General features: G+C 63.5%; 61 protein-coding genes (1 of these 61 cut by a window edge). 17 read left to right on the plus strand and 44 right to left on the minus strand.

Features of this window, described 5'->3' with window-relative positions:
- Positions 1–516: 516 nt before the first annotated feature.
- Positions 517–714: a hypothetical protein gene (locus B0G62_RS10470; RefSeq protein WP_103704127.1), complete on the minus strand. Its 198-nt coding sequence runs from the start codon at positions 712–714 to the stop codon at positions 517–519.
- 475 nt (positions 715–1,189) lie between these two features.
- Between B0G62_RS10470 and B0G62_RS10475 the strand changes: the two genes are divergently transcribed.
- The 6 genes from B0G62_RS10475 (at position 1,190) to B0G62_RS10500 (ending at position 11,892) form a co-directional block, all read left to right on the plus strand.
- Entirely contained in the window at positions 1,190–2,518 is a 1,329-nt protein-coding gene (locus B0G62_RS10475) for an efflux RND transporter periplasmic adaptor subunit (RefSeq protein WP_103704128.1), read from the plus strand.
- 18 nt (positions 2,519–2,536) lie between these two features.
- On the plus strand, positions 2,537–5,704 hold the full coding sequence (locus B0G62_RS10480; protein WP_103704129.1) for an efflux RND transporter permease subunit: 3,168 nt from the start codon (positions 2,537–2,539) through the stop codon (positions 5,702–5,704).
- Positions 5,701–9,015, plus strand: a complete 3,315-nt coding sequence (locus B0G62_RS10485) for an efflux RND transporter permease subunit (RefSeq protein WP_103704130.1) — start codon at positions 5,701–5,703, stop codon at positions 9,013–9,015. Before B0G62_RS10480 ends, B0G62_RS10485 begins: the two co-directional genes overlap by 4 nt.
- Positions 9,016–9,134: 119 nt before the next feature.
- Positions 9,135–10,604 carry an efflux transporter outer membrane subunit gene (locus B0G62_RS10490; protein WP_244193200.1) on the plus strand — a complete coding sequence of 490 codons (1,470 nt, stop codon included), beginning with the start codon at positions 9,135–9,137 and terminating at the stop codon, positions 10,602–10,604.
- A gap of 32 nt (positions 10,605–10,636) precedes the next feature.
- Positions 10,637–11,095, plus strand: a complete 459-nt coding sequence (locus tag B0G62_RS31150; RefSeq protein ID WP_146055236.1) for a hypothetical protein — start codon at positions 10,637–10,639, stop codon at positions 11,093–11,095.
- A gap of 344 nt (positions 11,096–11,439) precedes the next feature.
- The gene (locus tag B0G62_RS10500; protein WP_103704132.1) at positions 11,440–11,892 is read left to right on the plus strand and encodes a YMGG-like glycine zipper-containing protein; all 453 of its coding nucleotides are present in this window, start codon (positions 11,440–11,442) and stop codon (positions 11,890–11,892) included.
- A 67-nt stretch (positions 11,893–11,959) separates the two neighbouring features.
- Here the strand turns inward: B0G62_RS10500 and B0G62_RS10505 are convergent, their stop codons facing one another.
- Positions 11,960–12,424 (minus strand): PACE efflux transporter, encoded by a 465-nt coding sequence (locus B0G62_RS10505; protein ID WP_103704133.1) that lies wholly within the window; start codon positions 12,422–12,424, stop codon positions 11,960–11,962.
- Positions 12,425–12,555: 131 nt separating this feature from the next.
- Positions 12,556–13,209 carry an oxygen-insensitive NAD(P)H nitroreductase gene (nfsB, locus tag B0G62_RS10510; protein WP_103704413.1) on the minus strand — a complete coding sequence of 218 codons (654 nt, stop codon included), beginning with the start codon at positions 13,207–13,209 and terminating at the stop codon, positions 12,556–12,558.
- A gap of 120 nt (positions 13,210–13,329) precedes the next feature.
- On the opposite strand from nfsB, the gene B0G62_RS10515 reads away from it, so the two are divergent.
- Entirely contained in the window at positions 13,330–13,749 is a 420-nt protein-coding gene (locus B0G62_RS10515) for a secondary thiamine-phosphate synthase enzyme YjbQ (protein ID WP_103704134.1), read from the plus strand.
- A 110-nt stretch (positions 13,750–13,859) separates the two neighbouring features.
- The gene (locus B0G62_RS10520; RefSeq protein ID WP_103704135.1) at positions 13,860–14,573 is read left to right on the plus strand and encodes a dienelactone hydrolase family protein; all 714 of its coding nucleotides are present in this window, start codon (positions 13,860–13,862) and stop codon (positions 14,571–14,573) included.
- 56 nt (positions 14,574–14,629) lie between these two features.
- On the opposite strand, the gene B0G62_RS10525 is transcribed toward B0G62_RS10520, so the two are convergent.
- From B0G62_RS10525 to speB, 4 genes are all read right to left on the minus strand, one after another.
- Positions 14,630–16,153, minus strand: coding sequence for a purine-cytosine permease family protein (locus tag B0G62_RS10525; protein WP_103704136.1), 1,524 nt, complete (start codon positions 16,151–16,153; stop codon positions 14,630–14,632).
- 73 nt (positions 16,154–16,226) lie between these two features.
- Complete coding sequence (locus B0G62_RS10530) at positions 16,227–17,717, minus strand: aldehyde dehydrogenase family protein (RefSeq protein ID WP_103704137.1); 1,491 nt, start codon at positions 17,715–17,717, stop codon at positions 16,227–16,229.
- Positions 17,714–18,163, minus strand: a complete 450-nt coding sequence (locus B0G62_RS10535) for a nuclear transport factor 2 family protein (protein ID WP_103704138.1) — start codon at positions 18,161–18,163, stop codon at positions 17,714–17,716. Before B0G62_RS10535 ends, B0G62_RS10530 begins: the two co-directional genes overlap by 4 nt.
- A gap of 84 nt (positions 18,164–18,247) precedes the next feature.
- Positions 18,248–19,213 carry an agmatinase gene (gene speB, locus B0G62_RS10540; protein ID WP_103704139.1) on the minus strand — a complete coding sequence of 322 codons (966 nt, stop codon included), beginning with the start codon at positions 19,211–19,213 and terminating at the stop codon, positions 18,248–18,250.
- A gap of 138 nt (positions 19,214–19,351) precedes the next feature.
- On the opposite strand from speB, the gene B0G62_RS10545 reads away from it, so the two are divergent.
- The 4 genes from B0G62_RS10545 to B0G62_RS10560 all read left to right on the plus strand — a co-directional run bounded on the left by B0G62_RS10545 (position 19,352) and on the right by B0G62_RS10560 (position 22,251).
- On the plus strand, positions 19,352–20,284 hold the full coding sequence (locus tag B0G62_RS10545) for a LysR family transcriptional regulator (protein WP_103704140.1): 933 nt from the start codon (positions 19,352–19,354) through the stop codon (positions 20,282–20,284).
- A gap of 122 nt (positions 20,285–20,406) precedes the next feature.
- The gene (gstA, locus tag B0G62_RS10550) at positions 20,407–21,021 is read left to right on the plus strand and encodes a glutathione transferase GstA (RefSeq protein WP_103704141.1); all 615 of its coding nucleotides are present in this window, start codon (positions 20,407–20,409) and stop codon (positions 21,019–21,021) included.
- A 166-nt stretch (positions 21,022–21,187) separates the two neighbouring features.
- Positions 21,188–21,892: a glutathione binding-like protein gene (locus B0G62_RS10555; protein ID WP_103704142.1), complete on the plus strand. Its 705-nt coding sequence runs from the start codon at positions 21,188–21,190 to the stop codon at positions 21,890–21,892.
- An 80-nt stretch (positions 21,893–21,972) separates the two neighbouring features.
- A complete protein-coding gene (locus B0G62_RS10560) occupies positions 21,973–22,251 on the plus strand; it encodes a hypothetical protein (protein WP_103704143.1) in 279 nt (92 codons plus the stop codon).
- A gap of 42 nt (positions 22,252–22,293) precedes the next feature.
- Here B0G62_RS10560 and B0G62_RS10565 read toward each other — a convergent pair whose 3' ends face one another.
- From B0G62_RS10565 to rbsK, 6 genes are all read right to left on the minus strand, one after another.
- Entirely contained in the window at positions 22,294–23,307 is a 1,014-nt protein-coding gene (locus B0G62_RS10565; RefSeq protein WP_103704144.1) for a substrate-binding domain-containing protein, read from the minus strand.
- Between the two features lie 149 nt (positions 23,308–23,456).
- Positions 23,457–24,434 (minus strand): ribose ABC transporter substrate-binding protein RbsB, encoded by a 978-nt coding sequence (rbsB, locus tag B0G62_RS10570; protein WP_103704145.1) that lies wholly within the window; start codon positions 24,432–24,434, stop codon positions 23,457–23,459.
- A 122-nt stretch (positions 24,435–24,556) separates the two neighbouring features.
- Positions 24,557–25,516 (minus strand): ABC transporter permease, encoded by a 960-nt coding sequence (locus tag B0G62_RS10575; protein WP_103704146.1) that lies wholly within the window; start codon positions 25,514–25,516, stop codon positions 24,557–24,559.
- 54 nt (positions 25,517–25,570) lie between these two features.
- Entirely contained in the window at positions 25,571–27,088 is a 1,518-nt protein-coding gene (locus B0G62_RS10580; protein WP_322789231.1) for a sugar ABC transporter ATP-binding protein, read from the minus strand.
- A 7-nt stretch (positions 27,089–27,095) separates the two neighbouring features.
- Positions 27,096–27,494 (minus strand): D-ribose pyranase, encoded by a 399-nt coding sequence (gene rbsD / locus B0G62_RS10585; protein ID WP_103704147.1) that lies wholly within the window; start codon positions 27,492–27,494, stop codon positions 27,096–27,098.
- 35 nt (positions 27,495–27,529) lie between these two features.
- Positions 27,530–28,429 carry a ribokinase gene (gene rbsK, locus B0G62_RS10590; protein ID WP_103704148.1) on the minus strand — a complete coding sequence of 300 codons (900 nt, stop codon included), beginning with the start codon at positions 28,427–28,429 and terminating at the stop codon, positions 27,530–27,532.
- A 372-nt stretch (positions 28,430–28,801) separates the two neighbouring features.
- Here rbsK and B0G62_RS10595 point away from each other — a divergent pair, with 372 nt between their 5' ends.
- Both B0G62_RS10595 and B0G62_RS10600 read left to right on the plus strand, forming a co-directional pair.
- Positions 28,802–29,398: a LysE family translocator gene (locus B0G62_RS10595; RefSeq protein WP_103704415.1), complete on the plus strand. Its 597-nt coding sequence runs from the start codon at positions 28,802–28,804 to the stop codon at positions 29,396–29,398.
- Positions 29,399–29,528: 130 nt separating this feature from the next.
- Positions 29,529–30,032, plus strand: a complete 504-nt coding sequence (locus tag B0G62_RS10600; RefSeq protein ID WP_103704149.1) for a GAF domain-containing protein — start codon at positions 29,529–29,531, stop codon at positions 30,030–30,032.
- Between the two features lie 18 nt (positions 30,033–30,050).
- Here the strand turns inward: B0G62_RS10600 and B0G62_RS10605 are convergent, their stop codons facing one another.
- On the minus strand, positions 30,051–30,827 hold the full coding sequence (locus B0G62_RS10605; RefSeq protein ID WP_244193178.1) for an AraC family transcriptional regulator: 777 nt from the start codon (positions 30,825–30,827) through the stop codon (positions 30,051–30,053).
- A 116-nt stretch (positions 30,828–30,943) separates the two neighbouring features.
- Here B0G62_RS10605 and B0G62_RS10610 point away from each other — a divergent pair, with 116 nt between their 5' ends.
- Complete coding sequence (locus B0G62_RS10610) at positions 30,944–31,900, plus strand: DMT family transporter (protein WP_103704150.1); 957 nt, start codon at positions 30,944–30,946, stop codon at positions 31,898–31,900.
- Positions 31,901–31,921: 21 nt separating this feature from the next.
- Here B0G62_RS10610 and B0G62_RS10615 read toward each other — a convergent pair whose 3' ends face one another.
- Entirely contained in the window at positions 31,922–32,896 is a 975-nt protein-coding gene (locus tag B0G62_RS10615) for a LysR family transcriptional regulator (RefSeq protein WP_103704151.1), read from the minus strand.
- 132 nt (positions 32,897–33,028) lie between these two features.
- On the opposite strand from B0G62_RS10615, the gene B0G62_RS10620 reads away from it, so the two are divergent.
- Both B0G62_RS10620 and B0G62_RS10625 read left to right on the plus strand, forming a co-directional pair.
- A complete protein-coding gene (locus B0G62_RS10620; RefSeq protein WP_103704152.1) occupies positions 33,029–33,910 on the plus strand; it encodes an aldo/keto reductase family oxidoreductase in 882 nt (293 codons plus the stop codon).
- A 117-nt stretch (positions 33,911–34,027) separates the two neighbouring features.
- Positions 34,028–34,471, plus strand: a complete 444-nt coding sequence (locus B0G62_RS10625) for a hypothetical protein (RefSeq protein WP_103704153.1) — start codon at positions 34,028–34,030, stop codon at positions 34,469–34,471.
- A gap of 161 nt (positions 34,472–34,632) precedes the next feature.
- On the opposite strand, the gene B0G62_RS10630 is transcribed toward B0G62_RS10625, so the two are convergent.
- The 29 genes from B0G62_RS10630 to B0G62_RS10760 all read right to left on the minus strand — a co-directional run.
- Positions 34,633–34,845, minus strand: a complete 213-nt coding sequence (locus B0G62_RS10630; RefSeq protein WP_103704154.1) for a hypothetical protein — start codon at positions 34,843–34,845, stop codon at positions 34,633–34,635.
- A gap of 507 nt (positions 34,846–35,352) precedes the next feature.
- Positions 35,353–35,910 carry a hypothetical protein gene (locus B0G62_RS31155; protein ID WP_146055237.1) on the minus strand — a complete coding sequence of 186 codons (558 nt, stop codon included), beginning with the start codon at positions 35,908–35,910 and terminating at the stop codon, positions 35,353–35,355.
- A 20-nt stretch (positions 35,911–35,930) separates the two neighbouring features.
- Positions 35,931–36,245, minus strand: a complete 315-nt coding sequence (locus B0G62_RS10640) for a hypothetical protein (protein ID WP_103704156.1) — start codon at positions 36,243–36,245, stop codon at positions 35,931–35,933.
- Positions 36,242–36,748 carry a glycoside hydrolase family 24 protein gene (locus B0G62_RS10645; protein WP_103704157.1) on the minus strand — a complete coding sequence of 169 codons (507 nt, stop codon included), beginning with the start codon at positions 36,746–36,748 and terminating at the stop codon, positions 36,242–36,244. Before B0G62_RS10645 ends, B0G62_RS10640 begins: the two co-directional genes overlap by 4 nt.
- Positions 36,745–37,032 carry a hypothetical protein gene (locus B0G62_RS10650; RefSeq protein WP_103704158.1) on the minus strand — a complete coding sequence of 96 codons (288 nt, stop codon included), beginning with the start codon at positions 37,030–37,032 and terminating at the stop codon, positions 36,745–36,747. The genes B0G62_RS10645 and B0G62_RS10650 overlap by 4 nt, the downstream gene beginning before the upstream one ends.
- Before the next feature lie 43 nt (positions 37,033–37,075).
- The gene (locus tag B0G62_RS10655) at positions 37,076–37,621 is read right to left on the minus strand and encodes a hypothetical protein (protein ID WP_103704159.1); all 546 of its coding nucleotides are present in this window, start codon (positions 37,619–37,621) and stop codon (positions 37,076–37,078) included.
- Positions 37,618–38,058 (minus strand): hypothetical protein, encoded by a 441-nt coding sequence (locus B0G62_RS10660; protein ID WP_103704160.1) that lies wholly within the window; start codon positions 38,056–38,058, stop codon positions 37,618–37,620. Before B0G62_RS10660 ends, B0G62_RS10655 begins: the two co-directional genes overlap by 4 nt.
- 84 nt (positions 38,059–38,142) lie before the next feature.
- Positions 38,143–38,316, minus strand: coding sequence for a hypothetical protein (locus B0G62_RS31605; RefSeq protein WP_167401220.1), 174 nt, complete (start codon positions 38,314–38,316; stop codon positions 38,143–38,145).
- Positions 38,316–39,224, minus strand: a complete 909-nt coding sequence (locus tag B0G62_RS10665) for a glycine-rich domain-containing protein (protein ID WP_103704161.1) — start codon at positions 39,222–39,224, stop codon at positions 38,316–38,318. The genes B0G62_RS31605 and B0G62_RS10665 overlap by 1 nt, the downstream gene beginning before the upstream one ends.
- 94 nt (positions 39,225–39,318) lie before the next feature.
- A complete protein-coding gene (locus B0G62_RS31160) occupies positions 39,319–41,088 on the minus strand; it encodes a hypothetical protein (protein WP_146055238.1) in 1,770 nt (589 codons plus the stop codon).
- An 8-nt stretch (positions 41,089–41,096) separates the two neighbouring features.
- Positions 41,097–41,756 carry a YmfQ family protein gene (locus tag B0G62_RS10670; RefSeq protein ID WP_244193179.1) on the minus strand — a complete coding sequence of 220 codons (660 nt, stop codon included), beginning with the start codon at positions 41,754–41,756 and terminating at the stop codon, positions 41,097–41,099.
- Complete coding sequence (locus tag B0G62_RS10675) at positions 41,753–42,889, minus strand: baseplate J/gp47 family protein (RefSeq protein ID WP_103704162.1); 1,137 nt, start codon at positions 42,887–42,889, stop codon at positions 41,753–41,755. The genes B0G62_RS10670 and B0G62_RS10675 overlap by 4 nt, the downstream gene beginning before the upstream one ends.
- Positions 42,889–43,344: a phage GP46 family protein gene (locus B0G62_RS10680; protein WP_103704163.1), complete on the minus strand. Its 456-nt coding sequence runs from the start codon at positions 43,342–43,344 to the stop codon at positions 42,889–42,891. The genes B0G62_RS10675 and B0G62_RS10680 overlap by 1 nt, the downstream gene beginning before the upstream one ends.
- Positions 43,341–43,931: a phage baseplate assembly protein V gene (locus B0G62_RS10685; RefSeq protein ID WP_103704164.1), complete on the minus strand. Its 591-nt coding sequence runs from the start codon at positions 43,929–43,931 to the stop codon at positions 43,341–43,343. The genes B0G62_RS10680 and B0G62_RS10685 overlap by 4 nt, the downstream gene beginning before the upstream one ends.
- Entirely contained in the window at positions 43,928–45,001 is a 1,074-nt protein-coding gene (locus tag B0G62_RS10690) for a phage baseplate assembly protein (RefSeq protein WP_181315568.1), read from the minus strand. Before B0G62_RS10690 ends, B0G62_RS10685 begins: the two co-directional genes overlap by 4 nt.
- Positions 44,998–45,561: a hypothetical protein gene (locus B0G62_RS10695; protein ID WP_103704165.1), complete on the minus strand. Its 564-nt coding sequence runs from the start codon at positions 45,559–45,561 to the stop codon at positions 44,998–45,000. Before B0G62_RS10695 ends, B0G62_RS10690 begins: the two co-directional genes overlap by 4 nt.
- Positions 45,558–46,358 carry a DNA circularization N-terminal domain-containing protein gene (locus B0G62_RS10700; RefSeq protein ID WP_167401221.1) on the minus strand — a complete coding sequence of 267 codons (801 nt, stop codon included), beginning with the start codon at positions 46,356–46,358 and terminating at the stop codon, positions 45,558–45,560. The genes B0G62_RS10695 and B0G62_RS10700 overlap by 4 nt, the downstream gene beginning before the upstream one ends.
- Positions 46,355–48,253, minus strand: a complete 1,899-nt coding sequence (locus B0G62_RS31165; protein WP_146055239.1) for a phage tail tape measure protein — start codon at positions 48,251–48,253, stop codon at positions 46,355–46,357. Before B0G62_RS31165 ends, B0G62_RS10700 begins: the two co-directional genes overlap by 4 nt.
- A gap of 69 nt (positions 48,254–48,322) precedes the next feature.
- Complete coding sequence (locus B0G62_RS10705) at positions 48,323–48,679, minus strand: phage tail assembly protein (protein ID WP_103704167.1); 357 nt, start codon at positions 48,677–48,679, stop codon at positions 48,323–48,325.
- Between the two features lie 13 nt (positions 48,680–48,692).
- Positions 48,693–49,067, minus strand: a complete 375-nt coding sequence (locus tag B0G62_RS10710; protein ID WP_103704168.1) for a phage tail tube protein — start codon at positions 49,065–49,067, stop codon at positions 48,693–48,695.
- Positions 49,068–49,124: 57 nt separating this feature from the next.
- Positions 49,125–50,618 carry a phage tail sheath subtilisin-like domain-containing protein gene (locus B0G62_RS10715; RefSeq protein WP_208624218.1) on the minus strand — a complete coding sequence of 498 codons (1,494 nt, stop codon included), beginning with the start codon at positions 50,616–50,618 and terminating at the stop codon, positions 49,125–49,127.
- Positions 50,615–50,836: a DUF2635 domain-containing protein gene (locus tag B0G62_RS10720; protein ID WP_103704169.1), complete on the minus strand. Its 222-nt coding sequence runs from the start codon at positions 50,834–50,836 to the stop codon at positions 50,615–50,617. Before B0G62_RS10720 ends, B0G62_RS10715 begins: the two co-directional genes overlap by 4 nt.
- 5 nt (positions 50,837–50,841) lie before the next feature.
- Complete coding sequence (locus tag B0G62_RS10725; protein ID WP_103704170.1) at positions 50,842–51,414, minus strand: hypothetical protein; 573 nt, start codon at positions 51,412–51,414, stop codon at positions 50,842–50,844.
- A gap of 4 nt (positions 51,415–51,418) precedes the next feature.
- On the minus strand, positions 51,419–51,739 hold the full coding sequence (locus B0G62_RS10730) for a head-tail joining protein (RefSeq protein ID WP_103704171.1): 321 nt from the start codon (positions 51,737–51,739) through the stop codon (positions 51,419–51,421).
- A 2-nt stretch (positions 51,740–51,741) separates the two neighbouring features.
- Positions 51,742–52,773: a major capsid protein gene (locus B0G62_RS10735; RefSeq protein ID WP_103704172.1), complete on the minus strand. Its 1,032-nt coding sequence runs from the start codon at positions 52,771–52,773 to the stop codon at positions 51,742–51,744.
- A 75-nt stretch (positions 52,774–52,848) separates the two neighbouring features.
- Positions 52,849–53,535, minus strand: a complete 687-nt coding sequence (locus tag B0G62_RS10740; RefSeq protein ID WP_103704173.1) for a head decoration protein — start codon at positions 53,533–53,535, stop codon at positions 52,849–52,851.
- 57 nt (positions 53,536–53,592) lie between these two features.
- Entirely contained in the window at positions 53,593–54,273 is a 681-nt protein-coding gene (locus B0G62_RS31610) for a hypothetical protein (protein ID WP_167401218.1), read from the minus strand.
- A gap of 26 nt (positions 54,274–54,299) precedes the next feature.
- The gene (locus B0G62_RS10755; RefSeq protein ID WP_244193180.1) at positions 54,300–55,103 is read right to left on the minus strand and encodes a S49 family peptidase; all 804 of its coding nucleotides are present in this window, start codon (positions 55,101–55,103) and stop codon (positions 54,300–54,302) included.
- Positions 55,104–55,177: 74 nt separating this feature from the next.
- On the minus strand, positions 55,178–55,759 hold the 3' portion of the coding sequence (locus tag B0G62_RS10760; RefSeq protein WP_244193181.1) for a phage portal protein. 996 nt of this gene lie beyond the right edge of the window; the window shows 582 of its 1,578 coding nt (coding positions 997–1,578); its start codon lies off the right edge, out of view; the stop codon is at positions 55,178–55,180.

A 55,759-nucleotide genomic window follows, 5' to 3' on the forward strand; every position in this document is an offset into this window, starting at 1 on the left:
AGAACGAGCGGATCTCGCGTTTCGCCTGATAGCGCGAACCCGCGCCACCGTCGAAGCCGTCATAGGACGGGGCCTGCAAAAACAGCGTTTTCATGTCGTCGATACTGCCGCGACAGTTCGCGGACTTACGCCTGGTGTGGGTTCCGGTTCGGAGCGCTGCGCGTTTTGCCGCATGCCCAATATGCAAGCTCAGGACTACAGATAACTTCCAGATGCATTTCAATTTTCATGCGATTGCGTATTCAAACAGGCATTTGTGCAATCAACTGAAAGCATCGAATGGGAATGTGGGAACGACAACGGCCTCCAGCCCCTGAGCCTACCGACGCAACCCTGAAGAGAACCTTAGCTGGAGAGCCCGAATGCGCCAGGCGACCCGATAATCAGGAGAGAATCGTTACGGCGCGTTACGGCATGGCATTGACCGAGCCAGTCGGCACGCCACTATCGCTCTAGTGTCTCCGACGAATATGACAAACACAGAAGCGCAAACGGCATCATCGACGCGTGTCTGAATTACCAGCCCGGGCCTTTGTCCTGACAGGCAAGCAGGCACCCGAGCGCCGATACCGTCCCCACGACACCGACTCCCGCACCCAAGGCGATATTTTCGAGCGTCGTCGAACAGCCCTGCAGCGACATGGCGCCAGCCAATGCGAGTCCCAGCGTCAAGCGATTCAATGCACGCCGGATTGATGAATGATTTTTTGACATGCGCCGGTCACCTCCCAAGACCCCTTGCTGACTATCAGGTCGTGAGCATAGCGATCGGGCACCGCCGCGATTCCCGGAGTTAAGTCCGGCAAATACTGATCCTTACAAGCTCTTTCACGGGGTTCGCTCGTGGCGCATTCATCGCTGTGCCGAGCCGTGTTTTCATCACCTCGTTCATCACCTTGTAATACGCCAAAACCTTTCAATTAACCTACGTTTCGAAAATAGCGCGCGAGTTGGTTAGACTGCATGTCTCGAACGCTCACGAACCTGACATGCATGCCGGGTTCGTGCAGCGGCTGCACACAACAACCATGAGAATTCGTATGCGAACCGACGACAACCGGCACGGCGCCTGCGCGACCCGTCTGCCGCGCGCCCCCCACGGCCCCAGCTTGCGCGCGAGTGCGCGTGCAGCGCAATGCGCTGGCACGACCGGCCTCGTCGGCCTTGCTGTCCAACCCGGGAGACTGGCATGAGCGATACGCCTAACCAACCGCCCACGCCATCCACGCCGCCAAAGCCGCCGGCAGTGGTCACGCCGCCCGCATCCAGCGCCCCCCCGCCGCGCAAGCGCGGGGGCCTGGGACGATGGATCCTGCTTGCGTTGATCGTGATCCTGATCGTCGTCGTGGTGGTTCACGTCCTGCATCGCAAGGCGCCCACACGCGGCGCGGCGCCGCAGGTCGTGACGGTCGCGCCGGCCACGACTGGCTCGATGCCCGTCACGCTCGATGCGCTCGGCACGGTCACGCCGATCGCCACCGTCACGGTGCTGCCGCAACTGAGCGGCTATCTCACCGAGGTCGGCTATCGCGAAGGCCAGGACGTCGTCAAAGGCCAGTTCCTCGCGCAGATCGACCCGCGCCAGTACGAGATCAGCAAGGAGCAGGCCGAGGCAGCGCTCGCCAAGGACCGCGCTTCGCTCGCCCAGGCGCGCGCCGACCTCGCACGCTATACGCAACTGAACGAGAAGAAGTCGATCGCCGAACAGACCTATAGCGACCAGCAGTTCCTTGTCGCGCAGGACGAAGCCGCCGTGAAGTCGGACCTCGCCAACATCAAGCAATTCGAACTCGACCTCATCTACTGCCGCATCACCGCGCCTGTCTCGGGCCGCGTGGGCCTGCGTCTGGTCGATCCGGGCAATTACGTGACGGCGTCCAGCTCCACGGGCATCGCCGTCATCACGACGATCAAGCCCACCACCGTGCAGTTCACGGTGCCGCAGAATTCGCTGTCCGACGTGCTGCAGCGCGTCAACGCCGGCGCGAAGCTGCCGATCACCATCTTCAACAGCGAAAACACGAAGCAACTGGCGACCGGCACGCTCTACGCCATCAGCAACCAGATGGCAACGGCCACCGGCACGGTCACGCTGCGCGCAAGCGTCCCCAACGACGACGAAGCGCTGTTCCCCAACGAGTTCGTCAACGTGCGCCTGCTCGTGGACACGCTGCAGAATGCCGTGCTCGTGCCCACGCCGGCCGTGCAGTCGGGCGCACCCGGCGATTACGTGTATCTAGTGAACGCCGACAACACCGTCTCCGTCCACAAGGTCACGCTCGGCCCGAGCGACGGCCAGCACACGGTCATCACGGCAGGGCTTCAGGCAGGCCAGCGTGTGGTGACCGACGGCCTCGACCGCCTCAACGACGGCACCAAAATCCAGCCGTCGAACGGCAAGCCCGCCGCCGCGAACGGCGCAAGCGGTGCAAGCGGCGCGCGCAACGCCTCGCACGCCCATGCGGCCTCCGCTGCTTCGGGTGCGCCCGCGGCCTCTGCGCCCGCTGCGGCCTCCTGATCCCATGCCTGAGCGTCGATGAATATCTCGCGTCTTTTCATTCTGCGGCCCGTCGCGACATCGTTGCTGATGATCGCGATGGTGCTGGTCGGCCTCGTGGCCATGAAGTTCCTGCCCGTGTCGTCGCTGCCCTCCGTCGATTACCCGACGATCCAGGTGCAGACCTTCTACCCCGGCGCCAGCCCGAGCGTCATGGCGACCACCGTGACCGCGCCGCTCGAAGTGCAGCTCGGCGAGATCCCGGGTTTGCAGCAGATGGTTTCGTACAGCTCCGAGGGCGCCTCGGTCATCACGCTGCAATTCGATCTCTCGCTCAATCTGGACGTGGCGGAGCAGAACGTGCAGCAGGCCATCAACGCCGCCAACAGCTTCCTGCCGAGCGGCCTGCCCGCGCCGCCGACCTACGCCAAGGTCAATCCCGCCGACCAGCCGATCCTCACGCTCGCGGTCACGTCGAATTCGATGTCGCTCACGCAGTTGCAGGACGCGGCCAATAACCGGCTCGCCACCAAGATCTCCGAAGTGCCGGGCGTCGGTCTCGTGAGCACGGCCGGCGGCAACGTGCCGGCGGTGCGCGTGGAAGCCGATCCGCAAAAGCTGGCCGCCTACGGCCTGAATCTCGACGATCTGCGCACGCTGCTCGCCAACGTGAACGTGAGCGCGCCGAAGGGCAACTTCGACGGTCCGGAACTCGACTACACGATCAACTCCAACGACCAGATATCGGACCCCAAGGACTACGAAAATACGGTCATCGCCTATCAGAACGGCTCGCCGGTCTTCATGCGCGACGTCGCGCGCGTCGCCACGGCGGCGCAGGACGTCGAGCGCGGCGCGTGGTACAACAAGCAGCCCGCGATCGTGCTCAACGTGCAGCGCCAGCCGGGCGCGAACGTGATCGCCACGGTCAACCAGATCACGCGCGAGTTGCCTCAGCTCGAAGCCACGCTGCCCGCCGGCATGAAGGTCACGGTGGTGTCGAACAGCGTGGGTGTGATCCAGGCCTCCGTGCACGACGCCGCGTTCGAACTCGTGCTCGCCGTCGCGCTGGTGGTGGCGGTGATCTTCGTGTTCCTGCGCAATCTGCCCGCCACGATCATCCCGAGCATCTCCGTGCCGGTCTCGCTGATCGGCACGCTGGCCGTGATGTATGAACTGGGCTATTCGATCGACAATCTTTCGCTGATGGCGCTCATCATCGCCACGGGCTTCGTGGTGGACGACTCGATCGTGATGATCGAGAACGTCGTGCGCTATCTGGAGGAAGGCGAAAAACCCTTGCAGGCGGCACTCAAAGGCGCGGGCCAGATCGGCTTCACGATTCTCTCGTTGACGATTTCGCTGATCGCCGTGCTGATTCCGCTGCTCTTCATGGGCGGCGTGATCGGGCGTCTGTTCAGCGAATTCGCCGTCACGCTCGCGGTGACCATCGTGCTGTCCGCCGTGGTGTCGCTGACCGTCGTGCCGATGATGTGCGCGCGTATCCTGCGTGCCCAGGCCGAGCGCCACCCGAGCCGCTTCGAGCGCATCAGCGAAGGCCTGTTCGACAAGACGCTCAATGCCTACGAACGCGGCCTGCGCTGGGTGCTCGATCATCAGGTGCTCACGCTGATCGTGTTCGTGGTGACCGTCGCGCTCACGGGCCTGCTGTATGTGGTGATTCCCAAGGGCCTGTTCCCGGTGCAGGACGTGGGCGTGATCCAGGGGATCAGCGTGGCCGACAATTCGGTGTCGTACTCGGCGATGGTGCGCCGCCAGTCGGCGCTTGCCGAGGAAATCCTCAAGGACCCCGATGTGGAGTCGCTCACCTCTTACGTGGGCATCGACGGCATCAATAACACGCTCAACAACGGCCGCTTCCTGATCAATCTGAAACCGCACGACGACCGCTCCGAAAGCGCCGAGGAAATCGCGCGGCGCATCCAGCAGTCGGTCTCGAAGGTGGCGGGCATTCGCCTCTACCTGCAGCCCGAGCAGGATCTGACGCTCGACACCACCGTGTCGCCCAACCAGTACAACTTCGTGCTGCGCGGCCCGAATCAGGAAGCCTTCAATCAGTACGTGCCCGCGCTCATCGACAAGATGAAGCAGATTCCGTCGATCACCGACGTCACGAGCGACCTGAACACCGACGGCCTGTCCGTCGATGTCGAAGTGAACCGCCAGCTCGCGGCGCGCTACGGCATCACGGCGGCGACCATCGACAACGCGCTCTACGACGCCTTGGGCCAGCGCATCGTCTCGACCATCTTCCAGCAGTCGGACCAGTACCGCGTGATCCTGGTCGCGAAGCCCGAGTCGCTGCCCACCGTCGATTCGATCGGCGACATCTATTTGCCGAGCCAGACGGCGAGCAGCGGCCAGGTGCCGCTCAAGGGCATCGCGACGATCCGCATCACGCGCTCGCCGTTGACGATCAGCCACCTTGCGCAATTCCCCTCGGTGACGATCTCGTTCAATCTCGCCGATGGCGCCTCGCTGTCCGCCGCCGTGCGCGACGTGCGCAAGGCCGAAGCCGCCGTCAAGCTGCCGCCGTCGATCACCTCGTCGTTCCAGGGCGCGGCACAGGCCTTCGAGGATTCGCTTTCCTCCGAGGTTTATCTGCTGCTCGCGGCGCTCGTGGCCGTCTATATCGTGCTGGGCGTGCTGTACGAAAGCTACGTGCATCCCGTGACGATTCTGTCGACGCTGCCTTCGGCGGGCATCGGCGCGCTGCTTGCGCTGATGATCGCGGGCAAGGATCTGGACGTGATCGGCATCATCGGCATCGTGCTGTTGATCGGCATCGTCAAGAAGAACGCCATCATGATGGTGGACTTCGCGCTCGAAGCCGAACGCGTGCACGGCAAGCCGCCGCGCGAGGCGATTTTCGAGGCGTCGCTGCTGCGTTTCCGCCCGATCCTGATGACGACGCTCGCGGCCATGCTCGGCGCGCTGCCAATGCTGCTCGGCAGCGGCACGGGCTCCGAGTTGCGCCGCCCGCTGGGTCTCGCGATCATCGGCGGCCTCACGGTTTCGCAGATGCTCACGCTCTTCACGACACCCGTGATCTATCTGTTCTTCGACCGCCTCGCGATCCGCTTTGGCCGCAAGCGCAAGCCTGAAGACGATGGCGACGCCGATACCGACGGCACGAACGGTACGGACGAACCGCCGCGCGCTCCCGCACCCGAGGGCACGCCGTGAACCTTTCGGCGCTCTTTATCCGTCGTCCGGTCGCCACTTCGTTGCTGGCGATCGCGATCCTGCTTGCCGGTGCGCTGGCCTTCTTCCGGCTGCCGGTCGCGCCGCTGCCCAACATCGCCTATCCGGTGATCGTGGTGCAGGCCAACATGGCGGGCGCGAGTCCGGACACCATGGCCTCCACGGTGGCGGAGCCGCTGGAACGCCGTCTGGGCACCATCGCCGACGTGAGCCAGCTCACCTCGATCAACAACGTGGGTTCGTCGGTGATCGTGGTCGTGTTCGGCCTCAATCGCGACATCAACGGCGCCGCGCGCGACGTGGAAGCGGCGATCCAGGCCGCGCGCGCGGACCTGCCGACCACGCTGCGCAGCAACCCCACCTATCGCCAGTACAACCCCGCGAGCGCGCCGATCATGGTGCTCGCGCTCACCTCGGACACGCTCACCAAGGCGCAGCTCTACGACTCCGCCGATTCGGTGATCATGCAGCAGCTCTCGCAGGTGGATGGCGTCGGCCAGATCACGCTGGGCGGCGGCGCGTTGCCCTCGGTGCGCGTGGAACTGGAGCCGGGCAAGCTCAACAGCTATGGCATCGGCATGGAGGACGTGCGCGCGGCCATCGGCGCGGCCAATGCCGACAGCGCCAAAGGCCACCTCGATCAGGGCGACCAGCGCTTCGTGGTGACCTCGAACGACCAGATCAGCAGCGCCGCGCCCTATCGCGACGTGGTGATCGCGTATCGGGACGGCGCGCCGGTCTTTCTGCGCGATGTGGGCACGGTGCGCGACTCCAACGAAAACATCCGCAACGCCGGTCTCTACAACGGCAAGTCGGCCGTGCTCGTGATCGTCTATCCGATGCCCGGCAGCAATGTCGTGAAGACCGTGCAGCAGATCCAGGCGCGCCTGCCCAATATCGAGGCCGCGCTACCCGCCACCATCAAGGTGCACGTCGCCGTCGATCGCTCGGAGTCGGTGCGCGCTTCGGTGGCCGACACCGAACGCACGCTCTTCATTGCCGTGCTGCTCGTGATCGGCGTGGTGTTCGTGTTCCTGCTTTCGCCGCGCGCCACGCTGATTCCCGCCGTGGCGCTGCCGCTGTCGATCATCGGCACGTTCGGGCCGATGTATCTGCTCGGCTACAGCATCGACAATCTTTCGCTGATGGCGCTCACCATCGGCACCGGCTTCGTGGTGGACGACGCCGTGGTGGTGCTCGAAAACATCGTGCGCCATATGGAATCCGGGCTCGACCCGAAGGAAGCGGCGCTGCGCGGGTCGCGCGAAGTGGGCTTCACGGTGCTGTCCATGAGCCTGTCGCTGATCGCCGTGTTCCTGCCGATTCTGCTGATGCCGGGCATCGTCGGCCTGCTGTTCCATGAGTTCGCGATGACGCTCTCGATCGCCATCGTGATCTCGCTGATCGTCTCGCTCACGGTCACGCCCACGATGTGCGCCTACGTGCTCAAGCGCGAACGGGAAAAGCGCGAGCCCTCGCGCGTGGCCGCGTGGATCGACGCGCAGTTCGAGCGCTTCAAGCAGTTCTATTCGCGCACGCTCGACGCCGTGCTCGATCACGCAGTACTCGTGATCGTGCTGCTGTTCGTGCTGCTGATCGGCAACGTGTTTCTCGCGCGCCTGCTGTCGGGCACGTTCTTTCCCGAGCAGGACACGGGCATTCTGATCGGCCAGATCGTCGCCGACCAGAGCATCTCCTTCACGGCGATGGAGAAGAAACTCGCGCAGTTGCAGGACATCGTGCAGAAAGATCCCGCCGTGGCGTCGGTCGCGGGCTTCACGGGCGGGCGGGCGCTCAACACGGCGAACGTCTTCATCGAACTGAAGCCGCTCGCGCAGCGCAAGCTCTCCGCCACGGAGGTCGTGAACCGTCTGCGACCGAAGCTCAACGCGGTTTCGGGCGCGCGTCTTTTTCTGGTGGCGCAGCAGGACCTGCAGATCGGCGGGCGGCAGTCGGCGGCCGAGTATCAGTACACGCTCACCAGCGACGACGCCGACGCGCTGTTCGAATGGACGCCCAAACTCGTCGATGCCCTGAACAAATCTCGCGGCACGATCATCGACGTCAATTCGGACCTGCAGCAGAACGGCCTGCAGGCTTATGTGACCGTGAACCGCGCGACCGCCAAGCGTTATGGCTTCGATCCGAACCAGGTCGACAGCGTGCTTTACGACGCCTTCGGCCAGCGTACGGTGTCAACCATCTACAACCCCATCAACCAGTATTTCGTGGTGATGGAAGTGGCGCCGCAATACTGGCAGCATCCGCAGTCGTTCAGCCGCATCTGGCTGAGCACGGCAGCGGGTAATGCGAGCGGTTCGGCGTCCACGCAGATGTCGGGCAGCACGGTTTCGGGCATCACCGCCTATACCGCCCAGAGCGCCACGACGACGGGCGCGAGCAGCACGAACTCGCGCAACGCGAACGCCGTGGCCAACCAGCAGAACAACTCGATCTCCAACAGCAAGGGCGGCAGTTCGAGCGGCAGCGCGGACAGTACCGCCGCCGAGACCATGGTGCCCGTCGATGCGCTGATGACGTGGTCCACCAGCCATACGGCCACCCAGGTCAATCACCAGAGCGGCCAGGTGGCGGGCACGATCTCGTTCAACCTGCCCCAGGGCGGCTCGCTTTCGGAAGCGAGCAAGATCATCGAGCAGGCGCAGCGCGACATCGGCATGCCCGCCTCGGTCCACGGCGCCTTCGCGGGCGCGGCCCAGGCCTACGCGCAGTCGATGGGGACGGTGCCGCTGCTGATTGTCGCGGCGCTGGCCGTGGTCTACATCGTGCTGGGCGTGCTCTACGAGAACACCATCCACCCGCTGACGATTCTGTCGACGCTGCCTTCGGCGGGCATCGGCGCGATCCTGGCGATGCTGATTTTCGGCACACCGTTCTCGGTGATCGCGATGATCGGCATCATCCTGCTGATCGGTATCGTCAAGAAGAACGGCATCATGATGGTGGACGTCGCGATCCAGTTGCAGCGCAACGAAGGCCGCAACGCGCGCGACGCGATCCACGAGGCCGCCGTGGTACGTCTGCGCCCGATCATGATGACGACCTTCGCGGCGGTGCTGGGCGCGGTGCCGCTCGCGATCGGGATTGGCCAGGGCGCGTCGCTGCGCCAGCCGCTCGGCGTAACGGTGATGGGCGGCCTGATCCTGAGCCAGGTCTTCACGCTGTACACCACGCCCGTGATTTATCTGTTCCTCGACCGTCTGCGCGCCCGCCTCGCCCGCTGGGCCGCACGCCTGCCCTGGAACCGTCAGGCCGATGAGAGCGCATCATGAAGATTCATCCAATCGATTTCACCTTTTCAATGAAAGCACGCCCGGCCTTGCACTCTTTGCGTCCTTCGCGTCCCTTATGCCTTCTGCCGTTAAGCCTCGCGCTGCTGCTGGGCGGCTGCATGGTCGGCCCCGACTATCATCGCCCGCAAGTCGCCACGCCCGCGCAGTGGAAGGAGTTGCCCGGCTGGACCCAGGCCGATCCGTCCGCCGCAGCCGGCCCCAAGGGCGAATGGTGGACCGGCTTTCAGGACCCGTTGCTGGACGAGCTTGAGCCTCTGGTGGCCGTCTCGAATCAAACCGTGGCGCAGAGCTACGCGAACTATCAGGAAGCGCTGGCCGAAGTGCGCGTGGCGCGCGCGAGCCTCTTTCCGACCATCGGCGTGACCGGTTCGGCCACGCGCGAGCGCGCGTCCACCAGCACGACCAGCGGTTTGAGCAGCGGCTTCGGCAGCGGCGGCGCGCGCATCGTCAACTCGGGGTCGCTGGAAGCGAACGTGAGCTGGACGATCGACTTCTGGGGGCAGGTGCGCCGCCAGATCGAGGAACAATCGGCCACGGCGCAGGCCAGCGAAGCGACGCTCGCCAATGCTCAGCTATCCGAACAGATCGCGCTTGCCAACGCGGTGATCGATCTGCGCGTGACCGATGCCGATATCGACCTGCTCACGCAAACGGTCGAGGCGTACAAGAATTCGCTGCGCGTAGTGACCGACCAGGACACGGCGGGCACCGTGGCGCCGTCCGATCTCATCACGGCACGCACGCAGCTGGAAAACGCACAGGCAAGCCTGATCGCGCTGGGCGTCTCGCGCGCACAGTATGAACACGCGATCGCGGTGCTGGTCGGCCGCAATCCCGAAGACATGTCCATCCCGCACAGCGCCAAACTGCCCGTCCTGCCGGCGATTCCCGCTGGCGTGCCTTCGACGATCCTGCAGCGGCGGCCCGACATCGCCACGGCGGAGCGCCAGATGGCTTCGGCCAATGCGGCGATCGGCGTCGCCATCGCCGCCTACTACCCGACGATTTCGCTGTCGGCGCTCGATGGTTTTACGCAGGCGCCGCTCGCGGGCCTATTGCACGTGAGCAATTACGTCTGGTCGCTGGGCGCGAGCGCAACCGAAACGATCTTCGACGGCGGCGAGCGCAGCGGCGAAGTCGCGGCGGCGCGCGCGAGCTATAACGCAGCGGTCGCGAATTATCGCGGCACGGTGCTGAGCGCATTCGAGAGCGTGGAAAACGATCTTTCGGGGCTTCGTATTCTGGCGCAGCAAAGCGATGCACTGGACGCCGCCGTGCGCGACTCGATACGCGGCGCACAGATCGCGCAGAACGAGTATCAGGCGGGCACGGTTGACTACACGACGGTTGCGACCGCTCAGGCCACTCAGTTGAGCACGCAACAAAGTGCGCTCACGGTGCAGCAATCGCGCCTGCTGGATGCGGCTGCGTTGATCGGCGATCTGGGCGGCGGGTGGACCGGTGTGCTGCACGATGCGAGTCATCCGCAGCAGGTGAGTATCGATCCCGATGCGAATGCGGGCGCGAATGGCAGGGCCACCACCAACGCTACCGCACCGACGCAATAGTCATTGCGAACCTGAACCGCTGATTTTGCCGAATGAGCCCCTCCCGCAGGGGCTTTTCTTTTGTCGCTCTGCTGCTTACCAGGCAAAGTTGTAAAGAAGCGTCAACTCCTTGCAACGACGTCAACGGCGGCATCGCCCTGTCCGTTAGCCGTGCAGACGCAAATGGCGTCGTTCAATCAAGCCTGAGGAAGAATATGAAGAAGTCGTCCATCGCCGTTTTGATTTCCCTGTCGGCGCTTGCCAGCATCGCATCCGCGCAAGATGCGGATAACGGCATTCAGATGAGCAAGGACCCGGCGCGCGCCGAGCAGATCGAAGCACATGCACGCAGCGTTCAGGCACAGCCGTCGGCCATGCAGTTCGACGAAGCATCGGATTCCACCCATGCGCCGGCTGCGCATACGCAAGGCCGTCATGCACATGGCGCCGCACATTCGAAGACGAACTCGAAGAAAAAGACCCACGCCCATAAGCACCACGCGACCCGGTAACGGAATGGTTAATGCCGACAGAGGCTGCGCCCCTGTCGGCTTACCGCGCGCTACTATAGCCACCGCGTTCAAAGCGACGTTCGACAACATTCGTTCGTACTCCATCCGGGCGCGAGCGCAAGCGTTGCGCCACATCGCTTTGACGCAAACAGGGGCTCCCTCGACATAGACGCGCACGCTGCTATCGATGCGCCGGACGATTGGCTATGCTGGATTGTCGGCCGTCTGTTTCGCCGCCGCGCGATGTCCTTTACCGCACTGACCGCGCTGCCTGCCGACCCGCACCACCAAGACATGCCGCGCCAGCGTTGCGCGGCGCCTTACACCGTGTTCAGGAGTACTCCATGAAACAGCTTGGCATTGGTCTCTTGCTGGCGCTTTCGTCGCTGGGGTTTGCACAACAGCATCCCGCTGTCTATCCCGCACATGGCCAGTCACCGCAAAAGCAACAGCAGGACGAAGGCGCTTGTTATGCGTGGGCCAAACAGAACACAGGCATCGACCCCACCGTCGCTGCGCAACCTGCACCGCCGCCCACTCAGCCCACCGGAGCGCGCGTGGGCGGCGCAGCACGCGGTGCGGCCGCAGGCGCGATCATCGGAGACGTGAGCGGTAATAGCGCAGGCCACGGCGCAGCGGTGGGCGCGACGGCCGGCGCTCTCGCCGGTGGCGTACGTGCGCGCCGCGAACACGCGGCCCAAGCCCAGGCGCAGCAGCAGGCCCAGGGCGCTCAACTGGCCACTTACTGGAAGTCGTTCGGCGCGTGCATGCAAGGACGCGGCTACTCGGTCCAGTAACACTTCATAAGGATTGCAAACAAGTTTATGGATGGCGAGCCGTAGCCGTGCAGCATTTTCTATGCTGTCAGTTGCACGGCTCGGCCTGCGAATTCCGCGGCTGTTCAGGCAACGGCATCGCAGAAGCCGGCAGACCGAAAACCGCGTCGAAGATCAGATTGAAGATATACGCATAGACGAGGAAGAACACCGTGAGGCCAATGTCCATGACGAAGGCCTCGACCAGCGGCACGCGCAGCGTGAGCGCGATCATCGGCACGAGAAAGATCACCAGGCCGCCCTCGAAACCGACCGCATGCATAACACGTCGCAATGGGCTACGGCCGCGTTGGGTCTGACGCACTTCCCAGCGCTCGAACAGCCAGTTGTAGACGGCATTCCACACCACCGCGACCAGCGATGTGAAGACTGCCGCCGCGCCCGCGCGGTCCATGCCGCTGCCGGCAAGCGAGGCAAAGCTCGTACTCGTGATAAGGATTCCGAGCCCCTCGAACAGCGTGAGATAGACGATCCGGCGCTTGATGCCCTGCATACGCTGAACGCTCCGTTATATAACGCGCACTGGAAGCGCTGATACTACACGAGCGTGAATAACCGCAGCGTGGCTGCGGTTATCGGCGAATTCAAGCGCTGATTCAGGCGCCGGGCAGCGCCCGTCGAAGCTCAGGCCAGTTCGGTAAACACGGCTTCCGTCGCAAGGCGCGATTTCGGCAGTTTGGCGTTGAAGTCGTCGGCGCTGCGGTAGCCCAGGCCAACCACGACGATCGCCGTCAGGCCGCGTGCGGCGAGACCCAGCTCTTCGTCCAGCACCTTGGCATCGAAGCCTTCCATCGGGCAGGCGTCGATTTCGAGCGTCGACGCGCCGATCAGCAGCGTGCCCAGCGCCAGAAACGCCTGCTTTTCCATCCACGCGGAGAGATCGTCACGCTCGCGATGCAGGTTGACGTAGAAGCCGCGCGTGTTCTGCTGCGTCGTCTTCGCTTCGGCGCTGGCGAAGCGGCCATCGGCCTCTTCCTGCGCCAGCACGGCGTTCAGATGCGCTTCGTCCATGTCCTTGCGCACGCACAGGACCATGACGTGCGAGGCGCGCGTGACTTTGGCTTCGTTGTAGGCGTAGCCCGGCTGCATCGACTTCGCGACGCGGGCGCGCGCGGCATCGCTTTCGGCCACGACAAAGTGCCACGGCTGCGAGTTGACCGACGAGGGGCTGAGGCGAATCAGTTCCTTAAGTTCATCGATGACGGCAGCGGGAATCTTGCGGGCGGAATCGAAAGCCTTGGTGGCGTGGCGGGTCTTGGCGAAGCGGGTGAGATTCAACGACATACTCCTGGATCGGTGCGGTGATTTGGCAAGGCCGGTATCCTACCAGTCTGGGCCGTTTCGCGTGCGGGGCGGCCGAAGGCAGCGCGCGCCGCATCAATATTGGAGGGCAGCACCATGCGCCAGACGATTCATCATCTGCGTGTCCACGCGCGCTCGCGCGGGCTGTTCGAATTCACGCAGGAAGTACGCGCATTCGTGCGCGAAAGCGGCATCGGCACGGGCCTGTTGACGCTGTTCTGCCGTCACACCTCGGCGTCGCTGCTGATCCAGGAAAACGCCGATTCGTCCGTGCGCCGCGATCTCGAACGGTATTTCGACGAGATCGCGCCCGAAGACCCGCAGCGCTACGAGCACGACACCGAAGGCCCGGACGATATGCCCGCGCATCTGCGCACCGCCCTCACGCAGACGCAGTTGTCGATTCCCGTCGAGTACGGCGGGCCGCTGCTGGGCACCTGGCAGGGTATCTATCTGTTCGAGCACCGCCGACATGCGAGCACTCGCGAGGTCGTCCTGCACCTGATCGGCGAATAATCCCGCACCACCGCTGCAAGCAGAACAGCCGCGCAGACGCTATGCTTGCGTGTTGCCATTTTTCCCGTTTTTTTCCTTTAACCGATCGACCGAATCCCCGAGGAAATCTCATGAAACAGCACACTGGCTCCACGATCAGCTTCAACCGTCCCGACGGTAAATCGCTCCAGGGTTACCTGGCCACGCCGGAGAAGACCGAAGGCGCGCCCGCCATCGTCGTGATCCAGGAGTGGTGGGGCGTAAACGACCAGATTCGCGGCGTCGCCGACCGTCTCGCGCAAGCCGGCTACTACGCGCTCGTGCCCGACCTCTATCGTGGCAAGAGCACCGTCGAGGAAGAAGAGGCGCACCATCTGATGACGGGCCTCGATTTCGGCGACGCCGCCTCGCAAGACATCCGCGGCGCCGTGGACCACCTGAAGACGCTGACCGACCGCGTCGGCGTGAGCGGCTACTGCATGGGCGGCGCGCTCACGCTGCTGGCCATCAACCAGATTCCGGGCCTCGCGGGCGCCGTCGTGTGGTACGGCTTCCCGCCGCTCGAATACCTCGACGCGAGCAAGATCAGCGTGCCGGTGCTCGGCCACTGGGGCACGCAGGATGGCTTCTTCAATATCGAAACCGTCGGCGAACTCGAAACAAAGCTGCGTGACGGCGGTGTGAACGTCGAATTCCATCGCTACCTGGCCTACCACGCGTTCGCAAACGAAACGGCGGTCGGCCCCGGCCGCATCGCGCACACGCAGTTCGATCCGGTCTGGTCGCAACTGGCATGGGACCGCACGCTCACGTTCTGGGGTCGCACGCTCTGGAAGCAGGGCTAAGCCTGATCGCTTGACGCCGCGTTTGTCTTTCGTCCGAGGCAATCGCCGCAATTAGCTCAGTGCGAGCGCCCCGCCGCCCCGTCGAGCAGCGCGATTTCGCGCTCGCTCTGCAACACCGCGCGGCGCTCGCCTTGCGCGTCGATCGAGCGCGCCAGCACCAGATACACGAGCGCCGACACCAGCAGGCCCACCGCCCACGCCACGTCCACGCCGCCGATCCGCGCCGCCAGCGGCCCCGTATAGATGCCCGGCAGCACGAAGAACGGCACCGTCGAGGCGAAACCCACCGCGTAAGCGATCAGCCCGCGCGCACCCCATGCACCGTAAAGACCATTGGGCGTGAAGAGTTGCGTGATCGCATAGTGGCCGCGCCGCACGAAGAAGAAGTCGACCAGATTCACCGACGTCCAGGGCACCAGCAGATACAGCATGATCGTGAGCGCCGCGAACAGGATGTCGATGGCATTACCCGACAGCGACAGCGAAATCACCACCCACATGAGGCCGAGCACCAGCACCGTAATCACGCGCACCGTCGAGGTGGGCTTCACGGGCTTGAACGAATCCACCGCCGTGACCACCGTGAGCATCGCGCTATAGGCGTTCAGGCCCATCGTCGCGACCATCGCACCCACCGACGCCAGCGAGATCAGCACGCCAAAGCCGCGGAACATCGCGTTGCCCGCATCGTAGAGCGCGACGAGACCATCGGATGCGCCCAGACGCGTCGCGAGCCACGCACCCAGTGCGATCAGCCAGATCGCCGACGCCGATGCGCCGATGAACACCGCCGCGATAATGGCGCGCGGTTTCGTTTCGCGCGGCAGATAGCGCGAGTAATCCGACACATAGGGCGCATAAGTGATGTTGTAGCTTGCGCTTGCGGCGAACTGCGCGGCGAACGCCACGAGCGAGAAGCCGCCCGCATGCGCCACGCCGGCCTTCACGCCCACGGCGCCGAACATGATCCACAGCGTAAGCAGCACGTAGAGCGGCAGGCTCGCCACCAGCAGCCACTTGAACACGCGATGCAGCCAGTCGTGCCCGTAGATGGCGAGCGCCAGCGCGATCAGCGCCGTCACGATGGTCACCAGCGTGGGCGACCAGCCGAAGATCCCCTTCACGCCGCTCGCCATCAGCACGGTATCGACGACGTTGAAGCCGATGAACGTGAACAGCGTCGCGATGAGAATCAGCACCACGCCGCGATAGCCGAACTGCGCACGCGACTGGATCATCTGCGGCAAGCCCAGTTGCGCGCCCTGCGAGGCGTGAAAGGCCATGAACAGCGTGCCGAACAGAATGCCGAGCACGCCCGAGAGGATCGTATAGCCCAGCGACAGCCCCATGCTCGGGCCCACGAAGCCGATGGCGATCGTGAAAAACTGGAAATTGCCGAGGAACCAGAACGGTCCCTGGCCTGCCACGCTGCCGTGGCGTTCGTGTGCGGGCACGTAGTCGATCGAGCGGACCTCGATCTTGCGCCACTTGCCGGATTTCGCGCCGGGGGCGTCGGCGCTATCGGTCGTACCGCTCGCCGGGGGCGGGGGCGCCCAGCCGTTAACGTTGTCGGTGCTCATCTGTCTCTTCCTGTTCGATTCTATGGGGACGCAGTTGGGGCGCAGTGCCGGGTTCCGCGCCGGATTCGGCGAATTACGACTGCGGCGAATGAGTGGCGCTTGTGCGCGCCCGAATGACGTGTTTGATTTCCTGGTAAGCGCGCACGCCCCAGGGACCGAGTTCGCGGCCCAGGCCGCTTAGCTTGCGTCCGCCCCAACCCGTCTGCGGGAAGATCACCTGCGGAGCGTTTACCCAGACCGTGCCTGCCTCACAGGCGTCGCTGACCCGTGCGGCGCGCGCGGCGTCGGCGGTGACGACCGTGGCGACGAGTCCGTAATCGCTATCGTTGGCGAGCGCAATGGCTTCGTACTCCGTATCGAATGCCCGCACCAGCGCGACTGGCCCGAAAATCTCCTCGCACCAGAGCACGTTGTCGGGCGCGACGCTCGTGCAGACCGTCGGCGCCACGAAAAAGCCCGCGTCCTGCGTAGCCGCGCCGCCGCACAGCACGCGCGCGCCCTGCTCCTTGCCGCGCGCCAGCAGGCCAAGCACGCGTTCGCGCTGCGCCGCGCTGACAAGCGGCCCCACACGCACATCGGCTGTATGCGGCGCACCCACCACGGCGTTGCGCGCCAGCGCGACCAGTTTGTCGATGAACGCGTCGTGCAACGCCCGCGCCACCAGCACGCGCGAAGTCGCCGAACACATCTGCCCCGCGTTGAAGAACGCGCCATTGAATGCGAGTTCGACGGCCTCGTCCAGATCGGCATCGTCGAATACGATCAGCGCCGACTTGCCGCCCAGTTCGAGCGAGACGCGCTGCATACGAGCGGCGGCGGCACGCATGACCGCCTGGCCTGCGGCGGTGCTGCCCGTGAACGAGACCTTCGCCACGCCGCGATGCGAGGCCAGTTGCGCACCCACTTCGCGCCCGCCCGTGACCAGATTCACCACGCCGGCAGGCACGTCTGCCGCCGTAACGATATCGACGAGCGCGCGTTCGGCCAGGGGTGTCAGCTCGGACGGCTTGATGACCACCGAACAGCCCGCCGTGAGCGCGGGCGCCAGCTTCCACGCCGCCGTCACGAGCGGGAAATTCCACGGCACGATCAGCGCGCAAACGCCCACGGCCTCATGGCGCACATCGGCTTCGAAGGCGGCATCGGGCAACGCGACCGGCGCGCGCTCGACCACGTGGCCTTCGTTGCACAACTGCGCGTAATAGCGGAATGTGCCAGCCGCGTCGCTCACGTCGAGTTCGGCTTCGAAACGCGGCTTGCCGTTGCAGCGCATCTGCAACTCGACCAGTTCGCCCGCATGGGCTTCGATGCCTTGCGCGATGCGTTCGAGCCGTTCGCCGCGTTGCGCGACGCTCGTGCTACGCCAGCCACGCAAGGCACGCTCGGCGGCGGCCACCGCTTCGTCGACGTCCTCCGCGGAAGCGCTCGACACGCGCGCATAAGGCTGCGCGCTGCACGGATCGACAAGTTCGAGCGGCGCGCCCGCACCCTGCCGCCACGCGCCGTCGATAAAGACCCCTGGCTCCGTCGCCTGCGCGACCGCGTTAATCGATTCGCGCTTCATGCACACACCTCGCCGCCTTCGATCACCGCATCATGCACCGCCGCGCAGGCGTGCGGCGACAGGTGTTCGTGCACCGCCAGCCACTGGCCGCCGCGCCGGGCGAACGCGATGGTCTCGCGCTCGTCGAGCGTTTCGCTGCCCGCGTGCGTCGCGACGCGCGTGCGCACGTTATGCACGAACAGCGCAACGTCGCCGATACATTGCACGCTGCGCGAGCGCGACTCGCAGCCGAGCACGCGAAAACCGTCTTCGCGCTCCCATTGACGCCACAGCGCCTCGTAGGCTGCGCGCGTGGGCAACGGCTCGCTCACGTGATGGAACACGAAGCTAGCGTCGGGCGCGAAGGCCGCGAAATAGGCATCGCGATCGTGGCTCGCGAAAGCGTCGATCAGGGCGTCGGCTGCGGCCAGCACCTGGGTTTCAGTGTCGCGTTCGGTCTCGCTCATGAGCACTCTCCGGGGATATCGTCTGGTGACTTCTTTTTTAATTCGGATGGCGAATCATTCTGGTTCGCCCGAGCTTATGCGCGCTTATGCGCGATACGCCACACCCGGCAGCACGCACAGCATCTCGAAGGCGAGATTCGCGGCGAGCAGCGCGGTGGTGCCTTGCGGGTCATAAGGCGGCGAGACTTCCACGAGATCCGCGCCGACGAGGTTCAGCCCGCGCAGTCCGCGAATGATTTCCAGCCCTTGCGGCACGGTCAGACCGCCGATCTCGGGCGTTCCGGTGCCCGGCGCGAAAGCGGGATCGAGCCCGTCGATATCGAAGCTCAGATACACGGGGCCATTGCCCATCTGCTCGCGCACTTCCTTCATCAGCGTTTCGAGCGAGCGGTTCCAGCAGGCTTCGGCCTGCACGACGCGAAAGCCCTGATCGCGGCACCAGTCGAAGTCGTCGGCGTGATAGCCGGTGCCGCGCAAACCGATCTGCACCACGCGCTCGCAATCGAGCAGCCCCTCTTCCACCGCACGGCGAAACGGCGTGCCGTGGGCGATTTTCTCGCCGTACATGGTGTCGTTCACGTCGGCGTGGGCGTCCACGTGGACCACGCCCACCTTGCCGTACTTCTTGTGCATCGCGCGCAGGATCGGCAGCGCGATGGTGTGGTCGCCGCCGAGCGTCACCGGCTTGCAGCCGCCCGCGATGATGCCGTCGTAGGCAGCTTCGATATCGGCGATGGCCTTGTGGATGTCGAACGGATTGATCGCCACGTCGCCGATGTCGGCCACCTGGAGCGAATCGAACGGCGCGGCGCGCGTCGCCATGTTATAGGGCCGCAGCAGCACCGATTCGGCGCGGATCTGGCGCGGGCCGAGGCGCGCGCCGTTGCGGTTCGAGGTGCCCAGATCGAACGGCACGCCGACGAAACAGGCGTCCAGCCCCGCGCTCGTGGCGGCGATCGGCAGACGCATCATCGAGGCGATGCCGCCGAAGCGCGGCATCGCGTTACCCGAGAGGGGCTGGTTCAGCGTGGTGTTGCGGGAGTCGTTCATATCCGTAAAAACCCTGTAAACATCGATCGGAGCAGTGGGTTCAAACCCAATGCTGGCAATGCTAGAGGGAAAAAATTTTGGATAAAATGATGGCCTGATGATGTTTACATCGACTCGAATCAATGTAAGAGGTGTCCGATGCTCGCCAACCTGACCGATTTCGACCTGCGGCTGATTCGCGTTTTCCTCGCCGTGGTCGATGCGCGCGGGCTCACCGCCGCCCAGGCCGCGCTCAACGTGGGGCAATCGACCATCAGCACGCAACTGTCCTCGCTCGAGACGCGGCTGGGTTTCCGGCTATGCGAGCGCGGGCGCGGCGGCTTCAGGCTCACGGCCAAGGGCGAGCGCTTCGCCATGTCGGCGCGGCGGCTGCTGGTGGCCGCCAACAGCTTCTGCGCCGAAGCCGCGAACATGGACCGCCAGCTCGTCGGCGAGTTGAACCTGGGCCTGATCGGACACACGCCGTTCAGCCAGAACGCGCGTATCAGCGATGCGATCGCGCGCTTTCGTCAGCGCGACCAGGCCGTGCGCTTCAATATCCAGATCCGCTCGCCGGGCGAACTGGAGGAACAGGTGCTCAACGGCAAGGTGGATATCGCGATCGGCTATTTCTGGCATCGCGTACCGAGCCTCGACTACACCGCGCTCTTCATCGAGCGCCAGTACGCGTATTGCGGCGCGCGCCATCCGCTGTTCGAGCGCGCGGGCGAAGCCAATGCCGTGGGCGCCGACGAAGCCGCCGCCTGCGAATGGGCATGGCGCAGCTACCCGCTGCCCGAAGCGCAGCATTCGACGCACGAGCGCAACGTCACCGCCATCGCCGACAATATGGAAGCCGTCGCGCTGCTGATTCTCTCGGGGCATCACCTCGGTTATCTGCCCGTGCATTTCGCCAAACCGTATGTCGATGGCGGATTGTTGCGCGCCGTGAATCCGGCGGCGCTGCGTTACGACGTGACGTTTCATATGGTCACGCGCCGCGCGCCCCATGCGGGCGATATCCAGCGCGCGTTCATCGACGATCTGCGCGCCGTGCATCTGAACGAGATGGCGCCGGAGGCGGCGTTATAGGTTCTGTTTGACGGCATTGCAACACTGGCAGCATGCCCCCGCGCTAACATAGTGCCCCCGCGCGGGCCTGTCTCGCGACGCGCGCGGTGTTTACGTGTGTGTACGTTCAACCAGGACTCACAATGAAGCTCTATTTCTTCCCGGGCGCCTGCTCACTCGCATCGCATATCGTCGCGCGCGAAGCGGGCCTCGACATCGAACTCGACAAGGTCGATTTCGCCGACAAAAAGACGGCCAGCGGCAAGGATTTCCGCGCGATCAACCCCAAGGGCACGGTGCCCGCACTCGAACTCGACAATGGCGAGCTGCTCACCGAAGGCCCGGCGATCATGCAATATCTGGCCGACCGCAATCCCGCCAGCGCCCTTGCGCCCGCCTACGACACGCTCGCGCGCTATCGCCTGCAGGAGATGCTCGGCTTCATCAGCACGGAACTGCACAAGCGCTATTCGCCGCTGTTCAATCCGGATGCACCGCAGAGCGTGCGCGCCGATTCCACCGCCGCGTTGCAACGTCAATACGCGCTGCTGGACAAGCGGCTGGCCGAACATGAATGGCTCGTCGGCGATCACTTCACCGCAGCGGACGGCTATCTCTTCACCGTGACCAACTGGGCCTCGCACGTCGGCGTCGATCTGTCCGCGTTCCCGGCCGTGCTCGCGTTCCAGAAGCGCGTGGCCGCGCGTCCAGCCGTGCAGAAAGCGCTGGCTGCGGAAGGGTTGATCCCGCAACAATAAGCACCCTCCGGGACAGCGGCGCGCGCGTGCATCTGAACCACCCATGCGCCGTCTGCGCGCTTGCGCCATTTCCTCTACACTGTCCCGCCTGAGCGTGTTCCGCGCCGCGCACATCGCCGCGTGGCGCGGGCCGCCTCCATCATTCAGCCTCGTTACAGGACAGCCTATGAGCGATCTCAACGCCTTCCCCATTTCCGCCAGGTGGCCAGCGCAACATCCCGAGCGCATCCAGCTCTATTCGCTGCCCACGCCCAACGGCGTGAAGGTGTCGATCATGCTCGAAGAGACGGGCCTCGCCTACGAGCCGCATCTGGTGCGCTTCGATACCAACGATCAGCTCTCGCCCGAATTCCTCTCGCTGAACCCCAACAACAAGATCCCCGCGATCATCGATCCACATGGCCCGGATGGCGAGCCGCTCGCGCTGTTCGAATCGGGCGCGATCCTGATCTGGCTCGGCGACAAGAGCGGCCAGTTTCTCGCGCGCGACGGCCGCGAGCGCTACGAGACGATCCAGTGGCTGATGTTCCAGATGGGCGGCATCGGGCCGATGTTCGGCCAGCTTGGCTTCTTCCACAAATTCGCGGGCAAGGAGTACGAGGACAAGCGTCCGCGCGACCGATATGTGGCCGAATCGCGCCGTCTGCTGGGCGTGCTGGAAAAGCGCCTGGAAGGCCGTGCATGGCTGATGGGCGACCACTACACGATCGCCGATATCGCGACTTTCCCGTGGGTGCGCAATCTCGTGGGCTTCTACGAGGCTGGCGATCTGGTCGGCTTCAAGGATTTTCCGAACGTGCAGCGCGTGCTGGATGCCTTCGTCGCGCGTCCGGCTGTGAAACGCGGTCTGGAGATTCCGGCGCGCGCATGACGAGTGCGCCCGTGTCCACGGGACTTGCTCGCCGGAATCGCGCCCCGAAAGCCCCGCGCGATTCCGGTTAAACTGCCCCCATGGACACATGCCAATACTGCGGAAAAATGCGTGACGAGTGGGATTGCCACGGTCAGGCCTGCCGCAACGCGATTGCGCGTGCGCTGCGGCGTCAGCGTCAAGGCCTGCCGATGGTGGCCAACGTGATCCGCAACGAAATCCCCGCCCACGCCAGCACCGGTGAAGTCATCAGCGTGCTGTCGCGTCAGCGCAAGCGCGCGCGGCGCGGCAACGAAGAACGCCGCGAGCGCAAGGCGCTCGAAAACGCCGATAACGTCGGCGGCCTGGACAATATCTGAGCCAGCCGCTCAAAACGTATTTCTCAGGATAACGAAAGAGCTTCAGCGCTTGCGCCGATAGTGAATCTGCGCGGGCACCTGCAGCGACTCGGGCGGCGCATCGCCTTCGAGCAGCGAGAACACGCAGCGCAGGCTATGCGCGGCCAGTTGCGCGCTGTCCTGCACGATGGCGTCGATGCGCAGCGGCAGACAGTCGAGCAGTTGATGATCGTCGAAGGTCATCAAACGGCCCGGCGATTGCGCGAGCGCATTCGCTTCGTTGACGAATTCCAGCACGCCTTCGAGCAAGGTGATCGAGCCGGCGAACAGCGCCTCGGGATAGCGGCCATGCGCCTCGAACCACGCTTTCATGAGCGCATAACCCGATTCGCGCTGATAGTCGCGCTGGAACACCCAGTCGGCGTGCTCCTCAAGGCCGTGCGTTTGCAGCGCGAGCCGATAACCCGCCAGACGGTCCCGGCTTGCGGAAAGCTCGGGCTGGCCGCCGAAATACACCACTTCGCGCGCGCCCTGAGCGAAGGCCTCGCCCACCAGCGTCGCGACGGTTTCCGTGGCGTCGGTAATCACAAAGGGGATCGCGCTCGTTTCCACGCGGCGGTCGGCAAACACCAAGGGCAGGCGCTTGACCCACTTCTCGTAGCGCGGCGCGTCGGCGGTGCACGGCACCACCACCAAACCATCCACTTGATGCGAGACCAGATGTGCGATGCCCTCGGTCTCGCGCACGGGGTCTTCATCGCTCGTCACGATCACCAGTTGATAGCGGTACTGCTCGCGGCATTGCGATTCCATCGCCTGCGCGAGCGCCGCGTGTGCCGAATTGGTGAGATCGGGAATCACGAGTCCGATCGTGTTGCTGCGCCGCGAGCGCAGCGATCGCGCCGACTGCGAAGGCGTGAAATGATTTTCCCGCGCCACCTGCAGCACGCGTTCGACCGTCGCTGCCGAAATGCGGTAGCGCTCGGCATTGCCGTTGAGCACCATGCTGGCCGTGGTGCGCGAGACCTCCGCGAGGCGGGCAATGTCGTCGATGGTCAGACGCTCGAACTGGGACACGCGGGCTTCCTTGTGGCTGGGGAGTGGATGGGGAACGCGGTTGCGTGAGAGCGTACAACAGAATAGCGCGCCCCGTGATAAAAACAGGGCGCGCGGGCGTTACTGCTACGGCTTTGCTGCCTTAGCTTTGCTGCCTTAGCTTTGCTGCCTTATTGCTGCTTGTACAGGTTCAGCGGCACGGGGATGAACTTGTCGACAGCCTGGCCGTCCACGAGCTTCTTCGCGGTCTGCACGCCATACTGGCCGATCAGTTCCGGCTGCTGCTGCACGGTCGCGGCCATCTGGCCGGCCTTGACGGCGGCGATCGCGTCGTCGGTGGCGTCGAAGCCCACCACGGCCACGTTCTTCAGGCCCGCAGCCTGCAGCGCCTTCACCGCGCCCAGCGCCATCTCGTCGTTCTGCGCGAACACGCCCTGGATGTCCTTGTTGCTCTGGATGATGTTCTCCATCACCGAAAGACCCTTGGCGCGGTCGAAGTCGGCCGGCTGCTTCGTGGCGATCTTCACGCCGCCCTTGGCCGCGATTTCATCGTCGAAGCCCGCGCCGCGCTCGTTAGCCGCCGACGAACCCGGAATGCCTTGCAGCTCGACGATATTGCCCTTGCCGCCGAGCTTGTCGGCGAGGAAGTCGGCTGCCATCTTGCCGCCTGCCTTGTTGTCCGAGGCGATATGCGAGCTGACGTCCGCGCCGTTCACGCTGCGGTCGAGCGAGATCACCTTGATGCCCTTGCTGGTCGCTTCCTTGACGACGTTGGCGACCGCCGACGAATCGGTCGGGTTGATCAGGATGACACTGACCTTCTTCTCGATCAGGTCTTCGACGCTGGCCTGCTGCTTCGCCGGGTCGTTTTGCGCATCGACGGTGATGAGCGTGACGCCGTCCTTCTGCGCCTCGTCTTCCGCGCCCTTCTTGAGCGACACGAAGAACGGGTTGTTCAGCGTCGAGATCGACAGGCCCACCGTGAGCGCGCCCGATGCCGGAGCGGCTGCCGATGCGCCGCTGGCGCCCGCGTCCGAGGTGCTGCTGCCCGGGCCTTCCTTCGAGCAGGCCGCGAGGCCCAGCACGAGCGAACCGGCGACGAGCGCCGAAAACAGTTTGGACAGCGACGGCTGGAACGGCTTGTGCATAGTCTTCCTCCTCGTTTTAATGTGTGGAGAGTGAATCGAAAATCATCAGGATTACTACTAAACTGGAATCGACGCATCGCGCGAAAACGACGCGCGATGCGGCAAATACGGTTACAGCGGAGTTACGACGACTTCTTGTTGCCGCGATCGATCAGCACGGCGAGCAGGATCACGCCGCCCTTGATGACCTGCTGATAGAACGACGACACGTCCAGCAAATTCAAACCGTTGTTGAGTACGCCGATCAACAGCGCGCCGACCAGCGTGCCGAAAATCCAGCCGCGCCCGCCCGTGAGGCTCGTGCCGCCCAGCACGACGGCAGCGATCGCATCGAGCTCGTAGCCCGTGCCCGCGGTCGGCTGCGCCGAGTTCAGACGCGAGGTCAGCACCACGCCCGCGAGCGCCGACATCACACCCGAAATCGTGTAGACCCACAACTGGATGCGATCGACCTTCACGCCCGAGAGCTTCGCCGATTCGGCGTTGCCGCCCGTCGCGTAGATATGGCGGCCAAACACGGTCTTGCGCAGCAGCACCCAGAACACGCCGAACATCACGAGCATCAGCACGACCGGAATCGGCACGAGACGCGCGACATAACCGCCGCCAAGCAGCGAGAAGAAGTCGCTGTTGAAGCTGCTGATCGGGCTGCCATTGGAGACGACCAGCGCGAGGCCGCGCAGCACCGTCATGGAACCGAGCGTGGCGATGAATGGCGCGACCTTGCCCTTGCTGATGACGATGCCGTTGGCAAACCCCATCAAACCGCCCGCGGCAAGGCCCGCGACGGTCGCGACCAGCGCGTTCGTGCCGGAACTGAGCAGCGTGGCGATGATGACGGAGGACAGCGCGAGCACCGAACCCGCCGACAGGTCGATGCCGCCCAGCAGGATCACAAGCGTCATGCCGAAGGCGATCAGCGCGTTGATGGACGCCTGGCGCATCACGTTGAGCAGGTTGTCGAGCGTGAGGAAGTTGGGGCTCACGATCGACAGCGCCACCGCAATGATCAGCAGTGCGATGAATGGTCCGAGCTTTTGCAGCGTCGCCCTGCTGCCGGGGGTCATGGTGAGTTGCGACATGGAATGTCTCGCCTGGTTGTCTGGAATGAGGTGTGAGCGCGCCGCGCGGCGTGTTCAGGCCGCTGCGGCTTCTGTTGCCGCTGCCGCCGCCTGACCGCCGGCTGCGGCAGTCATGATCTGTTCCTGGGTGGCCGTCGCCGCCTCGAAAAGCCCGGCCTGACGACCCTGATGCATCACCAGAATGCGGTCGCTCATCGCCAGCACCTCGGGCAGTTCGGACGACACCATCACGATGGCCACGCCCTGCTCCGCGAGCTGGTTGATGATCGTATAAATTTCAGCCTTGCCGCCCACGTCCACGCCGCGCGTGGGTTCGTCGAGCAGCAGCACCCTGGGCGGCTTCGCGAGCCACTTGGCGAACACGACCTTTTGCTGGTTGCCGCCCGAGAGCGACTTCACGTCGAGTTCCGCGTCGCGCGTGCGCACGCGCAACTGCTTGATGAGCCCATCGACGGCGCTGCGCTCGGCCTTCTCGTTCACGAAGCCCAGCTTCGCGTAGCTGTCCAGATGCACGAGCGTGGCGTTCTCGCGCACCGACATGCCGAGCACAAGGCCCTGGCGCTTGCGGTCTTCGGTGACGAAGCCGATACCCGCACCGATCGCGCTGCACGCATCGCGCACGTCGAGCGGCTGGCCGTCGAGCGTGACCGTGCCCGCCGTCCTGCGGTTCACGCCGAACAGCGTGCGCAGGATTTCGCTGCGTCCCGCGCCCATCAGGCCGGCGATACCCAGCACCTCGCCCGCGCGCACGTCGAACGTGATGCCGGCAACATGGCCATCGTCGGCGAGGTCCGTCACGCTCATGCGCACGTCGCCCGGCGTATGGCGACGCTTCGGAAAGCGCTCGCCCAGTTCGCGCCCGACCATCAGGCGGACGATCTCGTCGAAGTTCGTCTCGGGGATGGCGCGCTCGCCCACGAAGTGCCCGTCGCGCAACACGCTGATCTTGTCGCAGATGCGGAAGATTTCTTCCATGCGATGCGACACGTAGACGATCGCGACGCCGCTCGCCTTGAGCGACTGCATGATGTCGAACAGCGTATCGATCTCGCGATTGGTGAGCGCGGCAGTCGGCTCGTCCATCACGAGCACTTGCGCGTTCAACGACAGCGCCTTGGCGATTTCCACGAGCTGCTGCTGGCCGATCGATAGATGGCCGGCCTCGGTTTGCGGATCGATGCGCTGCGCGCCAACCTTGTCGAGCCACTTGCGCGCTTCACGGCGCATCGTCGCGGTATCGACCATGCCGAAGCGGTGCGGCTCGCGGCCGAGGAACAGGTTCTCCATCACCGTCAGTTGCGGGATGAGGTTGAGTTCCTGATGGATGATGGCGATGCCCGCGCGTTCGGCTTCGACGGTGTTGCGGATCGTCGTCGCGCGGCCATCGATGAGAATCTGGCCCGCATCGGCCTGATAGACGCCGCTGAGGATCTTCATCAGCGTCGATTTGCCGGCGCCGTTCTCGCCCATCAGTGCATGAATCTCGCCCGCGTCGATATGAAAATCGACGCCTTCGAGCACACGCACCGGACCGAACGCCTTGCCGATGCCCTGCATCTTCACTTGCATCATGGACCTCTTAGAAGATCACGCCCGAATGCAGGATCACATTCGCATAGGGACTGCATTCGCCGGTGCGGATCACCACTTTCGCCTCGCGGCAGCGGCGCTTGAATTCTTCGTGCGGCACTTCCTCGATGGCGATCTGCGTGGCGGCCATCTCGCGGCTCTTCGCGACCACGGCCGCGTTGTGCGTCTGCGCCTCGCTCGCGAACACCGCGCGTTCCGCCTTGAAATCCGCGAGGACGCTGTCGAGCACGTCGAAAAAGCCCGGCACGCCGAGCGCGAGCGAAACGTCGATGCATTCGACGCCCGCCGGGATCGGCAGACCGCAATCGGCGATCACGAGACTGTCGGTATGGCCCATGCCGGCCAGCACGCGCGCGATGTCGCGATTCAGGTGTCCTTGTTTTTTCATGGTGCGATGTTGCTTTCTTTGTTGCCTGAAACGAATTACGACTGCGGATCTTGCTGAGCCAGAAACTGCTGGAGTTCGGCAAGCGTGGGCATGCCGCCCTGCGCACCCGCGCGCGTCACGGAGAGCGCGCCGGCCGCGTTCGCGCGCCGCGCCGCCTCGCCGATGCCGAGATGCCAGAACGCCGCCATCGCGCCATTGAAGGTGTCGCCCGCGCCGGTCGAATCGACGGCCTCGACCGCGAAGCCCGGTTGATGCACGAGCGCGCCGTCGGCTTGCGTGAAGTACGCGCCGTCCTTGCCATGCGTCATCACAATGCGGCCCGGCATGCGCGAAAGCACTTCGGCCCACCAGCCCGCGGGCGTCTGCAGCGCGATGGCGAGTTCATGCTCGTTCGGCGTCAACAGCGTTGCGAGCGAAACGAGTTCGTCGCTCAGCGCAACGGCGGGCGCGGGATTGAGAAAGAAGGGCTTGCCCAGTTCGCGGGCGCGGCGTGCAGCATGCAGCACGGTCTCCATCGGCACTTCGAGCTGGGCGAGGATGACGTCGGCCTGTGCGAAGGCGTCGCTCGCGCGGTCGATGTCCGCGGGCGAGAGTTCGTTGTTCGCGCCCGGCACGACGATGATGGCGTTATCGCCGCCCGACAGCGTGATCGATGCAACGCCGGTCGCGTCGGTGCCCGTGCGGATGTGGCTCACGTCGATGCCTTCGCGTGCGAGCGTCTGCTTCATCTGCTCGCCGAACGCATCCGCGCCCACGCAGCCGATCATCGTGACTTCGGCGCCCAGCCGTGCGGCGGCGACCGCCTGGTTCGCACCCTTGCCGCCAGGAAAGGTCGAAAAACGCGTGCCGAACAGCGTTTCGCCGAGCCGGGGAAACGTATCGGTCGCAACGACCATGTCCATATTGATGCTGCCCACCACTACCACGCGCGCCATGGCACTCCTCCACCGCTTGCGGTCCGCATGATTAACCGCCTGGTTAGCCATGCTGCGAACCGTGAATATTTACCGTGCTAAAACGTAATCAGCTTTGGAGCGCATTTATACCAGAGTCCTTAACCATGGGAAATAGCCCCAGGGTATAACCCGATACGTCAGAAGAAATAGGAAGCCGCGAACCGCGAACCACTTTTCCGGGTGCGAGACGGAACCCGAAAATCCAGTTGGATCAGCAAAAATACGCTCCGGGAACGCCCTGCGACACACGGCTATCATGGATGACATTAAACGCATATCGAACGCGCGCGGCGCGAATTGCAACGCAAACGCGTGCGCTAAAAAACGGAGGTCGTCTTGAACGATGTGAATATGCTGATCGCACTGTCCGGCATGCTGTTCTTAAGTGTCGCGAGTCCTGGGCCGAATTTCGTGATCGTCACCTCCACGGCTGTCGCGTCGCGGCATGCGGGTGTGATGACCGGACTTGGGCTCGCCGCGGCGTCGGGCACCTGGGCGTTGGCCGCGATTGCGGGACTGAGTCTGATCGTCGCGCAGGCCGCATGGATCGCCGTCGCGCTGCGTTTTGCCGGAGCGTTTTATCTGATCTGGCTCGGCATCAAAATGATCGCAAACGCGCGTAGTGCGTTGCCTGTTGCGGCAATGTCCGCGAGTTCGGGCTGGCACGCCGCCAGGAAGGGCTACGTGGCCAGCATGACGAATCCCAAAGCGATCGCGTTCTACGGCAGCATCTTTGCGTTGATGGTGCCCACGCACGCGCCCCTGTGGTTCGACGCCACGGTCGTTGCGCTGGCAGCCGCCATTTCGTGTGCGTGGTACTGCTCGATGGCCCTGCTCGCTTCGCATCCTGCTGTACGCGGCGTGCTCGTGCGACGCAAGGCCGTGCTCGACAGCGTGGCCGGCGCGCTGTTGGTGGCCGTGGGCGGACGGTTGCTGGTCGGGCGTTAGTCCTTATCCGGTCAAGCCCCAACGCCGCGCCCCTCGGCAAAAACCCGCGAAGTGGCCTAAACTGGCGCCCTCGAACATCGCGACGGCCTTCGCGCCGCCGCTCAACCCGGCTTTTTCAGGTATCTCGCCCATGTTTTCGCTTTCCGACGCCCTGCCCGCTGACAAATCCGCCCTCTACGCGACGCTCGCCGCCCAGGCGCGTTCGCTCATCGAGGGTGAAGCCGATGCGATCGCGAACGCGGCCAACTTCTCGTCGCTCGTGTTCAACTCGCTGGAAGGGCTCAACTGGGCCGGTTTTTACTTCTTCGACGGCAAGGAACTGGTGGTCGGCCCGTTCCAGGGCAAGCCCGCCTGCGTGCGCATTCCGCTCGGCAAGGGCGTGTGCGGCACCGCCGCGCAGACGCGTGAAATCCAGGTCGTGCGCGACGTGCACGAATTCCCGGGCCATATCGCCTGCGATTCGGCGTCGCAATCGGAAATCGTCGTGCCGCTCGTCGCGGCGGACGGCTCGCTGATCGGCGTATGGGACGTGGACAGCCCGAATCTCGCACGCTTCGACGATGAAGACGCCAAGGGCATGGCCGAACTGTGCCGCGTGTTCGTCGAAGCCGGCTGGAAGAAGGCCGCGCGCTAACTCCCTTCCCGCGCGCCTTCAGCGATAAAACGCTGAAGGCGCGACGCCGAAATGCCGCCGGAACATCGCGGCAAACGCGCTCTGGCTCGCATAGCCGTGATCGAGCGCGACATTCACGATCTTCTCCCCGTGCGCGAGGCGCTCCAGCGCCAGAAAGAGACGCGCGTGCTGCCGCCAGCGCCCGAGCGTCATGCCGGTTTCGCGCTGAAACGCGCGGTGCAGCGTGCGCTCGGCCATGCCTAGTTCGCCAGCCCATCGCGCCACTTCATGCGGCGACTCCGGCGCGGCGACGATCGCATCGCACAACCGCCGCAGGCGCGCGTCCCCAGGCCAGGGCAGATAGAGCGGCAGACGTGGAATCACGGCCAGTTCCGCCAGCAAGAGGCGCATCAGCCAGTCGTGCCGGCTGCCCGCCGCGTAATCGAGCGGCACATCCACGGCCGCGAGAATCAACTCGCGCAACAGCGGCGGCACATCCACCACGCAACTGCCCTGCGGCAACCCATCGACCGCGCCTGACTCGACGAATACGGTGCGCATACGCACGTTGCCGCTCATGCGCACGGTATGCTCCAGGCCCGCATCGAGCCAGACCGCGCGCGTGGGCGGCACGACCCAACGGCCCGCCTGGGCCTCGATCAGCATCACGCCCTCGATCGCATAGAGCAATTGCGCGCGCCGGTGCCGATGCGTGGCGATGAACGCGCCGTGCGGATAATCGGCAGCCATCGCCGCGACGGGCATGGGCGTGTCTTCGAATGGAACGTGGACGTCTGCGGGCGGCGTGGCGATCATGGTCCGGGCGGCTCAAGTGGCATTTTTGCGATAGCTTTCGCCATTCTAGCGTGCGACGGGCATACCCTTGCGCCCGCATGATCGGGGCTCTTCCAGCCCTCGTGAGAACCGACGCAATGCCCGCGACTCCAACCGCTCCGGCCTTTTCCCTGCGCCACGCGCTTTTCCCGCTTATCGCGATCCTGCTCTGGTCCGGCAACGTCATGGTGTCGCGGCTTTCCGCGCATACCATCGATCCTTACGCCATCACCTTCTGGCGCCTCGTGCTGGCCGTCACGCTGATGAGCCTGTTCGTGCCCGCCGCGGCCTGGCGCAACCGCGCCGCGATCCTGCCGCAACTGCCGAAGCTCGCGTTTCTCGGCCTGCTCGCCATGGCGCTGTTCCAGTGCCTGTCCTATGCGGCCGCGAAAACCACCACGGCCACCAACATGTCGATCATGACCGCGCTCGTGCCGCTGCTCACGATGCTGCTCTCGGTCGCCCTGCTCGGTGAAACGCCGACGGCCGGCATGGCCTGTGGCGGCGTGCTGTCGTTCGCGGGGCTGGTGTGGCTCATCACGGCGGGCCATCCCGCCGCGCTGCTCGCGGGCGGCGTCCACACGGGCGATCTGCTGATGCTCGTTGCCGCGCTCGCCTACGCGCTTTACGGCGTGTTGCTGCGGCGCTGGCACGTGGGCCTGCCGTCATGGCAATCGACGTACTTTCAGGCCATCGCCGCCCTGCTTTTCATGCTTTTGCCGCTCTCGCGCCTGCCGCTGGCCGAGGCACTGCCCAACCGCGCGAGCCTGCCGCTGATTGCCTACGCGGGGTCGCTGGCCTCGGTCGTGCTGCCGTACTTCTGGATGCAAGGCGTCAAGCATCTCGGGCCGAACCGCTGCAGCATGTTCATGAACCTGTTGCCCGTGTTCACGGCGGCGCTGGCCGTAAGTGTGTTCGGCGAGCAATTGCACGCATATCACCTGCTGGGCGGCGTCACGGCGCTCGCTGGCGTCATGCTCGCGCAGACGTGGCGCGCGCCGCTGGCGTGGCGGCGTATGCAGGCGCGTAGCACGATCGATACGAACGCGGGATAGCCGTTCGCCGATTGCAGCGAATCAGGCAGATGAAAAGGATGAGAAGGATGACGAAGCATTCTTCGACTTCAGAAAATCGACGAATGCCCTGAGCGGCGCCGGCACATGACGCCGCCCCGGATAGTAGAGAAACGGTCCGGAAAACTCGGGCCACCAGTCAGCGAGCAGCGGCACGAGCGCACCGCTTTCGAAGTGCGGCGCGAGCATGTCCTCGAACAGCGCGACGACGCCCGCGCCGCGCAGCGCCATTTCCATCGTGAGATCGAACGACGCCGCGGGTTTCACTACCACTTGCCCCGGCGGATCGATGCGCAGGGTCTCGCCGTCGCGATGGTATTCCCAGAGCGCCATCGCGCCGCCCGCAAAGCGCACGCGCAAACACGCGTGCCCGAGCAGATCGCGCGGATGCGCGGGCACGCCGCGCGCCGCGAGATAAGCCGGCGACGCCGCCGTGGCGAAGCGCTGTGTGCGCGGACCGATCGGCAGCGCGATCATGTCCTGATCGAGCCGCTCGTCGTAGCGGATGCCAGCGTCGCAACCCACTTGCAGGACATCGACGAAACCGTCCTCCACCATCACTTCCACGCGAATTTCCGGGTATGCCTGCGCGAACGGCGTGAGGATCGGCGGCAGCACGCTGCGCGCCACATTGGCCGGCACATTCAGGCGCAGCACCCCGGCGGGGCGATCGCGATAACCGTTGAGCACGTCGAGCGCGGCCTTCATCTCGGCGAACAGGGGCGTGATGGTTTCGAGCAGGCGCTGGCCCGCTTCGGTCGGCGCGACGCTGCGCGTGGTGCGGTTCAGGAGGCGCAGGCCGAGCTTCGTTTCGAGCCGCCGCACCGCCGTGCTCAGGCTGGAGGCCGATACGCCGCGCGCGCGTGCCGCGTCGCGAAAGCCGCCGGCACGCGCGACGGCGGCAAATGCGGCAAGGTCGTTCATTTCGAACGCGAGGTTCGGCTGCGCGTGGGTTTCGTGAGGGGTTGCCTGGTTCATGGTGGCCGATGATGAGCGATATGAGACCGCCCTCATTGTGCGAAATTTCGAACAACCCGTGCGGACCGAATGGGATTATCTAACAACGCGAGCGCGCCCATACTGGCGCCATCCCTTTTCGAGGAGAACACAATGCCGCAACCGACGAAATCCCCCGCACGCACCTTCCCGCTGGCCGGCCGCGCCGTGAACCGCATGGGGTACGGCGCCATGCAGCTCGCCGGGCCGGGCGTGTTCGGGCCGCCGAAGGACCGCGCGCAAGCCGTCGCGGTGCTGCGCGAGGCGATCGCGCTGGGCGTGAACCACATCGACACGAGCGACTTCTATGGGCCGCACGTGACCAACCAGATCATCCGCGAGGCGCTGCATCCCTATCCCGCCGATCTCACGCTCGTCACCAAGGTGGGCGCGGTGCGCGACGACAAGGGCGCCTGGCTGCCCGCGCTGGAACCCGAGGACATCGAGCGCGCCGTGCACGACAACCTGCGCAATCTCGGCCTCGACGTGCTCGACATCGTGAATCTGCGCATCATGGGCGACATCCACCAGCCGGCGGAAGGCCCGATCGGGCGCCAGATGGAAGCGCTCGCGACGCTGCGCCAGCGCGGCCTCGTGCGGCACATCGGCGTGTCGAACGCGACGGCGAAACAGATCGCCGACGCGGGCCGCATCGCACCGATCGTCTGCGTGCAGAACCACTACAACCTGGTGAATCGCGCCGATGACGCGCTGATCGACGTGCTCGCCGCGCAGGGTATCGCGTATGTGCCGTTTTTCCCGCTCGGGGGCTTCACGCCGATCCAGTCGTCGGCGCTCTCGGATATCGCGCAATCGCTGGGCGCCACACCGATGACCGTCGCACTCGCCTGGCTGCTGCATCGCGCACCCAATATCCTGCTGATTCCGGGCACGTCGTCGCTTACGCACCTGCGCGAAAACATGCAGGCCGAGACGCTCGAATTGAGCGCGGACGTGCTCGCGCGGCTCGACGCGATCGGCAGGACCGTGAACTGAGCGACGAACCGGGCGATGAACTGAGCGGCGCCGCACACGCGGGTATGGACCTTGCGTCCAGAATGGGTCCAGCGTGAATTCGAGGTGAATTGCGCGCGACACCCGGAGGACCCGACGATGCCAGCAATCCCCGTCCTGCGGCGCGCCCGCGCGGTGGCGCTCGCCGCGGCCTGCATCGGCGTCGCGCCATGCGGGCAAGACGCCCACGCCGCCGGGAGCTTCGACGGCGCGTGGAGCGTCACGCTCACCTGCCAGACTGGCCCGGATGGCGCCTACAGCTATACCTTCCATTTCCCGGCAACGGTCGTCGATGGCGTGCTGCACGGCGAGCGCGGCGACAAGGGGCGCGGCGGCTGGTTCACGCTCGACGGCAAGATCGAGCCTGACGGCAGTTCCACGCTGGTCGGTCAGGGCCTGACGAGCGCGCCCGGCTACTCGGTCGGCCATCTGGACCCGCGCACGCCCTACGAATACACCGTGAGCGCCCATTTTGGCCCGGCCTCGGGCACCGGCTCGCGCACGACTACGCGGCAATGCGACTTCGTATTTGTGAAGCAATAACGGCGCGCTCCCGCTAAAACAAAAATCGCCAGACGAAAAAAGCCGCGGTTCGAAAACCGCGGCTTATGAAGTCCTGCCACTCTCATCCGACGCGCGCCGCTCCCTCAAACGGCGCACGCGGGAACCTCGTGCTTTTCCTTCTGGAGAATCCGCTGCGCCGTTCAGGCTTGCGGATCCGCCGAAGCATCGCCCGCGTCGGCTTGCTTCTCATCCTCTTTCTTCTCGACCAGATTTTCGAGCGCCCCGGCGCCCTCGAAACCCGCGACCGCTGCGGCCGCCTTCGTCAGAAAACCGGCGTCCGGATCAACCTTCTCCGCCGCTTCGACGGCCGCCACTGCGCCGGCAATTTCGCCTACCTTGTCCAGAATACCCATTTGACCCCTCCGGTTCGTGTCAGTTGACGCTTCAGACGCATCGCGCCCGAAGCGCATACCTATCAAGCCCTGCCGATACTGCTGATCCCTGCGTTTTGCCTGTCGAGGTGGCCCTTCAATCGATACCGTTGCCAGCGCCCCCGTTCTCCCACCGCCGCTGCGCCGCATGACAGAAGCGAGGCGCTGGCGTTGATGCATTGTCGACGCACGCGACAGGCTCGGCAATCATAAATCGCCAAATCTGACAATGATTGACAATCTAGATGCGAACTTACCCTTTGTTTTCATAACATTAGGCGAGTTTTTGCGTTTTTTGAATCGCACAGCGATGCATCTTCCAGACTTTTAAAAAACAATGAGTTACAGAGGGGTTTTGGACAACGGCATTGTCATGTAGGCAGCCCCGACGGCATGACATCGCGTGGTAATTGGGAGGCGAAAGACAGTTCCGATGACGGATGCATATGGCGGCGCGCCCGCTGCGCGCGGGCACGTCGCGAGCGTCGATCAGGCAGTTGCCGGCGCTGCCGCCGCCGAAATCGGCAGACTCACCACAGCGTTGTAAGCCGCCTTGGCCTGCGCGATGATCGCGCTGATGATCGCCTTGACGTTGTCGTTCCAGTCGGCGCCGATCTTCACGGCGACCGCTTCCAGAGCGGCAAGCACGCCAGCCAGCTTGCCCGCGCCGGCGTCCGGTGCCGTCACCGACGCGTAGGCATTCTCGAACGTTTCCATCAGGTCAGGCACATACGCAACCAGCTTCTTGACGTCGGCGACGACCGTCGCGACATCGCTGATGGCGGTCTCGATGGCGGTGGCACCCGAGACAATGGCGGCGGCGATCGTCGACAGGGAGATATTCATCGTGGATTCCTTCATTTCAGTTGATAAGGCCTCGGGCGCGCAGGCCGTCGAGGCAGGTTTGGGTTGTTCGGCGTAGGGTATGTTCGTCCTCGACGACGCCGACGGCGCGGACGGCCCACTGCTGCTGGGATCGGGAATAGGCGCGCAGCGAGTCAACCGACTCGACAGCAGGCGCCGCAGGGTAATCAGGAAGTTGGGCATCGGGCTGGTCCTCTCCACAGTCAACCGTCGGAATCAGGGTGTGCACGGGAGCGAGCGACGGCGCGATTGACGGCGTCGGCACCGTCTTGCAGGCTGTCAGCGTCGCGCACAGCAGCAGCATCGGAATCAGTTTGCGCAGCATTGGCGGCGATCTCCTTCTCGGTTTGCGCGCGCGTGTCGCGCGCCTCGGTGGCCGACAGCGCGCCGGCCTTGTTGGCGACCTCGACGGCCTGGGTGTTCTCGTCCTTGGGCGTACCCGATCCAAGTCCGAGCAGGTTGCGGGCGAGCGTCCATAGTCCGTTGATGAAACTCACGATTGCGGCGATAGCGGTCATGCTGCAGCTCCGGTTGTGCCGCCTGCCGCCACATACCAGGCGATCAGCGTATTGGTGGTGTTCTCGTGCTGGCCATAGCCGGCACCCTGAAGGCTTGCCCACAGCGGCGCGATTAGCTTGAGTGCTTCCGCGATGTCGCCGGCGTCGATGAGCGGCAGCGCGCGGAATTCGCTGATCTGCTGAAGCGCGATCGCATCCTGCGAACTGGGTCCGAAGTCGGCCAGATTGAGCAGCGACGAGTAGTGGGTCCAGTTGGCGAGCAGGCACTGATACGCGCCGCTCGCCGTCGAATAGAGCGCGGGCCGCGTTGTGGTCTTCTCGCGGATCAACTTCGCCGCGCGACCGCCCGCGAACGGGTGCGTGCTGAAATCGGTGAATACCTCGGGCTTGCCATCAGCGCCGGTAACGATCACGTCGTAACCGCCGCACTTCGTGACCGGGGACGTCACCGTGCCTTCGCTGCGCCGGATCATCGCGAGCACGGCCACGCGGTTCGCGTTCATTGCGCGGGCGCCTTGCGCTGCGTGACCCGCAGCAGGATAGTGATCACGTTCGCCGCGGTGATCCAGTCCGCCTGCGTTGCCGACGGGAAGAAGTGCTGCAGGATCGGCAGCAGGTCCGGCCAGTTGGCCTGCACCCACATCAGCAGGTCCGGCAGGTGGTTCAGCAGATCCTGGAGGTGTCCCACCGCCATCACGACGACGGCCAAAAAAGCCTGCCACCGCACCTCCGACCATTTCCAGAATTCGTGCCAGTCCTCGACCAGTTCCAGTTTTAGGCTGTTCACTCACGATGCTCCTTTCGGGGGATTGCGCGCGCCGCGCGCGTGTCTAGTGGCCACCGGCCCACGGCCTCCCCGGCAGCGCGGGCCTCGTGGCTGTGTCCAGCTTCTGGCTGACGGCCTGGGCAGTGCTCGCGGCTTCGTCCGCCTTCGCCGCCGCGACCGCGACCTTCCGCTCGACCTGCGCGCTCGTCTGTTGAGCAGCAGTGGCCGCCTGCGCGGCCTGCCTGGCCTGTTGGAGCACCGCTGTCGTGTGCTGATCGCTGATGCGCGCGCGGTCACCCAGGAAGCGCAGCGTGTACTGGGCGACATCGTGCGTGTCCTTGATCAACGACCGGAGATCCGCGAGCGCCTGTGCGCTGCGTTCATTGAGCTGCGTCAGGTCGTCGATGCGCCCCTGAAACTCGTGTACGCATGCGGCGCGCTCTTCGGCACGAACAGCCGGGAAGCGATCGACGAGCTGCATACGCTCGCGCTGGTTCAGCCAGTTCATGACGCCAGCGCCCGCCGCCATAGCGAGCAGCACGACGAGGGTTGACAGCACAAAGACGTCGATCCGATGCCAGAACAACTTCAGTCGCTGACCGTTCGTCATGGCGTGTCCGTCGTTTGACGGCCTCCGAGTTGCGCCTGCAATGCGGCGATATGCCGATCTTTTTCGGCGAGGCCAGCCATCAGGGCTTCGATCTTCAGACGGTCCTGCATGCGGTCCTCTGCGGCCTGCTGGACCATTTTTCGATAGCGCGCCTCAGACACTGCGAGCAGGCGTCGGTATCGCGTCTCGCGCGCGATCGCCTTGTGATATTGGGACTCCCACTCCTTCGAGGCGCGCGCGAGGCTCTCGAGCGTCGCCGCTTCGATCTCGTCACGCCGGATGTCGAGCTTGTCGCTCGACTCGCTTTTGCGCGTGCTGGACAACTCCTTGCGCGCACGCATCCATCCTGCCGAGAGCGTGCCGGCCAGAACGGCAAGCGAAGCCGAGATGCCGGACAGGAGCTTGACGAGGCCTAGATCGTCGCCAGTGGTTGCCATAGGGATGAGGAGTCACAAAGAGAGGCTGAAATAGAAACGCCGCCCGAAGGCGGCGTTTAACCGGCGAAGCAGTGCCCTGATAACTCAGCTTTGAGTATTTCCTGCAGGCGCGCTGTTTTGTGCCTCATGACCATCACCAATATTGAGGGTGTCGGACTGCACGAGAGTCGCGTTTTCGCCCGGGCTATACGGCGTTGTTCCGTCCCACTCGATGACGTTCTCGACTACGTTCGCGATCACGACTGCATATCTGGCCATTACGCATACTCCCAAACGATAATGAGACCGGGCGCACCATTGCCGCCGGCGCTCCCCGCTTCGCCACCGTATTGGGAACAGCCGCCACCGCCGGCGCCATACCCTGTCGCTGCATTGCCCGCCGCTCCACCCACGGTCACGCCCCCGATACCGAATGGGCTATCACCGCCGGCTCCGCCCAGGATCGTTCCGATGGTCGTACCCAAAACCATCGGCCCCTGGCCTGATCGCCTCGTTTTGAAGCCAAGCAGGGTGCCGCCGGATATCGTCGGGGCAGTCGCGCTACTCGACTGGGGAGAGGCCGTGAGGACGTTCCCTGATGCCACGCCAGCTGAGCCGCCCGCACCACCGGGACATGAAAGCAGGGAGCCCAATGATGTCGTGCCGCCGGACGTCCCTGCATTGGATCCGGTTGCCCCGCCATTCCCTTGTGCGCCGATCGTGACGGATAAGCCGCCGGAAAAACCAGCGGCGAAACGCGCGCGGGCATATATTCCGCACTGACCGCCCGCGGCGGTTGCCTGCTGACCGCTCGACACAGCGGGACAGGCGCCCCCGCCGCCGCCGGCGCCCACGGCTTCGACGATGATGCTGTTCGCTCCTGGCGTAGGCGTATACGTGCCACTGCTCGTAAAAAGCTGGACATTGAGAAGGCGACCGCTGGAGCTTGCGGCAATCAGCGACTCAATTGCCGTCGCCACCTGGTTGTACGTCGTCTTGCTGGGCGTCTGCCCCGATGCGGTGACGACGTTGAGCAGCTCCATCATGAGCATGTTCATGAAATCGCTGCGCAGCTCGGTGGCCGCAACTCCTCCGACAGGATTGCCATCAGTGAAGTAACCGGGAGTTCCCCCCGCGGCCGGCGCAGGAAGCGCCGCTGCACACGTAGGATCGTCGTATTGATACATGTCGACTCCGGAAATAAAAAAGCCCGTATTTAGCGGGCTCAGAAAGAGAAAAGCCGCCCGGAGGCGGCTTGGTATCAGGCGTGCGTTTGTCGCTCTAGAAGCCGACGCAAGAGACCACGAGGGTGTCGTTCGCCGCCCAGGCAGCAGCGGCTCCAGACGTATTGAAATTGGTAAGCGTCACAGAAGTTGTTGTGCTCGCAGTCATTTTTGTCGAAAAGACGGTAGACGATTGCGTGGTGATGTCGTTTGCGTAGCAGTTCCAGCCATTTGATGCAGTCGGCATGCTAAGTACGCCACTCGTGGCCGTGCCACCGGTGCCGATTGTCAATTTGAAGCCGATCGCGCCAGTGTTCGCCCCGATTGATGAGCCTGCGCCGAATCCGCTGCTGATGCCTGGCGAAACATTGGCGAGTACGAGGCGGCTGAAGACATAATACGAACCGTTGGCGTTGACCGATGTGTTAGCGTTGACCGTGGTAAAAGTACCTGCATTCGCGGTCGCCCCGCCAATAGCGGGGGGCGAAGCCAGATAGTTCGAGAAGCCTGCGCCGCCGACTGCGCCGCTTGCCGACAGGGCGCCGAACGAGCCTGTCGCGGGACTTGCGGTGACCCAATTCCCTGCGCCATCACAGGTAAGCGTCAAGGAGCCCGAATTCTGACTTATTACAGCGCTGCTGCCGAAATTGATTTGTCCCGTAGTCGGATTGACGGTAATTGGGTACGCCCCGGCCGTGACCGCCTCATCGACAATCGTGATGGTTTGCCCTGCTGTAGATGGAGACCCTGAGGCGACTAGCGCAGGGGTGGTGCAGCCTGGGATAGTTTCAGTTTTTGCCGAAGTCGACGTCGAATTCCACAAAATGAAGCGGTCACGGGTGCTCGCGGCGTCAGTAATGGCATTCCCAAGGATCTGCCGCACGCTGGACAACTGCCCGCCATAGACACCAACTTGCTCCTGCGATGATGCTCGATTGACGACGACAGCCTGCATGCCGTCCCAATAGTTGAAATAAACCTGGTTGTCCCGCTCGGCAGAGAAAAACTGGCGCTGCGAGTAGCTTGGCGTCCAAAAGTGAATTGTTGAATTCGTGATTGTTTGGGTCGCCGCATTCGTTAGTGTCGGCGTAGATGTCCCGCCGCCCGAGGCAATCTGCGTATTGTCGAGAATGCCGTAACCTTCAACGTAAAGCGAGGAAGCTGCCGCAGGTACGGGGCCAGCACACGAGAGGGTCACCGACCCCGCCGTAGTATTGCATTGAATTGCAGTGCCGCCAGTCGGGTCGATGCCTCCGGTTTGTTGCATGATTACGTGCGGAGGGGCGTATGCCGGATTAAACCCCGCGTTGTAATTCGAGAACTCCATAAAATCCAGAGAACCATGATTACTCCATCCGATAGCCATATGCTCATTCACGGCCGAGGGATTCGGATTGAACTGAGAATCTGTCCCTCGGAAAGCCATTGCACTGATGCCCGTAGGACTAGTGCTTATCAAATGCAGGACGTTGTCACTGGTAGCATTGTTTGAAATCTCCAACTCGGCAGGTGACCAAGTGGTGGTCCCGAAGCCAAGAGTCGCGGCAGCGCCGATGACCTGATTCTCAATGCTTAAACTGCCCGGAGAGCTCGCAGTTCCTGTGATCTGGGAATTGGTGGCGCTGAGTGCGTTGGAGACAGTCAGCGTCGGCACCGTAAGCGGCCCTGTGAGCGTACCGCCCGCGATCGGCACGTAGAGCGCGAACTGATAGTTCAATGCCGCAGCCGTCAGCAACTGACCGGAAGACCACTGGGCAAATGCCGCAGATACGGATAGAGCCGTCAGCACTGAACCGGCCAGAAGCCGGCAAATGAATTTACGGATCATGATGTTCGCTAGTAAAGAACCGACTGATCGAGAATGAAGTCAGAATCCAGTTCGCCCGTTGCCCCATAGATAAACCGCACGAGCGTGTGGGCAGGAGCGTAGGCCCCGATTTCGCATTCGAGCACCGCGTTGCCCCATGACGCCAGTGGATCGCCCATTGCCGACTGGCCCATCGTGAAACGGGTGACCGTACTGGCCGGCGCGACTATATCCCATACGAACGCCCACTCGGATCCACCCAAAGCGTCTCCCATGCGCGACTGGCCCATGCGAAACGGCTGGTGCTGACGGATGCTGACGGTATATCCAAGCTTCGCGGCATAACCGATGAAATACGACATCGACTGACCGCCGACACCCGCGAAGCGCGCGAGAACCTGCGCCTGCCGTGTCGCAAGCGACGGCTGCGTCCCAGCGCAAGGATCGGGCAGGCCGAGCGTCGCTTCCCACTCCGGCAAAAGCTCGTTAGTCGTCGCTGGGAACGCATCGACAAGCAGATAGTTCGCGCGATCGTTGTGTTTCTGGAAAGGCGTTGCGTGGCCCTGCAATGCCTGTGTTTGAACTGCATCCGGATCTTTTGGCCATACCCTCCCCCGCGGCATACAGGCCTGCAGCGCGGCAAGAAAGTCAGCCGCCGAAAGGACGGGCGCATTATTCACTGTTGTCACGTGAAGTTTGTCGTACCGATGGTAGGCATCTGCCCGGTTACGTTAGGAATGTTGGCCTCCGGCGCCGTCATGACGAAACCCTCGGTGCCGGAGATGGCGGCGATTTCCGATTCGATGAGCGAAAGATCGATCACCGGTATCGACGTAGTCACCGGCGCGCCGTATTGCAGAAAGACGCTGTTGATGGCCGCCTTCACAGCTGCTTGTGTCGCTGCGCTCCACCCGCTGCTCCCGGTGAATGTGAAATTGATCGGGTTGGGCGTTGGCGCACAGGACCAGACGAGCGCGGTCACTGGAGCAACTTCGAAGAGCGAGTTGGCCACCGCCAGAAGGTCGAGCGTCGCCTTTGTCGCGCTGCGCGCCTCATTGGTGGCGACACCATTCACGCCTTGCGGGAAACCATTGTTAGACGCCTCCGCCTCGTCGAACATCGTGTAGACAACCACGGTGCCCACGCCGAAGCCGTTCCGATTGCACCATGCGCGCGTAACACCCGAGACCGCCAGGGCCCACGTGACGTAATCCTGAGCGTCCCCTCCCTGCGGGACATTCTGATACGCCTGAAGCATTCGCGTCATCAGACTGTCCGGCGTCTCGATGTCCGCGCCACCGGTGAAATCCGTCGCGGCCGTACCGTTCGACTGGATGCCGTCGATGGCCGTCGCGAGTGTGAACGTCGTGCTCGCATCGCAGTTGCCGAATGCGCCGGTCAGCCCGGTGGGGTCCGCATTACAGATCGCTGGCGCGATCACAGAGCCGCCGCTCACGGTCGCATCGGCAGTCGTGGTATAGCCGATGCCATCGTTGCGCTGCACCGGCGTGCCACTCGGGAGATCCGTGCCGTTGGTACCGGGGAACGAGAGCGCGCCAGTGGCCTGTGTAGCCGGCTTCTGGTAGACGTTCTTCAGCGCGGCCCACATCGCGAGGAATTCATCGCTCGATGTGATCGGCACGGCCTGCTGCGAAATCCAGTCGAGATAGCCGTAGACGAGATTGAGCAGGTTCGCCAGCGCGATACCCGTGATATTCAGGTTCGAGAATCGGAGCAGCGGATCGGATCCCTCCAGCGCGGCCGCGATGTCCTGCAGTACCTGCGTCTGCAGCTGCGAGAGTGTTGGACGTGCGAAAGGCATTATTGAAACTCACCCCAAACCCAGTTGAACTGCGGAAATGTCGTGCCGTCAGGCCGGTAAGCCTGAATCCAGATACCTATCCCCCACGTACCTGGCGCGCCTTGCACCCATGCGAGGGTGATATCGTGCTTCGACACGACGCCGTCATCCAACAGCCATTGCACTGCCTCGGTCACGTATGTCCGCGCGCGATTCATCGTCTGCTGGCTTTTCGTCGCGCGATCAAGCAACCAGAGGCGCGAGCCGATCGGATACGTGGCGCCGGCGTCGCCGATCCAGCCGCGTGCGTCCGCCGTACCGTCCGGAATGACGTCGCCGGGCTGCGCCACACGATCGGTGAAAAGGCTGATGAGGTACGCAGTCTGCAGGTCACTGCCGGTCTGAAGCATCGCACCGGACAGCGTCCAGTCGCCGCGCGCATTCGCCGTATCCCAAACTGTCGTCGTGTCGGTCATTCAGTCACCGTCGGTGTTCCAGTGGTGATCGTGCTACTGCCGCCCTGGACATTCACAACCGGGTGGCCGTGAGCGTCGTAATCTGCGCGCTGCTGCTTTGCGGTCACTGCGTTCGTCTCGTAGTTATCGAGAATGTCGCCTTTCACCTTCAACAGCGGCGTGTCCATCACCACCTCGGTCGCAGCAGTGATCGTCACGATCGTCGCGCCGCTTACGTTCACCGGCTGGCCATTTGCGTTGAGCACGATTTCGCCGTTCGCCAGATAGAGGCTCGTGCCCGCCGGGCCGTTATAGACCTGCGTCTCGCCGGCGGCCAGGTTCTTTGGCCGCGTTGCCTGATGGTTCGTGCCCACGACCGCGCCGTTCGACGGATCGCCGCCTACGTTGGCGATCAGCGCGTCGCTGCCACCGGGTGGATTCGATGCAAGACCGTATTCGCTCATGCGAGGCAGGTTGTCGCGCGTTTCAAGCCCGCTTGGCGCCAGCTGCACCCTCTGGATGACGCCGCTGTCGTCGACGAGCGAAATGCGACCGCGCCGGATGGTCAGCAGCGTGCGCAGATAATGGCGCTCGGAATAGTCGCTCATTGCGAAGCTCCAGCTGGCACGTCTGCGGGAAGCGCCTGCAGCAAAATCGGTTCGGGGTTGAACGCTTCGGGCGGCATGATCGTGAGCTGCGCACGCGTACCCTGTTCTCCGCGGGCATAGCTAACTTCGCCGATCACCCAGGTCTTGCCCGTCACCTTCAGCGTCGGCAACGTCAGCGGAACGAGCGTGTTCGGCGTATAGAGCATGCCCGCGCTATCTCGCCAGCTATCTGTGGTCAGCATCACGCATCCCGAGCGCCCGTAGCGGCGCGCTGCTTCCCAGTTCGCCCGCTGCTTCGCGACGTCCTGGCCGCCGCCACCGGCCTCCGCAATGATCACGCGCCGGCGATGGCGCGACACACCCTTGTCGTAGGCCGTGCCGAGCAGATTGCCGCCGTCACCGGTATCGGTGAACACGTCGACCGACTGCAAAAACGCGATGTACTCGGAATAACGCTGATCCATCGAATAGATCACGCGTGCGCGCTCGACATTGACGCCTTCCTTGAAGCCGCTCGCGGCCTGCGTCGTGCCGACGGCACCGAGCACGAGATTCCCGTTCGGATCGTCATAAGGCAGGAGCGCCCGATAGCGACAGACGCGCTCGATGATGTCGTACGGGGTCTCGCCAAGCATCAAATTGAACTGCGGGATAGGACCGCCCACGTTTCCCGTCGCCGACACATAGATGCCGTAGACCTTCGCGAGCTTCCGCGCGATGTCGAGCACCGACGATCCGAGAATCTGCCCACCGGGCCACTCTGCTGCGCAGTCTACGAGATCCTGGCACTTGCTGCGGCCGCTGACCGTAATCGTATGGTTCTGTGGATCAAACGCCGGCGAAATCTTGTCGACGTAGCCCGTGATCACGAGATCGCCACCGATCAAGACCTGGCATTCGTCTCCGGGCTGCACGGTGATATCGAATGGCTGGCCCGGATACTTCTCCGTCATCTCGATCGAGAAGTCCGACGGACAGCGCTCGATGCCGCGCGTGACGCGCACGCGTGTCCACCCCGACAACATGTTTCCGTTGGCCACGAGCGTGAGTTCATTGCTGGAGACCGTCATGACGAAAGTGCGGTAAAGCCAGGAGGCAGGAAAGCAGGGTGCGGCGCGCCCGATTCGGTTACGAGTTCGTCGGCGCGCGTCGGGTCACGGTACAGGCGCTGCGCGAGCGCGGGTGCAGGCAGCGCAGCCGGGACATTAACAACGATTGTGCCGGGCAGGCCAGCGGCGCGCGTCTGCAGATCTTGCACAACCGCCGCGCGTAGCGCGCGCAGCGCCGTGAACACGTCGTCTTCGCCCTGATTGCCCGCGATGAGGATCTCAGCGTCGAGCAGTTGCAGGACGGCGTTCTGCAGGTTCTTCGCGTCCGTCGTCGACGCTGGTTGATAGCTCGCCGCCGCTCGGCACGCTGCCACAACTGCCGCGCGTCTGCACAGATCACCACACGCGTCCTGCATGGCGGCCATCGAAGCGCCCACGACCGAGGAACTCGTGACGGCATTTGGCTGGAAGTTCGAGAGATTCGAGAGCAGCCGCACGCCGTCAGCCGGATCAATCGCTGAAGCGAGCAGCGCCGCCGCGAGCGCCTGCGTGGCGCTCGCGAGATCAGATGCGTGGCTCATAGTCCGAGTTCGCCTGCAATGTTTGAAAGGGTGTTGCCAGAATTCGTGACCGTTGCGCGCAGCACGGTACCCTGCGCCATCAAAGACGACACAGTCACGCCCGCCTGCTGCGTGGCCTGCAGCGCCGCACTCGGATTGAAGCCGTTGAGGCGCCCCCCGAAATAGCGACCATATGAGCCGCCCTGCATCCCGTACACGAACTTGTAGATGTTCCGCGCATCGTTCACGAGGCCCTGTGCCTGCGCGGCCCAAAGCGATACCGTGGACTGTGCCATCTTCACGACCGCCGCCCCCTGCTTGAGCGCGACTTCCGCACGCGAAATGAAGCTATCCGAGGCGGCGGTATCAGCCGTCATCGCAGCAGCCGTTACCCCGGCAAGCGTCGAGGTTGAGACGTTGGGAAACTGCGGCTGGCCACTTTCGACGAAATCGAAATGCAGCTCGTAGATCAGCCCCTGGTTCCAGCGGGCGATGAACTCGATGCCCCCATCGATGGCGCCCGTCAGCGTGCCCAGCGATGGGTGCACGAGCTGACCAAGGCCCGGGGTTTCCGCCGCGCGAATCATCAACAGCTTTTGCTGAATCACCGGGCCACCGCCATACACCTGGTCGTTTTCGAGCAGAAAGCCGGTGATCCTATGCTCGCGCGCGCGGCGCCCGAGATCCTCCATCCATGGCGTATCACGATACGGATATTCGTGACGCGCCCACCTGCGGCCAAACTTGCCGCCTTCGGCCTCAACGCCGAACGGCACACCGTTAAAACTCGCCTGCAGGAGGTCTGTCCAGTAGCTCAAGGCGTCACCCCGGTGGGCATCGAGTAAGCGACGCGCGTCGGGCCGAGCGCGTCGTTGGTAGGTGCAACGGTCACGCCGGCGCCGGCGGGCAAACCGTGCACGTGCAGATCGAGCGCGATCGGCGCCGGCACACCGCCCTGCCCAGGCGTCACGCCGGCCTGTTGCATGCCGGCGATCGTGGCCTGCCCCATCTGCCCGGGCGTATAAGGCATCTGGCCGTTTTCCGCGCGGATCATCCCAACCATCAATGACGACACGACTTTCGGATCATTCAGGTCGGGAACCGCGTTCGATTGCAGGCCTGTAGCGGCGCTCACGATCTTCGCGTAGTTCGCGATTTCCAGTGGCGTGTTGCCTGCACGCGCGCCACCCGTCCATTTGTCCTGAATCTGCGCGAGGGTGAGGCCTCGATAGTTGCGCTCAAGGTTCGACACAGCCGCGGCAATGCCCTGTCCCGGATCTGCGTACACGCGCTCGTTACCATTCGCGAGAATGTTGAGCGGATTGTTGCTTCGGATCCCAAGCGGCACTTTGCTGGGCGCGCCGGCGCCCGTGTTTCCGTTGATGCCCAGCCAGTCTCCGATCGAGCCAAAGCGACCAACGGGCTTGTCGCCATCGGTCCCGTCTCCGAACGCGGGCGGCGTTGCATCTGCCATTGACGCACCGATGTTGTCCCACTGTTTGTAGACCTCGTAGGACAGGTAGCCGATTGTCGCGAGCGCGGCCAGGATCGGGTTGGCCCAGACGATCGCGCCCAACTCGATCAGCGCGGTGCCCAGTTGCGAAATCGCGGTGAGAAGCGGCGCGCCCATGATCAAGAGAATGCCGTTGAGCGCGGTCTGCCAGCCGCCGATTGCGTCGACAAAGCCCGTCACGCTGGTGATCGCTTTTGTGATGTCATCGCCGACCTTCTTGAAGTCGATCGTCTTTACCCAGTCGGCTATTTTCTGCGCATACTCCGCCACCTTCGTTGCGATCAGATCGCGGTTCGCGGCAATCCAGTTAGTGAGCTGCTCGACGAGAGGCTGGAGCACTGGAATAAGCGCTGCGCCGATCGAGTTTTTCAAGCCGCCGATAGCGGTCTGCAACAGGAGCAAGCGGTTTTCGAACTGCGTCGCCGCTTCGAGTGCAGGCCCGCTCATCTCGCCGCCAAGCGCGCGCACCTGCTTTTGATACGCCTCGATCGCTGCAGGCCCCTTTCGGAGCAACGGCAGCAAACCGCTCACTCCAAACTGGCTCGCAATGAGGTTTTCGACCTGCGCATTACCCTTGATGCCAGGGCGCTGCATGACCGTCGCGAGGTCCATCATCGCGCGCTGCGTATCGACGGAACCGTTTTTCAGGCGGTGCAGGCCGATGCCCAGGCGGTTCATGAGCATCAACGCACCCTGGTTGCGACCGAAGCGCGCGTCTTCGAGCGTATTGCCGAGATTCGTCAGGTTCGATGTCAGCTCTTCAGAACTCACACCCGCGAGCCGCGCGGTGCTTTGCAGCCCCATCAACTGGCTGGCCGTCATGCCAATGTTCTGCGCAGCATTCGTCACGGTCATCGCGAGCTTGCCCCACTCGGTGGCCAGCGCGACGACACCGGCAATCGAACCCACGCCAATAACGGCGGCGAGTGGCGCAAAGATCTTGCCGATCTTCTCGGCGACGTTCGCAGCTGCCTTGCCGACGCCGACGAAGCCTTTTGCCAGTTTCGGCACACCGGTGGCGCGCACAAGGTTGGATATCGAGCGGTTCAGGCGCGTAACAGGCAACAGCGCATTGGCAAACGATCGGTTGACGTTGTTGATCGTCTTCGTCGCGTCATCAATGGCCGAGATGACGATGGTGAGTTTATTTGCCATTACGTGCCTTGTTCGCTTCGCTGACCATACGATTCGCGTCTGCAATCCACCCGCACAGCTCGGTCCACGTCATGGACCATGCATCACGCGGCCTCCACCGATAGAACCGGGTGGTCACTCGAGCGATGTATCGCCAGTCGGGTGGGAGCTCTTCAAAAAAGCGAGGAGATACTCCTGCGCAAGGGTCATGTCGCGGGCCCCCATTTTGCCGACGATAGGAAATGGAACATCGGCGACCACGGAGATCAGATGCTTGATTGCACCCAGCTCGCCGAGTTTCCTGATGTTCTTCTGGAAGTCCTCGAGCTGATCGAGATCGGGCTCACATAGGTCCATGCGGGTATGGATCTCGACGTTGTCGCCCTTGCCGAACTTGATTGGCTTGAGAAGCTGGAGCGCGTATTCGCCCGGCAACTCTTCGCGCGTCATCTTTTTGAAGTCTGGAACTTCGCTCGTTGCGGAATCATTCATGTCGCCCTGCTCCTTAGTTTTCCGTTACCGAGCCCTGCAGACCTTCGAAGCGGATGTCGAACGTGCCTTCCTCGGTGTCGACCTTGATTTCGCCGACTTGCCACATGTTGCGGCCAATGATCAGCTTGCCGTTGGCGAGCTTCGCGGAGATCGTGCTGTTGGTGACGCTGTTGAGCGACTGCACGTTGATCGAACCGCTATCTCGGAACGTGCCCGCGATATACGGCGCTTCCGGCTTTTCGCCATAGCCGTGCACCGTGTCCTGCCCTTTCTTCGTCTCGCGAGTCACCAGCATGTCGCTGTATTCGAGCTTGCCCTCGAGCATGTATTGCACGCCATCGATCTTGAACGTCGCGATCCCGGCGATGCGATTGGTGTTGTCCGCCATTTCGGCTCCTCAAAACAAAATGGGCGGCCTGGGCCGCCCGTGTTCACCTACCGGGATTCAGAGCATGAACTGCAGCAGCAGCGCGAGGATGTTCAGCTGGTTGATCAGCGTTGGGTCATAGCCGATGTCGACGCGATTCGGATTGCCAGCGTTCTGCTGCACGATGAGGCCATCGGCGAACGACTCCGAGTCCTGCACGAGGCCCTGATATTCAAGCTGTCCGTAATTTGCGATCAGGTCCGCACGGATATCGTCGGGTGTGATGATCGGTGCGCCGGGCGCAAAGAGCGTTCCATTCGCCGCTAGCGCCATGCGCGCGTATTTGGACGTCACCATCGTCTGCAGCGCGCGGATCACGGCCATGATCAAAAACATGGTGTTGATCTGCAGATAGCTGTTGTCCGGTTGCCCCTGCGCATTCGTCTGGTACGTCGTGATCGTGCCGTCGAGATGCACAACGCCCGCGGTGTCCACCGTGAACGTCGAGATGCCGTCGAAGAGCAGCGAGTTACGCTCGCTCAGGATGAAGCGCGACGCGATCGGCGGCGCGAGGATGCCAGTGAGCGCAACCGTCTGCATCGGCACACCGGGATTCGCCCTGATGCTCACGGCGGCCGCCGCACAATATGCCGCCGCCCATTCCCACGACGTGGTTGGCGAATCGTAGAAACCCATCACCGACGAGTTCGGATCGTTCAACGTGGGGCCAAACGTCGTCAGTGCGCCATAGGTACCGCGATATGCATAAAACACGTGGCCGTAGATCATTTCCTGCCAGCTCCACCGACCGGTGGTGAAGTTCAGGAAATTCGTGATCGCCGTCATCGATACCGAGTCGGTGTACGCGCAAGCGATGAAGTCGAATGGCATGTCAGCCAGGTTCGCCAGCGCCGCGGTCAGTACCGCGTTCGTCGCACCGCTGGCCATCGCAGTGATCGTGTACGTGAGACCGGCCGGCGTCGATTCCCCCGCGCGCACGCCGCCATAGTTCATGCGGATGTCGATGTCGTTCGCGGCGAGGCACTTGTTCTTCGACGTGAGTGTGACGGTGCTCGTGGCGGCTGTCGCGGTCACAGGCAGCGTATTCACCGCATTGATCGCGGCTGCAAGTGCCGTCGCGATGTTGGCCACCGTCATCGACGCCGTGACCGTCAATGTGACGCGCTGGCCGCCGATGTATAGATAGATCACACCGGTTGCCGTCGGTGCCGCGGTAATCGCGATCGAGCCCGTTGCCGCAACAGCGCTTGGATCGTCGGCCAGTGGCAAATACCACAGTTCACCGAACGAGTCGTTATTTCGGTATGCCTGCGTCATGATCGCGAGGATCGAACCGGCGCCGCATTTCGCAATCGCATCGGCTGGCCCCTGCGAGATCAGCGGCTGACCCGGCGTCGCCGTGCCTGCGCCCGCGCCAGTGCTGATCATCGGGCCGATGAGCAGCGCGCGCTGGTTTTGCGTGGCCGTGTTCGCGTTCTGGTTATTCACCTCGGCGAAAAAGAACGGCACGCGCAGATTACTGGGGATCTGCTGGAAGGGAATCGTGCTCACGCTTCACCTCCATCACGTGCCGGCGCCGCTACTGCGTGCGCTTCGTTCTGCGTTTCAGTGGTCACCGCTTTCTCCGGCGCCGTCGTCGTGACGTCTTCGTCGCGGATGCGACGCGCCCAGAAGATGTCGTGCTCCGACACTTCGAGGCCGTCCTCCGCGAGGACGTGCTTCGTCACCGGATCGCGCACTGCGCGGCCCGGTACGGGGTAGACCTTCATGGGAGTTACTCCGGTTGCGGCAGGTCGATGACCAGCCCTGGTTGAGGCGTGCCCTGCGGCACCGTCCACGTCAGATCGACTTCCTTGAGTGGCGCTGTTATCGAAGGCAATGCGGCCGGGCGATCACCGAGCGGGTCAACGTCGACGGGGAATTCGAGCCCGAAATTGATCCGCACTTCGCCAGCGTGGTATTGGCTTTTGGCGCTGATTTCCTGATCGGAATCGACCCAGGACACGCGCTGGATTGACTGCAGAAGGGGCTGGCAGGTCGTGATTGCCAGGAAGATCTGATCCTCAAGCTCATCGAGCAGCATCTGCACGTTCGGGCCAGCTTCCGCGCCGCCAGTGGCCTTGACGCGGGCGGTGACTGCGAGGACCGCTGTTGCGATGAACTGGGGGATCTGGCTTCCCTTAGCGCGCGATTCCTTTTTCTCGCGATAGCACTGAACGAGAATTGCGGGATAGTCGGGGTCGACCGTTGGCCAGTCGGCAGATGGGAAAACGCTCTGCCCCGCCAGCGTCGCGGATCCCTGAAGTGCAGCGACCGCGTAGCCGCGAAGTGTGGCTCGATATGGCATGGGGCTATCCAAGATTCAGGTTCAGATAAGCCCACCCGAGGCCGTCCTCGTCGACGTTGCCAACCGCATAGGCCATCCCGTTGATCGTCGCTGAATCACCCTGCGCCGGTGGCACAGCCAGTTGCGAAACCTGCAATCCGAGAGTCGCAACCGTGATGTTTTCGTTCGGCGTTCCGTCTTCGCCAAACTGCGCATCGGTGATCAGTGTGAAAACACCGAGGATAGGCACCGGAGTGCTCGACGACTTGGGCAGATACGAGACCGGAACCTGGTCGCCAAGCGTCGAGCTAATAGCCGCGTTGAGCGTGCCGTCGAAGTCAATCACGATCAGGCCGTGCCCTTTTGCAGCACTTCCGGACGCGTGCAGATGTGAAGCGGGTAGGAATACGCTTCCATCTTCCACCAGCTGTTGCGGTCGCGATCGAAAATCGGGATCACATACGTCGGCTTGCCCGGCGTATTCACCCATTCGAACGATTCGCCCGGCGCATACGCGCAGCGGAAGATACCTGGCGCGCCAACGGGGAAGAAGTGCACTTCATCGTCGGGAATCTTGATCGTGGAGTTGTCATCCGAACCGCGATAGTTCATCCACGTGATGCCAGCGAATGGGAACGCGTCGAATGCGCCGCCCTGCTTGTCGTCGCGCAGGTCAGCGGCGGCCGACCAGTTGAAGAACGTACGGAGTACGTCCTGGTGATTCACGAACGAGTCGTAGAAACTGTCGCCACACAGCGCATAAATTCGCGTGTTGGGCGTGAAGGAACCCTGCGCTTTACGCGCCATCGTCCGGCGGATCTTGTTGACGATCGGGCGGATCGAGTACTCGGTATTCGCGGCGAGACTGAATTCGACAGGCGTCGGCGGCGCGATGCCAAACTCGTCGAACCAGTCGTACAGGATGTCCCCGTCGGCGTCGATCAGCTTGCCTTGCACGGCCGCCAATCGATGGAATTCCCACGTGTATTCGATATTGCGCAGAATGCCGGTCGGACCATTCATGCGGCGCGCGACTTCGACCTGCACCTGCATGAGTTCGGACTCGGTACCGAACTGACGGATGTTCTGGATCTCGTTCGCGTAGATCGTGTCATCGTGCAGCAGACGCGGCACATCGAAGTAGCGCGCTTGACGCTTTTCAAGCGTACGCTGAGTTCCTTCCGCACCTCGCGGCGACGTCGGGATGATGACGAGTTTTCCCTGACGTTGCTCGACAGCAAGTGCCGTCGTGCGGATCGGATCCGGCTCGAAGAGATCAAGGTCGCCGAGCCCCGTCGGCTGGAAAGGATACTTGTCGACCGCCGCGGTAAGCTGGATGGTCGTAAAGGGATCCTGATGGAATACGTCCAAGCTGGCCATTATTTGGCTCCAGAAAAAATAATGGCCGCTTGCGCGGCCATAAGGACTTGATGTGGGAGATGGGACTGCTGACGATCAGCGAGTGATGATTCCGAGCGCCGTGAGTTGTGCCGTCGCTGCTGCGATCTGCGCGGCAGTTGCGCCGCTCGGCCACAGAAGCTCGGATCCGTTGACCTCGCACTCACGAGTCACGACCGTACCCGGGACATCGTTCAACGTCGCGTCCGTGAAGCCAAATGCAATGCCCACAGCAGTCTGCGATCCATCGCTCGCCGTCGGGTTGAGTGGCACATAAGCACCGGCGATCGCCTCGACCTCGACCGAAAACTCATCGCCCGCGACAAACGGCGTCGATCCGATCGTGATCGAAAGTGCAATTTGATTGCTAAATGCCGGCGGCGAACTCGCGGCGGCAGTTGCGTTACCGATCAGGTTCCCATAGGGGTCCGTCACAGCGAAGTTCGTCGCCGAAGTCGCGGTCAACGTATAAACGCCGAGCTGTGCACCGGCGACGATGGGCGGCGATGCCAGAGCGATCGTTCCGTTGCCGGTGTTGTTGTTTTCTTGCGCCGGGTTGCCCGGCCACGCCGCCGCGACGCCGCCGGTCTGCAGGCCAAGCACCGTACCCGGATAGACCTTGGTGGCGCCACCGATGGTGCCGATATCGCGAGCGCGGTGGCCACGCGCTTCGGACACGAGGAAGCCGCCGGCGTGCCACTGCTCGACCAGCGGCGTCTGAGTAAGAACGGGGGGATTGGTCATGATTCAATCCTTGAGAGAAGAGAAGACAATTCCTGCGCGAATGTGTTGCGCGCCGCTTTAGCGGCCGCGACGGGGCTTCGATCCGGCCTTCTGGAACGCAGCGTCCCAGCTGGCTTCGATGGCTTGCGTCTGCGACATACGCGGCGCGTCACCGGAACCGAGGCTCGGATTGCGGCGATCCTGGCTGCCGCCAGCCGAACCACGGGTCTTGTTCAGGACCGCGATCGCTTCGCTGCGCGTCATCGTCGACTCGAACGCGAGGTTGGCGGCCAGCTCCGTATTGCGACCCGCGCCCTTGCACGCAAAGATCGCGGCGCAACGCGCACGTTCACGGCGACGCGCGCGAGCAGCTGCGCTCTTGCCCCGCATCTCCTCTTCATCGTCGTCATCGTCCTCGGCACGCTCGTCCTCATCGTCGTCTTCAGCGCGCTTGCCACGCTTGCCTTTGCCACTGTCATCGTCATCGTCGCGATCGTCTTCGGCGCGTTTGCTGCGCTTTCCGCTATCGCGATCATCTTCATCGTCGTCGTCCGAATCGCCGCCTTCGGCACGCTTGCCCTTCTTGCTGTCGCCGTCATCGCGATCCTGCTGCTGATCGTCTTCGTCTTCGGCGCTCTTGCCGCGTTTGCCTTTGCCGCTGTCATCGTCATCACGATCATCTTCAGCACGGGCGTTACGGCCGAGATGGGCGAAGCTCAACCCACCTCGCGCTGCAAGGTTTCGAAACAGATTGCTCATTGGATTTACCCTAACGGTGGGATGAATCAGCCCAGCTCTTCGAGCAGGGAAGCGAAGGCTTCATCCGGCGCCATGACAGCGTCAGCAAAGCCGATTTCGACGCCCGCGGCGCCGAGAAAGGTGCCGGCCTCGGTGTCGCGCACCGCTGCCGTTTTGAGACCGCGATTGCGTGCAACGGTCTTCACGAATATTTCGCCCATGGCGTCCACGTCTGCCTGGAAGCGCGCAAGCGTGGATTTCGAGAGCGGGCTGAACTCGTTCCCGTCCGCCTTGAGTGCGCCGTAGTGGATGAGCGTGACGTCGATGCCCGCGCGCGTGAGCGCCTGCGACATGTCGACGTGCATGCAGATCACGCCGACGCTGCCCGTCCCGCCAGTGCGTGGCACGATGATCCGGTCAGCTGCGCTGGCGATCGCATAGGCGGCGGAATACGCGCTCTCGGTGAGAACGGCCCAGATGGGCTTTTGCCCACGTGCGAAATAAATTGCGTCGACGAGGTCAAAGCACCCTGCCACCTCGCCGCCGGGTGAGTCGATGTCCAGCATGATCGCGCGCACATCCGGATCGCCGAGCGCTATGTCAATCAGCGCGCGGATGCCGTCGTATCCTGTCATGCCGGAATATGGGTGGAGCGTGCCGAGCTTGTGCACAAGAGTCCCTTCAATCGGGATTCGCGCAACGCCCTCGGCAATGTCATAGGGCTTGTACTGCGCCGGACCGTCGTCTTCCGATTCGAGAAACGCGCGTGCGCCGCCGTCAGCGAGAGCCAGCGCCGTACCGTCCGCACGAAATAGCTGTGTGATGCCGAATCGGTCAGCCAGCGCGGCCATCACGATCTCTGCCTTCTGCGGCAGGATCGCAATGGGGACGTTGAATAGCCGCGTCGCGAGATGAGGAAAATTGATCATGCTGCCTTCGGCTCTTCGGGAGGTTCGTCGGTGCGTGTCGCCATCTCACTGCCGCCCCACTCGGGGAGCGGGATGCCGCGCCGCTTGAATTCTTCGATCTCGATTTGCCGCTGGTCGAGCAGCTCTTCCCAGTCGGATCCCTGCTCGGCCGCCTCCTGCTTGAGCGTCGTCAGAGCCGCGTCCATCTTCAGGATCGATCCCTGCGGTTCCTTGACCGGGTCGACCCAGCCGCGGGCGGGCCCGAGCCACGAGCATCCTGCGTAGGCCGTAGCGACCTCGATGAAGTCAGGCGCGCCTTTGGGCAGCGGAAGCTCATCGTTCTCCATGCATTCGCGCAACCACGTCGCGTACATCGGAGTGGCGGTTCCGGCCGAGAACTCAAGGCGTCGTCGCACGAGCGTTTTCCAGCTTTCGAGCAGCCCGGAGCGCGCGCTCGAATAGGTCGTGCGCGTCCAGTCCTGCGTGACCTGCTCCTGGGTGACGCCGAGCGCCGACGCGACGCAGCCCTGCATCTCGTGAACGAACTCGGTGAAACCATTGTGCGGATGGTCTGAGGCGACCGACTTGATGTCCTCGCC

Source organism: Paraburkholderia eburnea (assembly GCF_002917095.1).
Taxonomy (GTDB): domain Bacteria; phylum Pseudomonadota; class Gammaproteobacteria; order Burkholderiales; family Burkholderiaceae; genus Paraburkholderia; species Paraburkholderia eburnea.

Coding starts and splice junctions, on each gene's coding strand:
- B0G62_RS10470 (WP_103704127.1), bottom strand. CDS start 714: ATGTCAAAAAATCATTCATCAATCCGGCGTGCATTGAATCGCTTGACG.
- B0G62_RS10475 (WP_103704128.1), top strand. CDS start 1,190: ATGAGCGATACGCCTAACCAACCGCCCACGCCATCCACGCCGCCAAAG.
- B0G62_RS10480 (WP_103704129.1), top strand. CDS start 2,537: ATGAATATCTCGCGTCTTTTCATTCTGCGGCCCGTCGCGACATCGTTG.
- B0G62_RS10490 (WP_244193200.1), top strand. CDS start 9,135: ATGGTCGGCCCCGACTATCATCGCCCGCAAGTCGCCACGCCCGCGCAG.
- B0G62_RS31150 (WP_146055236.1), top strand. CDS start 10,637: ATGAGCCCCTCCCGCAGGGGCTTTTCTTTTGTCGCTCTGCTGCTTACC.
- B0G62_RS10500 (WP_103704132.1), top strand. CDS start 11,440: ATGAAACAGCTTGGCATTGGTCTCTTGCTGGCGCTTTCGTCGCTGGGG.
- B0G62_RS10505 (WP_103704133.1), bottom strand. CDS start 12,424: ATGCAGGGCATCAAGCGCCGGATCGTCTATCTCACGCTGTTCGAGGGG.
- B0G62_RS10515 (WP_103704134.1), top strand. CDS start 13,330: ATGCGCCAGACGATTCATCATCTGCGTGTCCACGCGCGCTCGCGCGGG.
- B0G62_RS10520 (WP_103704135.1), top strand. CDS start 13,860: ATGAAACAGCACACTGGCTCCACGATCAGCTTCAACCGTCCCGACGGT.
- B0G62_RS10525 (WP_103704136.1), bottom strand. CDS start 16,153: ATGAGCACCGACAACGTTAACGGCTGGGCGCCCCCGCCCCCGGCGAGC.
- B0G62_RS10530 (WP_103704137.1), bottom strand. CDS start 17,717: ATGAAGCGCGAATCGATTAACGCGGTCGCGCAGGCGACGGAGCCAGGG.
- B0G62_RS10535 (WP_103704138.1), bottom strand. CDS start 18,163: ATGAGCGAGACCGAACGCGACACTGAAACCCAGGTGCTGGCCGCAGCC.
- speB (WP_103704139.1), bottom strand. CDS start 19,213: ATGAACGACTCCCGCAACACCACGCTGAACCAGCCCCTCTCGGGTAAC.
- B0G62_RS10545 (WP_103704140.1), top strand. CDS start 19,352: ATGCTCGCCAACCTGACCGATTTCGACCTGCGGCTGATTCGCGTTTTC.
- gstA (WP_103704141.1), top strand. CDS start 20,407: ATGAAGCTCTATTTCTTCCCGGGCGCCTGCTCACTCGCATCGCATATC.
- B0G62_RS10555 (WP_103704142.1), top strand. CDS start 21,188: ATGAGCGATCTCAACGCCTTCCCCATTTCCGCCAGGTGGCCAGCGCAA.
- B0G62_RS10560 (WP_103704143.1), top strand. CDS start 21,973: ATGGACACATGCCAATACTGCGGAAAAATGCGTGACGAGTGGGATTGC.
- rbsB (WP_103704145.1), bottom strand. CDS start 24,434: ATGCACAAGCCGTTCCAGCCGTCGCTGTCCAAACTGTTTTCGGCGCTC.
- B0G62_RS10575 (WP_103704146.1), bottom strand. CDS start 25,516: ATGTCGCAACTCACCATGACCCCCGGCAGCAGGGCGACGCTGCAAAAG.
- B0G62_RS10580 (WP_322789231.1), bottom strand. CDS start 27,088: ATGATGCAAGTGAAGATGCAGGGCATCGGCAAGGCGTTCGGTCCGGTG.
- rbsD (WP_103704147.1), bottom strand. CDS start 27,494: ATGAAAAAACAAGGACACCTGAATCGCGACATCGCGCGCGTGCTGGCC.
- rbsK (WP_103704148.1), bottom strand. CDS start 28,429: ATGGCGCGCGTGGTAGTGGTGGGCAGCATCAATATGGACATGGTCGTT.
- B0G62_RS10595 (WP_103704415.1), top strand. CDS start 28,802: ATGCTGATCGCACTGTCCGGCATGCTGTTCTTAAGTGTCGCGAGTCCT.
- B0G62_RS10600 (WP_103704149.1), top strand. CDS start 29,529: ATGTTTTCGCTTTCCGACGCCCTGCCCGCTGACAAATCCGCCCTCTAC.
- B0G62_RS10605 (WP_244193178.1), bottom strand. CDS start 30,827: ATGATCGCCACGCCGCCCGCAGACGTCCACGTTCCATTCGAAGACACG.
- B0G62_RS10610 (WP_103704150.1), top strand. CDS start 30,944: ATGCCCGCGACTCCAACCGCTCCGGCCTTTTCCCTGCGCCACGCGCTT.
- B0G62_RS10615 (WP_103704151.1), bottom strand. CDS start 32,896: ATGAACCAGGCAACCCCTCACGAAACCCACGCGCAGCCGAACCTCGCG.
- B0G62_RS10620 (WP_103704152.1), top strand. CDS start 33,029: ATGCCGCAACCGACGAAATCCCCCGCACGCACCTTCCCGCTGGCCGGC.
- B0G62_RS10625 (WP_103704153.1), top strand. CDS start 34,028: ATGCCAGCAATCCCCGTCCTGCGGCGCGCCCGCGCGGTGGCGCTCGCC.
- B0G62_RS10630 (WP_103704154.1), bottom strand. CDS start 34,845: ATGGGTATTCTGGACAAGGTAGGCGAAATTGCCGGCGCAGTGGCGGCC.
- B0G62_RS31155 (WP_146055237.1), bottom strand. CDS start 35,910: ATGCCCAACTTCCTGATTACCCTGCGGCGCCTGCTGTCGAGTCGGTTG.
- B0G62_RS10640 (WP_103704156.1), bottom strand. CDS start 36,245: ATGACCGCTATCGCCGCAATCGTGAGTTTCATCAACGGACTATGGACG.
- B0G62_RS10645 (WP_103704157.1), bottom strand. CDS start 36,748: ATGAACGCGAACCGCGTGGCCGTGCTCGCGATGATCCGGCGCAGCGAA.
- B0G62_RS10655 (WP_103704159.1), bottom strand. CDS start 37,621: ATGACGAACGGTCAGCGACTGAAGTTGTTCTGGCATCGGATCGACGTC.
- B0G62_RS10660 (WP_103704160.1), bottom strand. CDS start 38,058: ATGGCAACCACTGGCGACGATCTAGGCCTCGTCAAGCTCCTGTCCGGC.
- B0G62_RS31605 (WP_167401220.1), bottom strand. CDS start 38,316: ATGGCCAGATATGCAGTCGTGATCGCGAACGTAGTCGAGAACGTCATC.
- B0G62_RS10665 (WP_103704161.1), bottom strand. CDS start 39,224: ATGTATCAATACGACGATCCTACGTGTGCAGCGGCGCTTCCTGCGCCG.
- B0G62_RS31160 (WP_146055238.1), bottom strand. CDS start 41,088: ATGATCCGTAAATTCATTTGCCGGCTTCTGGCCGGTTCAGTGCTGACG.
- B0G62_RS10675 (WP_103704162.1), bottom strand. CDS start 42,889: ATGCCTTTCGCACGTCCAACACTCTCGCAGCTGCAGACGCAGGTACTG.
- B0G62_RS10680 (WP_103704163.1), bottom strand. CDS start 43,344: ATGACCGACACGACGACAGTTTGGGATACGGCGAATGCGCGCGGCGAC.
- B0G62_RS10685 (WP_103704164.1), bottom strand. CDS start 43,931: ATGAGCGACTATTCCGAGCGCCATTATCTGCGCACGCTGCTGACCATC.
- B0G62_RS10690 (WP_181315568.1), bottom strand. CDS start 45,001: ATGACGGTCTCCAGCAATGAACTCACGCTCGTGGCCAACGGAAACATG.
- B0G62_RS10695 (WP_103704165.1), bottom strand. CDS start 45,561: ATGAGCCACGCATCTGATCTCGCGAGCGCCACGCAGGCGCTCGCGGCG.
- B0G62_RS10705 (WP_103704167.1), bottom strand. CDS start 48,679: ATGAATGATTCCGCAACGAGCGAAGTTCCAGACTTCAAAAAGATGACG.
- B0G62_RS10710 (WP_103704168.1), bottom strand. CDS start 49,067: ATGGCGGACAACACCAATCGCATCGCCGGGATCGCGACGTTCAAGATC.
- B0G62_RS10720 (WP_103704169.1), bottom strand. CDS start 50,836: ATGAAGGTCTACCCCGTACCGGGCCGCGCAGTGCGCGATCCGGTGACG.
- B0G62_RS10725 (WP_103704170.1), bottom strand. CDS start 51,414: ATGCCATATCGAGCCACACTTCGCGGCTACGCGGTCGCTGCACTTCAG.
- B0G62_RS10735 (WP_103704172.1), bottom strand. CDS start 52,773: ATGGCCAGCTTGGACGTATTCCATCAGGATCCCTTTACGACCATCCAG.
- B0G62_RS10740 (WP_103704173.1), bottom strand. CDS start 53,535: ATGACCAATCCCCCCGTTCTTACTCAGACGCCGCTGGTCGAGCAGTGG.
- B0G62_RS31610 (WP_167401218.1), bottom strand. CDS start 54,273: ATGAGCAATCTGTTTCGAAACCTTGCAGCGCGAGGTGGGTTGAGCTTC.
- B0G62_RS10755 (WP_244193180.1), bottom strand. CDS start 55,103: ATGGCCGCGCTGGCTGACCGATTCGGCATCACACAGCTATTTCGTGCG.